The organism is Oscillospiraceae bacterium (assembly GCA_035380125.1).
Lineage (GTDB): Bacteria > Bacillota > Clostridia > Oscillospirales > JAKOTC01 > DAOPZJ01.
Map to the genome: position 1 here is coordinate 71857 of DAOSWV010000002.1, position 57671 is coordinate 129527.

Genomic DNA, 57671 nt, shown 5'->3' on the forward strand with positions numbered 1-57671 from the left:
TCTTTCGCATATTTTCTCCTTGCAATCAAAGGCGCGTGCGCCTCTTGATATAGATTGTATTCTTTCGCATATTTTCTCCTTGCAATCAAAGGCGCGTGCGCCTCTTGATATAGATGGTGTTTTTTCTCATCGGTAATTGTTCTCCTGATTAAATAATTATCGGAACGGTCAAGACCGTTCCCTACGGGGCGTGGTTTATCGGAACGGTCAAGACCGTTCCCTACGGGGCGTGGTTTATCGGAACGGTCAAGACCGTTCCCTACACAGAATTTGTGTAATATTTGTCTAATTGCCATTGAAGTGGATTCCCGTCAATATACTCCCATATTTCCCGGTAACCTTGCTCATTCCGAATAATTTCATCGTAAAATGATTTTTGCCATAATTCGATTCCCGGCCTGATTTCGTGAATTTTTTTAGATACACCGGATTTATAAAGGCCAATAATCGCAGGTAGTGTAGGGAATGGTCTTGACCATTCCGTTTCCTTGTTACATCCAATAATAATGATTGCATGAATGTGATTTGGCATAATCGCGAATTTGTCGATGGTTACCCCTTTAAAATGCGATGGTATATTAATTAATTCCTGCTGCGCTATCTTTCCGAAAATATTTAACTCTTCGATCGTCCCGAAAAGATGTTTCTTACCGCATGTACATATTGTTACATGATAATAATTTTGGCTGGAATAATCAAAACCCCGAAGGCGTGGAAGTTTACGATTCGGCAAATCCACGATATCCTCCTTTCATCTATTCGCGGGCTGTCACCCGCTCGGAACGGTCAAGACCGTTCCCTACAGAGGTGGGATGATGCAATCAAAAGCGTTCGGTCAATCGTGACGTGCTCCCTATTAATTAACCATATAAAACATGACAACAGAATGTCATATATCATTAAAAAATACTCATTTTTTGTTCATCTTCGTTTCTGCCTCACCTTGCTTTTGGAGTTCGATAATCTTGTCGCGCAGGAAGGCGGCGTGTTCAAAATCGAGCAGTTTGGCGGCCTGTTTCATCTGGGCGGTGAGCTCGTCGACGGCCTTCTGGCGCTCCTTGGCGGTCAGTTTGTCCGCCGCCTGCTTGTAGGCCTGTTCGGTGCGGCTGATCTCGAGAATACCGCGCACGCCCTTTTTGATGGTCTGCGGTGTGATGCCGTTGCTCTCGTTATATCGGGTCTGGATGCCGCGGCGGCGATAGGTCTCGTTGATGGCGGCCTCCATTGAACGGGTGACGTTGTCGGCGTACATGATGACTCTGCCCTCGGTGTTTCGGGCGGCGCGTCCGATGATCTGAATCAACGAGGTCTCCGCGCGCAGAAATCCCTCTTTGTCGGCGTCGAGGATCGCCACCAGCGACAGTTCGGGGATGTCCAAGCCCTCGCGCATCAGGTTGATACCGACCAATACGTCGAACTCGCCCAGACGGAAATCGCGGATGAGTTCCATGCGCTCAATGGTGTCGATTTCAAAGTGCAGGTACTTGACGCGGACATCCATTCGGGTCAGATAAGCGGTCAAATCCTCTGCCATCTTCTTGGTCATGGTTAAAACAAGCGCCCGTTCGCCTTTTTCGGCGGTCTTGTGAATCTGAGCGATCAGGTCGTCGATCTGTCCCTCGGTCGGGCGGACTTCGATGTTCGGGTCGAGCAGACCGGTCGGGCGGATGATCTGTTCGACGACTTCAGGGCATTTTTCGCGTTCGAACGGGCCGGGCGTCGCACTGACGTAAACCGCTTGATTGAGTTTATTGTAAAACTCATCGAACATCAGCGGGCGATGGTCGTAGGCTGACGGCAACCGGAATCCGTAGTCGATCAGGTTGGTCTTACGCGCACGGTCGCCTGCGTACATGCCGCGCACCTGCGGCAGGGACATATGCGATTCGTCGGCGAAGAACAGGAAGTCTTTTGGGAAATAGTCCAGCAGCGTATACGGCGGTTCGCCGGGATTCCTGCCCTCGAAGATCGGGGAATAGTTCTCGCTGCCCTTGACGTAGCCGACTTCACGCAGCATTTCCATATCATAACGGGTGCGCTGTTCGATGCGCTGGGCTTCGATCAGTTTGCCGTTGTCGGTGAACCATTTTTTGCGTTCGATCATCTCGGCTTCGATTCGAGCGAGTGAATCCTCGAGGACATCCGACGATATCAGATAGTGGGAAGCCGGATAGATTGCGACATGAGACAGCGTGGCGACGCGCTGACCGGTGACCGCCTGAAATTCGGTCAGCCGTTCGATGGTATCGCCGAAGAACTCGACCCGGATGCCGTTTTCGCCCGAGGCCGCCGGGAAGATATCGACCGTGTCGCCGCGCACCCGGAACTTATTGCGCTCAAAGGCGATGTCGTTGCGTTCGTAGTGGTCGGCGACGAGCTTTTTGATCAGTTCGTCGCGCTTCATCTGCATATCCGGACGCAGAGAGATGACCATTTCGCCGTAAAAGCGCGGATCGCCCAGACCGTAGATGCACGAGACACTCGAGACCACGATGACGTCACGGCGCTCGAACAGAGAAGTTGTGGCGCTGTGGCGCAGTTTTTCAATCTCAGTATTGATATTCAAATCCTTTTCGATATAAGTGTCGGTCGAGGGGATATAGGATTCGGGCTGATAATAATCGTAGTAGGAGACAAAGAACTCAACCGCGTTGTCGGGAAAGAACTCCCGAAACTCCGAACAGAGCTGCGCGGCCAGAATTTTATTATGTGCCAGCACCAGCGTCGGGCGGTTGATCGCCGCAATGACGTTGGCCATCGTAAAGGTTTTGCCGCTGCCGGTGACACCGAGCAGGCATTGCTCTTTTTTACCCGCCAACACGCCGTTGATGAGCTTATCGATGGCCTGCGGCTGGTCGCCGGTGGGCTTGTATTCGGATTTGAGGATGAACTTATCTTTCATTCGTACGCTCTTTTACACTTTCTTTGATGGAGACATAGTCGTCGTCGGCGATGATGATGTGGTCGTAGACGGTGATGCCGAGGTCGCGGCAGGCGGCGAGGATCATTGAGAGCGCCGCGTTATCGTTTGCCGACGGGATTGCAAAGCCCCCGGGGTGATTATGCGCCCAAATCAACTGATTTGCGCCGATTGCAACCGCTGTTTCGGCAATTGATGAGATGCGTGTGCTGACGGTATCGCTGTGCAAATCCCCGTATTCGCGCAGGTCGAGGATTTTACCGCTCTTGTCGGCGAAGATCACCGTCAGCATTTCTTCGGAAAGGGCAAAATAACGGGCGGTGAGGTGGTCGGCCAAAGCGGGGTCGTCAATGCGTTTTGGCAGGGGATGGCGTTCGGTGAGCGCTCTGCGTACAATAGCCGGTAAAAGGGCGATGAGTGCCGCTCTCTCTTCGGTCATGCCTGCAACACGCATCAGTTTTTCGGGCGGCGCCTCAAAAATCGAGGAAAAAGAACCGAACGATGTACAAAGGTTGTCCGATACCGCTTTGTCTGCCGATGTGAAAGCGAGCAGGCGGCGCAAAAAATCAGTTCGCTCTTTCGTCAGAAGGTTCATAGGGTATCCTCCTCTGAGAGCAGCGGATACCGGGAGGCGGCGATGGCGCTGCCGTCACAGCATAAAACTACATCTGCCAATCGGACCGAGGTGTGAGAAAACCGGGTGCGCAAATCGCCGATGGCCAAAATTTCGGAACGGGTATAAGAGGGATTTCCGTCACCGTGAGAGAGAATGATTATGACATGCGCCGCCGCGCAGGTGCCGGCTGCCAAAAAAACATCGTGAAAACACGCGGCGCTATCTTCGAAGTTGTTTTGAACTGTGACGAGGTTTTTTAACGACATCTTGGCGTCAAGGCACAGGATTCGGAGCAGGTTCGGATCGCCGCAGACGGTGGGCGCATACTGGAGCACCAGTGACGGGCTGTTGAAGTTGCGCATGCCCCGGATGCAGTCACACTTATCTTCGAAGTATGTGGGGGCGAATGCCGCACATAAACGCAGCAGCTCACCCGTTTTTCCGGTTCTTTCGGAATCCTCCAAAATCAATTTGTCAAATCCGTTTGACGCTTCAATCAGTTTATGCGCCGTCGGGTTGACGTCGACGCGTTTATGGGCGTAAAAAAGGAGGAGTTCTAGCAGCTCGTGGTCGTAAAATTCTCGCGATCCGTGCCGCAGAAACCGGTCGCGCAGACGTTTGCGGTGTCCGCCGTGAGGTGATTTTTGTGTATCCGTCAAGGACTCGTCCTCCTCTCCCGTAAAATCAACATGGAATAAATAATTATACCATATAACGCAAGACATGAAAAGGGTTTAGACCATAATTCAAATAACATTTTTAAACAATAGCTGAAATATATGGGAACATGTGTTGATTCAAATTTTTTCGTTTGATATAATGAATTTATTAACATTCGGCGGAGGATAAACATGTTTGATATTAAATCGCTTCAATCGGATTTTTCGCGCATTGACCGCGTGATGCGGGCGCGTGGGATTTTTACCGAACAGACCACCGGGAAACAATATTTCACGGGATATTCCTATGAGACGCTTTATGACTGGGATCAGTATTTTGAGAGCATTATTCAGCTTTATCTGGGCTGGGACACGCGTTATCCGAAAAACGGCGTCGAGATTTTTCTCGATCTGCAGAAACCGAACGGGCACATTCAACGCAGTTCGACAGGGTGCGACGCACAGCTCAGCGAGCATATCAAGCCCTTTTTGGCGCAGATTTGCCTGTTGATTTACCGCAAAGACGGAAATCTCGATTTTTTGACGGCGGAATATTACAGCCGTATGAAAAAGTATTTGAATTACTGGCTGTGTGACCGTGATCCGAACCGCAACGGCCTTTCGGTCTGGGACAGCGGACCGCATACCGGCATGGACAATCAGCATGAACGGGTCGGCTGGTGGCATGACTGCTTCTGTGAAGGCGTTGATCTGAATGCTTATCTGGTGCGTGAATGCCGCGCTTTTGCCCGTGTGGCCGAAATAAAAGGGCATCCCGATGACGCCGCCGAATTCGCGGCAACAGCCGACCGGGTTGCTTTGGCGGTGCAGCAATACTGCTGGAATGAAGAGGACGGGTATTTTTACGATTTGGATCAGCGTACAGGGCAACAGATCAAAATCAAATCAATCGCTTCTTACGCGGTTTTGTGGGCCGGAATCGCCACACCGGGGCAGGCCAAGCGAATGGTGGAAGAGCATCTGACCAACCCCGCCGAGTTTTACCGTCCGCTGCCGTTTCCCGCGCTGGCGGCGAACGACTCCGGCTACACCGAGGAAAAACTGCCGAAAGATCTAGGCTGCGGATGGCGGGCGCAGACCTGGGTGCCGACGAACTATTACGTTTTCCACGGGCTGCACAAATACGGCTATCATACGTTGGCTTCGGAAGTGGCCGAAAAGACTTTTCAAATGGTGAAGGAAATCGGCGACAGGGAATATTTTAATACCGAGAGCAGAACCGGAAACGGACTCAACCCGTTCTGGGGATGGACGTTGCTCGCCTATTTTATGCCGCTTGAGGATCGGTTTTCGCTCGACCCGACCGAGATCGGCCCCGATCTTTCGGATGCGTTCGACGTCACTGCAAAGGGGATTGGAGAATGAGCCATTATTTTACCGAGGACAAGAACCTGAAACACGAAATCGTGGATTTCGATTATTATTTCCGGGAAAATAAATTCACCTTTACGACCGACGCCGGGTTGTTTTCGAAAGGGCATATTGATCCTGCCACCGAAATTTTGCTGAACGCGATTGCGCCGCTGTCGGGTTCGCTGTTCGATTTGGGCTGCGGCTACGGGGTGATCGGAATTGTGCTGGCAAAAACCTATGGACTGAAACTGACGCAGGCCGATGTCAACGGGGCGGCGGTCGAATTGACAATCAAGAATGCAAAAGCAAACGGCGTGGGAGCAAAGGCGGTCAAATCCGACTGCTTTGATAATGTTTCCGGTACTTTCGATACGATTACGCTCAATCCGCCGATCCATGCGGGGAAAGCGGTCACTTACCGAATGTACGAGGAGTCGATTGACCACCTGAATCCCGGCGGGAAGTTTTATGTCGTCACGTTGAAAAAGCATGGGGCCGAGAGCACCGAGGCAAAATTGAAAAGCGTGTACGGCAACTGCGAGACGGTTTATAAGAAAAAAGGCGTTTTTGTATTCTGTTGTGTGAAGTGAGGTTTGTATCCAACGGTATTCAGGTCATGAGATTCTTCTGACTATGGGGCTGCAAAGCGATTTATAAAAGAAAGGGGCGGCGCTGATTAGCGCCGCCCTTTTTGCGGTAAAATGAGGATAGCACGAGATTGTACGCGAATGCAGTGCGGATTCCAATTGTAATACCATGCTCGGAAAAGCGCGTTCGGAAGCGAGACCTGTAGAAATTGCGGTGCATATGACCACAGGTTCTCACCTGCAGCGTCGCTTTTTGCGGTAAAATGAGGGGCAGGCGTTTGTCAATTGGCGATGAATAAATATAAATCCATAGTGAATTAGTATGAATTTTTACAAAAAGTCTTTTCAAACGGCAAAAAACCTGATATAATAATACGGTTATTTACATGACCGTATGAGTCAATAATTTTGGAGGTAAAAGAATGAGTCAAAAATTTGTCTATCTGTTCTCTGAGGGGAGCGGAAAAATGCGCGAGCTTTTGGGCGGAAAAGGCGCCAACCTCGCGGAGATGACAAACCTCGGTATGCCCGTACCCCAGGGCTTTACCATCACCACCGAGGCCTGCACGAAGTATTATGAAGACGGCAAGAAAATTGCGCCGGAAATTGAAAAAGAAATTTATGAATACCTCGCCACCATGGAAAATATCTGCGGCAAAAAACTCGGCGATTCTAAAAACCCCCTGCTTGTGTCCGTGCGCTCCGGCGCCCGCGCCTCCATGCCCGGCATGATGGATACAATTTTGAATCTCGGCCTGAACGACACGGTTGTCGAAGGATTGGCCGCACTCACAAAAAACCCCCGTTTCGCCTATGACAGCTACCGCCGCTTTATTCAAATGTTCTCCGACGTTGTAATGGAACTCTCCAAAAAGGACTTTGAAAAGATTATTGATGCGCTGAAAGAACAGCGCGGCATTACACTCGACCTCGATTTGACCGAGGATGATATGAAGACCCTCGTAGTCAAATTTAAAGCATACTATAAAGAAAAACTCGGTTCCGATTTCCCGACTGAACCGAAGGTTCAACTGATGGAAGCCGTTAAAGCCGTTTTCCGCTCCTGGGACAACCCCCGTGCGATCTATTACCGCAAGGAAAACGACATCCCTTATTCCTGGGGTACCGCTGTCAACGTCCAGTCGATGGTGTTCGGCAACATGGGTACAACCTCCGGCACCGGCGTTGCATTCACACGCAATCCGTCCACCGGCGAGAGGAAATTTTACGGTGAATTTTTGATGAACGCGCAGGGCGAAGACGTCGTCGCGGGTATCCGCACACCGCAGACCATCGACCAGTTGAAAGAGATTATGCCCGAGGTCTATGACCAGTTTATGGCCATCGCGGACAAGCTTGAAAACCATTACCGCGATATGCAGGATATGGAGTTTACCATCGAAAACGGGAAGCTTTATATGCTCCAAACCAGAAACGGCAAACGTACCGCCGTCGCCGCGTTGAAAATCGCGGTCGACCTCGTGGCGGAAGGCATGCTGACCAAGGAAGAGGCCGTGATGAAGGTCGAGCCCAAACAGCTTGACGCTTTACTGCACCCGCAGTTTGACACGGCTGCGTTGAAAAAAGCGGCGCCGATTGCCGTTGGTCTGAATGCCTCTCCGGGCGCCGCCAGCGGACAGATCTGCTTTAGTGCCGAAGACGCGATTAAGGCACATGCGGCCGGTAAAAAAGTCGTTTTGGTGCGCCTTGAGACCTCTCCGGAGGATATTGAGGGCATGGCTTCTTCGCAGGGTATTTTAACGGTACGCGGCGGCAGAACCTCACATGCGGCAGTCGTTGCAAGAGGTATGGGTACCTGCTGCGTCGCGGGCTGCGGTGACATCAAGATTGACGAACATGCCAAGACCTTTACGGTTGACGGCAAAAAAGTATATCACGAGGGCGATTATATCTCGCTCGACGGCACGACCGGCAACGTTTACGGCGAGGCGATTCCGACTGTCGAAGCCTCGATCTCCGGTGACTTCCAGACGTTTATGAGCTGGGCCGATGCGATTCGCAAGCTTAAGGTCCGGACCAATGCCGACACACCGCGTGATGCCATGCAAGCCGTCAAATTCGGCGCAGAGGGCATCGGCCTTTGCCGTACCGAGCATATGTTCTTTGAGAGCGACCGCATCATGGCGATGCGTGAAATGATTGTCGCAAAGACCATGGAACAGCGTAAAAAGGCACTTGAGAAGCTGCTGCCGATGCAGCGCGGCGACTTCGAGGGCATTTATGAAGCCATGCAGGGTTATCCGGTGACCATCCGTTACCTCGATCCGCCGCTGCATGAATTCCTGCCCACAGAGGAAAAAGATATCGAGATACTGGCAAAAGAGCTTGACATGACGGTCGATGCACTCAAACAGATCATCTCCGATCTGCACGAGTTCAACCCGATGATGGGTCACCGCGGCTGCCGTCTGGCCGTCTCGTTCCCCGAGATTGCCGAGATGCAGACCAAAGCCGTCATCGAGGCCGCCATCAATGTCCAGAAGCGCCATCCCGAATGGAAAATGGTGCCCGAAATTATGATTCCGCTGGTCGGCGACGTCAACGAGCTGGCATTCGTGAAAAAAATCGTCGTCGAGAACGCAGACAGGATCATCAAAGAGGCCGGTATCGACATGAAATATTCGGTCGGTACGATGATCGAGATCCCGAGGGCTGCCGTCACCGCTGACGAGATCGCCAAAGAAGCTGAGTTTTTCTCCTTCGGAACCAACGATCTGACCCAGATGACTTTCGGATTCTCCCGCGACGACGCGGGGAAATTCCTCGAAGCCTATTACGCCAAGAAGGTCTATGAATCCGATCCGTTCGCGCGTCTTGACCAGAATGGCGTGGGTAAATTGATTGAAATGGCCGTTAAACTCGGCAAACAGACTCGCCCGACCATCAAACTGGGCATCTGCGGCGAACACGGCGGGGACCCGAGTTCGATTGAATTCTGTCATAAGACCGGATTGAATTATGTCTCCTGCTCGCCCTACCGCGTGCCGATCGCACGCCTTGCGGCGGCCCAGGCGGCGATTAAATACCCCAGATAATGTAGGAGCAAACTGCGTTCTCCCGTATACAGTGGCATTTTTGTTTGAAGATATAAAGATCCCGCCCGCGGCGAAGACGCGGGCGGGATCTTTATCATAGCATTCGGTTGTCATCCTGAGCACAGCGAAGGATCTCTGACTGATAAAAGCTGAAAACATCATATCTGTAAGACATAACCTGTCCGAAATTCTGCTATGCGTCGCTTGCAACGCTTTCAGAATTGACATAATGTATTATATTCACAAGTTTATAACACCCATGGCGAAAGCCGTGGGCGGGTTTGTTTTTGCCGGAAAATATCTGAGTCATATTGACAGGATGTGGAAATTGTGATATAACCATGTTAAACACGATAATGCAGAGAAACGCATTATCGAAATGGAACCGGAGGATATTATGAAAAAGAGAATGTTGGGTTTTATTGCGGCAGCGATGGCACTGGTATTGCTGTTTTCCGCGGGATGTGAAACAACGACAATCCAAGCACTGCCGGCAACACAGTTTGACACGGATAATGAACTGACCGTTGAACAGATGAGACAGGATCTCGACTATCTTGAGCAATGGCTTGATTATAATCATATCGATGCCTGGCACCGTATTTCAAGAGACGATTTTCATGCTGAGATTGAAGCACTTGAAGAAAAACTCGATGGTATGACGCGTACACAGTTTGAATATGAAATCGTAAGACTGGCGGCTTTGATCGGCGATGCCCACACTTCAGCAGCCCTTGAGAGTATATACAAAGGTTACCGCCGGGAGATCTCCTATGAAGTCAAGAGCTTCGACGACGGATGGTATATTGTAAGAACCGATATCGATCATAAAGAGTGCCTCGGCTGGAGAATCGATAAAATCAATGGGTTTAACAGAGAACAGATCACCGAGAAGCTAAAACCTTATATCTCAACCGAGACCGAGTCTTGGATGCAATATAAGCTATCTTCTAGTATTAACAACTGGGATATTCTATATTTGTGCGGCGTCGTCAATACCGAAACGGTCACATTGACGCTGTCAAAGGACGGAAAAACAAAAAAGGTGCAATATACCGCAAAGCCCCATCTCGATATTTACAATCTGACTTATGTCACTTTGTCAACGATGGACGGATATACGGAGATCGAGACCGGGATCAACAATGAATATTATCGGTATATCGAATACGACGACCTGCTGTTTGTGCAGTATAACGTCTGTAAAAACAGTACGACATACAATATGACAAATTTCGTTTCTAAATTGGAAGTAAAACAAGCAGAAAAAAATTATCGGAATCTTGTTATCGACCTGCGTTATAACACCGGCGGAAGTTCCAACGTCATTGATCCGCTGTGCGAATTTGCCGATGATTTTGTGAAGTCTGGCGGAAACTTGTATGTGCTCATCGGTGAGATGACCTTCTCATCGGGCGTATGGGCTGTAATCTCCCTGTCTGCATATAATCCCGTGTTTATCGGAAAACCAACCGGCGGCGGAATCAATCATTACGGCAGTGTGGACGCAACCGTGAGACTTGATAACAGCGGTGTATACATCGGGTGCTCGACCAAGTGGTTTCAGATTCTGGCAGATTCCGAAATTGCATCCGGGATGCCCGATATCGTTGCCGAACATACCTTCGGGGATTATTTCAACGGTGTCGATCCTGAACTTGCGGTTGTCAGAAAATTGATTTCCGGTGAGACCGAAACCCCTTCGCCGCAGACGTTTGAGTTGTTCAGCGGAAAGAGAGCCGAGAGTTGGGCTGAAAGCTTTGATTTTGAGAAATACCCTTGGGCTAACAGCATGGACGGCGGATTTTTCGGTTATCTTGGCACAAAGTGCGTATCGAAATGGATTGATTCTCGATATAAAAGTGACGATTATCCCGGTATGATGCCTGCGGTCTTTGCACAGGATTTTGATCTGACGCCCGAAGAACTCGTGGCAGTTATGCGGTTTGACACCCATCGTCGGGCGAGTTACGGCGGTACAACGGATTACTATACCGAAGAGGATATCAAAGCTGCGCTGATTTTTGCTTTCGGTAGTGATGAATTTGACGAAGCAAAAGTACCCGACCTCGAATTCAATCTCTCCTATGTTGAATTTTGGTCGGTTTACGGAACCGATCCGGTTGAGAATATGGAGGCGCTTGGGGCGACTGTTGAAAATGCGATTCCGTGGAGTTTTATCACCGAGACCGGAATCAGGAGTTATCTGGCATGGGTAAGCGGACTCTCAGATAAAAACGAATATACATTACAGAATTTCCTGGAATACACCGAGCTTTCCATCGTGGCTTACGACGATATTTTTAATACGTTGAAAAAAGGGACGTCATTGACTTTGTACGGTGATGAAAAAATCGCAGAAATTCGTACCGAGGTTTACGGGTATTGAATTGATAACGGGAAAGGAAAAGGAGCGATTTTTCAGATCGTTCCTTTTTCTTTTTGCGCGAGGTATGAGAGCAGTTTCGTATATTCGTCTTGATACCCGAAGGTCTCAAAATCTTTTCGGTATTTGCGGTAGACCATTTTCGCGGTCTTTGGTGTGTAATAATCCATCCAGTTGCCTTTACCGCTTTGGTTATAATGCTTCAACGGGGCAAAACCGTATTTTTGGCGGATCGGCTCATAATCGGCTTCGAGGTTTTCAAATTTACCTACAAAGTCCGCGATGCATTTGCCATGGCGATATAAAGACGCAAATTGCGGACGAAAGTGTTCTTCCGCCAGGCGCTTCGGAATCAAACAGACCATTTTGACAAATCGTTCGAATCCTCTGTCTTTCGATAAAAAGTGGAGCATATAAAAATCGAAGGCAAGATGTTTATTGCCCATTTCTGCATCATGATGGTATTTGCTTGCATAGCAGGAAACCAACCGATCAAACGGATTTCGAACAAATGAAAAACGAAAATAGTCCGAGCGCGGATTAAAATTCCTGTGAAGTCCAAGTGCGGCTCGGTGTACCGAATTGTCGTCTTTGAAATCACGGTTTACAATGCTTGCCTTTATAGAAGAACAAGCGGTTTTGGGTATGGAAATAAAGGTCAGTTTCTTCTCCGGTATATCAAGATATCGCGTCGGATATGAAGAGCCGAATCGGATCAGATATTTTATCTCGTTGAAAAAGGTGTAGCCCAGTGAAACAAGTCCCCAGCGCTCCAGAAAAGCGCCGATTTTTTTACGAAGTTTCCCCATTTTTCCTCCTTGTTCTCAGTTTTAGTCTGAATCGGTTATACTGATTTTTCTTCTTTTGCCGCAAGATATTTTAAAAGTTTTTCATATTCATCTTGATAGCCGAAAGTCTCTATATCCCTTCGGTATTTGCGATAGATCATTTCTGCGGTTTTGAGTGTGTAATAATCCATCCAGTTGCCTTTATCGGTTTTGTTGTAATGCGCTAAAGGCGAGAAGCCGTATTTTTGGCGGATCGGTTCGTAATCGGTTTCGAGGTTTTCGAATTTGCCTACGAAATCCGCTATACATTTTCCGTTCCGATATAGGGTCAGATATTGAGAACGGAAATGCTCTTCCGCAAAGCGTTTTGGAATCATACACACCCTTTTTACAAAATGATCGAACCCTTTGTCTTTTGAGAGGAATCCGAGTAAGTAGTAGTCGTAGACGAGATGTTGCGGTTTGCCGGATTTGGTGGTTTTAGGATCATGATGATATTTGCTCTCATAACAGGAGACCAATCGATCAAAAGGATTGCGGACGAATGAAAAAATGAAATATTTCCGGTGGGTATTCGCCGTTTCGTATTTGTCCCGCAATACAGAATGAACCGAATAATCGTCATTGAATTTTCGGTTGGCCATGCTGGCTTTAATCGAGGAACAGGCAGCTTTCGGCACGGAGATATAGGTGATTTCTTTTTCGGGCATATCAATATGGCCGATCGGATAAAAGAGACCGTGTTTTATCAGGTTGAACAGCCCCTTGGCAAAGAGGTATATAGTTATCATAAAATCCCACTGCGAGAAGAAAGGCACAACTTTTTCACGATAGATCCCCATTTTTCCTCCTTGATTTAATAACGATGGTCAAGATATATTCTGCTCTTTTTCCGCGAGATATTTTAAAAGTTTTTCATATTCATCTTGGTACCCGAAGATTTCAAAGTCTTTTTTGAATTTACGGTAGACCATTTTCGCGGTTTTGGGCGTGTAATAATCCATCCAATTGCTTCTGTTGCTCTTATTATAATGCCTTAAGGGATCAAAGCCATATTTCGCACGGATCGGTTCGTAATCGATTTCGAGGTTTTCGAATTTGCCGACAAAATCCATCATGCATTTGCCATGACGGTAAATAGTGAGGTATTGAGAACGGAAATGCATGTTGGCGAACCTTTTCGGAATGATGCAGACGGATTTAATAAACCGATTGAACCCGCGGTCTTTTGCGAGTGAACCAAGGAGATAGAAGCGAAAATCCAAGACGTCCATCTTGATTTCGACATCACGGTGATATTTACTTTCATAGCAGGAAACCAGCCGGTCAAAGGGATTGCGGACAAAAGAGAATTTGAAATATTCGGGATCGTCTTTTAACAGTTTTGGTTCCCCGGGTATCTCCCGATGAACGGAATAATCGTCTTTGAAATTTTGAAGATATAAGCTTGCCTTAATAGAGGAGCAGGCAACTTTCGGCATAATACAGTAAGTAACTTTTTTATCCGGGATTTCCAGATAGGTCGGGGGATGAAAAAATCCAAACTTCACTAGGTTTTTGATTTCGTTGATTGCGGTATAACTCTGCGAGACAAGCCCCCAGCGTTCGAGAAAAGCGCCGACCTTTTTACGAAGTTTCCCCATTTTTTCTCCTTGTTTTAAGTGTTATTTAGAATTGGGTGTACCGATTTTTCTTCTTTTGCTGCAAGATATTTTAAAAGTTTTTCATATTCATCTTGATAACCGAAAGTTTCGAAATCTTTTCGGTATTTGCGATAGACCATTTTGGCGGTTTTGGGCGTGTAATAATCCATCCAGTTGCCTTTATCGGTTTTGTTGTAATGTTTCAACGGGGCAAAGCCGTACTTTTGGCGAATCGGTTCATAATCGGTTTCGAGGTTTTCGAATTTGCCTATGAAGTCTGCAACGCATTTGCCATGGCGGTATAGGGAAGAATGCTGAGATCGAAAGTGTTTTTCAGCGAGACACCCCGGAATTCGGCAAATCGCTTTGATGAAGTGTTCAAATCCCAGATCTTTAGAAATAATGCCCAATAAGTAGTGCTTATAAGTTAGATATGGTTTTTTGATGGCTGCGTCACGGTGAAATTTACTTTCATAACAAGAGGCCAACCGATCAAAAGGGTTGCGCACAAATGAAAATACAAAGTAATCGGAATTCAGACGGGGAAATCGAAATTTTCCGCCTATCGCCGTGTGTACCGAATAGTCATCCGGAAAGTTCCGGTTGGTAATACTGGCTTTAAAAGAGGAACAAGCCGCTTTCGGAATATTGATATAAGCGCTTTGTTTTTCGGGAACTTCAATATATTCGGGCGGATCGACAAAGCCGAATCGAATCAAATGAATTGCCGACATCATAAAGACGTATGCAGTGATTGCAAAATCCCAACGCTTAATCCTTTCCCGAAATGTCCCCATATTTCCTCCTATTTCGACAAATATTTGAAAATGAAAGAGGGGACATGGCAGTCCCCTCTTTTTGTTTTGTTGTTATCTCTTTGAGAACTGCGGCGCGCGACGGGCCTTTTTGAGACCGTACTTCTTGCGCTCGACCATTCTCGGGTCACGTGTGAGGAACCCGGCTTTTTTCAGCGGCAGGCGGAGGTTTTCGTCAAACTTCAGCAGTGCGCGCGAAATGCCGTGGCGGATGGCACCCGCCTGACCGGAGACGCCGCCGCCGTCGACATTGCAGACGATGTCGAACTTCGCGGAGGTTTCGGTCAGCACCAGCGGCTGACGCACCAACAGCTTGAGGGTGTCGAGGCCGAAATAGTCGTCGATGGTGCGGTCGTTGATCGTGATGTTGCCGCTGCCCGGATAGAGGCGGACTCTGGCGACTGAGCTTTTTCTTCTGCCCGTGCCGTAGAAATAGGGAACTGTATCGTACATTTAAAGTGTCCTCCTTAGTCCTGATACGCGAGGGTCTTGGGCTTCTGAGCCTCGTGTTTGTGCTCGGCGCCGGCATAGACCTTCAGGCGGGACAAGCTGTTTCTGCCGATGGAATTGGCAGGCAACATGCGCTTGATCGCCAGATACATGGCTTTTTCGGGATCGTTGTTCATCATGGTCTTGTATTGGATGGACTTGAGATGACCGATATAGCCGGTGTGATACTGATAATACTTCTTCTCGGCTTTATTGCCGGTCAGAACCGCTTTGGCAGCGTTGACGATGATGACATTGTCGCCGCAGTCGACATGGGGTGTGAAGATGACTTTGTGTTTTCCGCGCAGGACAGCGGCAGCCTGTGCCGCAATTCTGCCCAGCGGTTTCCCGGCTGCATCTATCACATACCACTCGCGGGCAAGTTCGTTGCCCTTTGGCATAAATGTGGACATAAATCAGATTCCTCCGTTAAAATATCGCCTTTTGCAAAACCCCGTGAGCGGGTTTACGCTTAGCCTGATTATTATAATGCAGCCAAAAATCGATGTCAAGGGATTTTGGGGATTATTTTAAAACACGGTTTTAATAATCGATTTAACTTGATTTATGTCAATTTATCTTTGAATATCTCATTCCGAATTTTTATAAATTTGCAAAAAACGATCTGCGGCTCTTGACAATTATGTGACGGAGGTGTAAAATTTGTAAGAATATTCGTGTACTTCGCCGGTTGTGAAGCTTGTATGCGTGTTTAGCTGAATTACGCATTTCATTTCCAGCGCCAAATGCACGGGTTTGACATACAGGAGGTGCAGTTTTTGAAACTGTTTAGTGCCGTAATCGGCGCATTGCTTGATCAACAGCCCGTTTGGGCGATTGTGATATGCGTAGTGGTAATTGTCCTGGCAATACTCGTCGGATATCTGATTTCCGAGAGTAAGCACAAGAGAGAAGAGGCCAAAAATGCCGCGGCCCTGGAAGCGGCTAATATGCGTATCGCCGAAAGTGAAAGCAAGGCGGGCGAGATCATCCGCAACGCCAACAAAGAGGCCGCGAAGTTGCAGAATGAAGCGCTTCGCAATGCCGAAAGCCGGAAAAAAGAAATGATGATCGAGGCTAAGGATGAGATTTTTCATCTTCGTTCCGAGGCTGACAAGGAACTCAAAGAACGCCGCAAGGAAGTTCAATTTGCCGAACAGCGGCTGCTTCAAAAGGAAGAGGCCCTCGATCGTAAGCTCGAGAACGTCGACAAAAAAGAAGAATCCCTCAACGACAGAATTAAGCAGGCCGAGGCCAAAAACGCCGAAGCCGAAAAGCTCCGCCAGGATCAGCAGAAGCTGCTTGAGGAAATGTCCGGCTACACCGCCGAACAAGCTAAGAAGTATCTGTTGGATATGGTGGACGCAGAACTTGTTCACGACAAAGCACTGCGGCTGAAAGCTTATGAAAACAATCTGAAAGAGGAGTCCGAATCCGCCGCCAAGGAGATTCTGACCACGGCCATTCAGCGTTATGCCGCAGAACACGTCTCCGAGGTTACGGTATCGGTTGTCCCGCTGCCGAACGACGAGATGAAAGGCCGCATCATCGGCCGCGAGGGTCGGAACATTCGTACCATCGAGACCATGACCGGCGTGGATCTGATCATTGACGACACGCCCGAGGCCATCACGATTTCATCCTTCGACCCGGTGCGCCGCGAAATTGCCCGTCAAGCCCTTGAAAAACTGGTCTGCGACGGACGTATCCACCCGGCACGCATCGAGGAGATTGTCGAAAAGACCCGCAACGAGGTCGAGGCCACGATCAAAGAGGCCGGCGAACGCGCCGCGCTCTCGGTCGGCATTCACGGCATCAACCCCGATCTGGTCAGAGTTCTCGGACGCCTGCGCTACCGCACAAGTTACGGGCAGAATGCGCTTGAACATTCCACAGAGGTCGCGTTTATCGCCGGACTCATGGCCGCCGAAATCGGCGTCGATCCGGTTATGGCACGCCGCGCGGGATTACTGCACGACATCGGCAAGGCCATCGACCACGAAACCGAGGGGTCGCATGTCTCCATCGGTGCGGAACTGGCCAGAAAATACCGTGAGAACGAGATCGTCATCAACTCGATCGAATCCCATCACGGCGACGTCGAGCCGACGGGCATCATCTCGGTGCTGGTTGCGGCAGCCGACGCGGTTTCCGCCGCAAGGCCGGGCGCAAGACGCGAAAACATCCAGACCTACATCAAGCGGCTTGAACAACTCGAGAATATCGCCAACAGCTTTGACGGCGTCGAGAAGTCCTTCGCCATGCAAGCCGGACGCGAGATCCGCATCATGGTCAAGCCCGAACTGGTCAACGACGACACCATCACCGTCATGGCGCACGACATCGTCAAACGCATCGAGGACGAGATGGATTATCCCGGCCAGATCAAGGTGCACGTCATCCGCGAAAACCGCGCGATCGAGTTCGCGAAGTAAATCACACAAATCAAACGCCGAGAACCGTTAATTCGGATCTCGGCGTTTTTGTTTTGGATTTTTACAAAATTAACACTTGACAAGAGAAAACGGTTTATGCTATTATAAGCCAAACTTAATAATGGTTGTGAACCAAACCGCTGAAGCGGAGATAACGGTGATCATGATCCCACAGAGAGCCCGAGATGGTGGAATTCGGGCGGAAAACAAGTCATCAAATGGACCGCTGAGGGCGCAGGCGAAAAACGAATCTGTCGATTTAAAGTAAATCTGACGATTTACTAAGTAGTTTGCGACGTGTGGGCATACGTCAGTTGCCGGGGATATGCTGGTATCCCGCAAAGCGCACGGCAATTGCCGTGAATCAAGGTGGCACCGCGAATGAGTATTCGTCCTTGACAGAATTTCTGTCAGGGATTTTTTGTTGTTTAAAGGAGTCGAGAGTATGATCAGACCGAGTTTGGAAGAAGTCAAAAAAATCGCAGCGAGTGGGCAATACGGGGTCGTGCCGGTCAGCACCGAGATGCTGTCGGACATCAAAACGCCGATTGAGGTATTGAAAATTTTGAAAAACGTCTCCGGGCACTGTTATCTGCTGGAATCGGTGGCGGGAAACGAAAAATGGGGTCGGTACACCTTTTTGGGATTTGACCCGAAACTCGAGATCACCTGCGTCAACCGGCAGATGAAAGTCGGGCCGCTGTCGTTCGAGACCGGCGATCCCGGAAAGTACATCCGACAGGTTTTGGGCGAACACAAGAGTCCGAAATTTTCGTATCTGCCGTCCTTTACCGGCGGGCTGGTCGGTTATTTTTCGTACGATTATCTGAAATACGCCGAGCCGACATTGAATCCGGGTGTATCGGACATCGAGGGGTTCAAGGACGTCGACCTGATGTTGTTCGACAAGGTGATTGCGTTTGATAACTTCCGTCAAAAGATCATTTTAATCGTCAATATGGCGCTGTCCGACGTGACCGAGAATTATAACAAAGCCATTATGGTGCTTGAAAACCTGAAAGACCTGATTCAAAACGGCAAACCCTGCGAGGACAAGCCCGGAAAGCTGACCGGCGAAATCAAGGCGTTGTTTGACAAAGAGCGATACTGCGAGATGGTCGAAAAGGCAAAATACCATATTCACGAGGGCGATATTTTTCAGATTGTGCTGTCCAACCGGCTCGAGGCCGAATTCGAGGGCAGTTTATTGAACGCTTATAGGGTGCTGCGCACCATCAATCCGTCGCCGTATATGTTCTTTTTTTCGTCGTCGGATATGGAGGTCGCCGGAGCTTCACCCGAGACGCTGGTCAAACTCGAGGATGGCGTGCTGCACACCTTCCCGCTGGCCGGAACCCGCCCGCGCGGCAAGACCGAGGAAGAGGATAAGGCGCTTGAAAAAGAATTATTAGCTGATCCCAAGGAACTGGCCGAACACAATATGTTGGTCGATTTGGGGCGCAACGATTTGGGGCGCATCAGCAAGTTCGGGACGGTCGCGGTCGAAAAACTGCGAAGCGTGGAACGGTATTCTCATGTGATGCACATCGGCTCGGTGGTGCGCGGCGAAATTCGGGACGATAAAGACGCGCTCGACGCCATCGACGCGGTGCTGCCGGCGGGAACGCTCTCGGGCGCGCCGAAAATCCGCGCCTGCCAGCTGATTGATGAACTTGAAAACAACAAGCGGGGCATTTACGGCGGGGCAATCGGGTATATTGACTTCACCGGAAATTTGGACACCTGCATTGCGATTCGGATCGCCTACAAGAAAAACGGCAGGGTGTTCGTGCGCAGCGGGGCGGGTATTGTGGCCGACTCGGTGCCGGAGAGCGAATATCAGGAGTGCCTGAACAAGGCGGCGGCGGTCATTAAAGCGTTGAAGACAGCAGAGGAGGAAGATTTATGATTGTTTTGATCGATAATTACGACAGCTTTTCGTATAACCTCTATCAACTGGTCGGCACGCTGAATCCAGACATCAAGGTTATCCGAAACGACGCGATGACGCCCGAACAGATCGATGCGTTAAAACCCGAGGCCATCATCATTTCACCGGGGCCGGGCAGACCCGCCGACGCGGGTGTCAGTATTGAAACGATACGAAAGCTCGGGAGCAAATATCCGATTCTGGGGGTGTGTCTGGGGCATCAGGCCATCTGCGAGGCGTTCGGCGCGACGGTGTCCTATGCCAAAGAGCTGATGCACGGCAAACAGAGCCAAACCGAAATTGACACCGCTTGCCCGCTGTTCACCGGTCTGCCGAAGGCCATTCCGGTGGCGCGCTATCACTCGCTGGCGGCGGTCGAGAGCACGATGCCCGGCTGTTTGGAAGTGACCGCGCGCACCGAGGACGGAGAGATCATGGGCGTGAAACACAAACAATACGATATTTACGGCTTGCAGTTTCACCCGGAGTCGATTTTGACACCGGACGGTATGGAGATATTGAAGAACTTTATGAGGAGGAGCAAAAATGATTAAGGAAGCCATCGTCAAGATCGTCAATAAGGAAGATCTGACTTACGAAGAGGCCTATACCGTCATGAACGAGATTATGAGCGGCGAGACCTCCCAGACCCAGAACGCCGCGTTTTTGGCCGCGCTTTCGACCAAGAGCACCAAGGCCGAGACCATCGACGAGATTTCGGGCTGCGCCGCGGCGATGCGCGACCACGCGACCAAAGTGGTGCACGGTCTTGAAGTGCTCGACATCGTCGGCACGGGCGGCGACGGTGCGCACAGCTTTAATATTTCAACCGTCGCGGCGATTGTACTGGCGGCAGGCGGGGTCAGGGTGGCGAAACACGGAAACCGCGCGGCTTCGTCCAAATGCGGCACGGCGGACTGCCTTGAGGCGCTGGGGGTGAAAATCGAACTGTCGCCGGAAAAATGTGCCGAACTGCTGAAAATGACAGGCATCTGCTTTCTGTTCGCCCAGAAATACCATATGTCGATGAAATACGTAGGACCGATTCGCCGCGAACTCGGAATTCGAACCGTCTTTAACATCCTCGGGCCGCTGACCAATCCGGCGTCTCCGACGATGCAGTTATTGGGCGTTTACGACGAAGCGTTGGTCGAGCCGCTGGCAAAAGTTATGGCGCAGCTCGGTATCAAGCGCGGGTTCGTCGTCCATTGTCGCGACCGGCTGGACGAGATGGCCACCTGCGCGCCGACGGTCGTCTGCGAGATCAAGGACGGGTATTACAAGAGCTTTATCATCAAACCGGAGGATTTTGGGTTTGTCCGTTGTAAAAAAGAAGACCTCTTGGGCGGTACGCCGCAGGAAAACGCACAGATCGCACTGGCGATTTTAAACGGCGAAAAAGGCCCCAAGCGTGACACAGTGCTGATGAACGCGGGCGCGGGGCTTTATATCGCCGGGAAAGCCGCTTCAATTGCGGAGGGTATCAAGTTGGCAGAAGAATTGATCGACTCGGGCAAAGCCTTCAAAAAGCTCGGGGAATTTAAGGAAGAATCGAACAAATGAATGGGGATATTTTAAAAACCATCGCCGCGTACACCCAAAAGCGGGTCGCGAAGGCGAAAAAGAGCGTTTCGGCGCGGCAAATGCGGGATATCGCCATTTCGATGCACGGGACGGCGGATTTTCCGTTCGAAAAAGCGCTGTCGGGCGCGGAGATCGGTTTTATCTGTGAGGTCAAAAAGGCCTCGCCGTCAAAGGGGCTGATCGCACCGACATTTCCGTATTTGAAAATCGCCAAGGACTATGAAAAAGCGGGTGCGGCGGCGATCTCGGTGCTGACGGAGCCCAAGTGGTTTTTGGGACAGGACGACTATCTGCGGGAAATCGCGGGGGTGGTTTCGGTCCCGTGCCTGCGCAAGGACTTCACGGTCGACGAATATATGATTTACGAAGCCAGAACACTCGGCGCTTCGGCGGTGCTGCTGATTTGCTCGCTGCTCGACGCGGAGACGATTAAAAAATACATCGGCATCTGCGATATACTGGGGCTATCGGCGTTGGTAGAGGCGCATGACGAGAATGAGGTGAAAACCGCATTGTCGGCGGGCGCAAGAATTATCGGCGTCAACAACCGCAATCTGCGTGATTTTACGGTTGATCTCGAAAACAGTGTGCGGCTTCGACAGTTGGTGCCGAAAGAGGTTTTGTTTGTGGCCGAAAGCGGCATCTCGACGGCGGAAGACGTGGAAAAGCTGCGCAATGCGGGCGTGAACGGTATTTTGGTCGGTGAGACCCTGATGCGCGCAGCTGACAAAAAGGCCGCGTTGGATGCGCTGAGAGGCATTTTATGAACGAAGTAAAAATCAAAATCTGCGGGTTGTTCCGCGAACAGGATATCGAATATGCCAATGCGCTGAAACCGGATTATATCGGATTTGTGTTTGCGAAAAGTCATCGGCAGGTCACGCCCGGACAAGCAAAAAAACTGCGGCAAAAACTCGCGCCCGGGATGATACCGGTCGGGGTATTTGTCGATGAACCGGTCGAACATGTGGCGAAACTGCTGTCCGACGGCGTGATTGAGATGGCGCAGCTGCACGGGCACGAGGATGAGAAATACATCACCGAGCTGCGTAAACTTTCCGGCAAGCGAATTATTCAGGCGTTTCGGATTACGGAAAATCGCGATGAGGAAAGAGCGGTTTTGTCGACGGCGGATGATATTTTACTCGACGGCGGGAGCGGTTCGGGCGTACAGTTTGACTGGACGTTGATTCAGGAGGTAAAAAGACCGTTTTTTCTGGCGGGCGGATTGAATCCGGAGAATGTGTCCGAAGCGATTCGGGTCGTAAAACCGTTCGCGGTTGACGCCAGTTCCGGGGTAGAGACCGGAAAAGTGAAAGATTTTGAAAAGATGCGGCGTTTTATCGAAGCCGTAAGAGGTGTTTAAGATGGTATTTATTTTAAAAAAAGGCGTTCCGAAAGAGAAAATTGACGCGTTTATCAGGGACTGGGAGGACAAGGGGTTTTCGACGATCTGGGCGCCCGGCACCGATCACAACGCGGTCTGCCTGATCGGTAACACCGCCGCAGTTGATATGGACGCGGTCGTGCAGACCAATGCCATCGTCGAATATGCCCGGCGGGTGACCGAACAGTATAAGGCCGCAAGCCGCACGGTACATCCCGAAGACACGATCATCGAGGTCGGCGGTGCGAAAATCGGCGGTAACAATTTTACGGTGATCTCCGGGCCGTGCTCGATTGAAACACGGGAGCAGATGATTGCGATTGCGCAGTCGGTGAAAAAAAGCGGCGCGGTGATTTTGCGCGGCGGCGCATTCAAGCCGCGCACTTCGCCGTATTCGTTTCAGGGTCTCGGCGAAAACGGGTTAAAATTGCTGCTTGAAGCTAAGGCGGCTTCCGGGCTGCCCGTGATCACGGAAATCATGAACCAGACGCAGGTGCCGTTATTTGACGAAGTGGACATTGTTCAGGTCGGCGCACGGAACATGCAAAATTTCGATTTACTCAAGGCTGTCGGCAGGATGAATAAGCCGGTGCTGTTAAAGCGCGGGCTGGCCAACACGATTGACGAGCTGCTGATGAGCGCTGAGTATATTTTATCCGAGGGCAATTCGCGGGTGATTTTGTGCGAACGCGGCATCCGTACTTTCGAGACCGCCGCGCGCGGCACACTCGACTTGACTGCGGTGGTGATTTTGAAACAAAAAACCCATCTGCCGGTGTTCGTCGATCCCAGTCACGCGTCCGGCATCAGTTCACTGGTCGCGCCGCTCTCCAAAGCCGCGCTTGCGGTCGGTGCGGATGGGCTGATGATCGAGACCCACAACGACCCGGCAAAGGCACTGTGCGACGGCGCGCAATCGCTGGATTTGGAGCAGTTCGGGACATTGATGAAAGACTTGAAATCCCGCGTGGGGTTCGAGGGAAAAACGATGTCGGGGATGGGAAATGGAAATTGATATAATGGGGAGATTTCATTCGTAGGGGCGGCATTCCTGACGCCCCGCATGGAAGTTATATTTAATATGAGGTAAAGCGGAACGGTCAAGACCGTTCCCTACATGATACAAAAAGGACGGTAAAAAACATGAGTAATCCGAAAGGGCGGTTCGGGATTCACGGCGGGCAGTATGTCCCCGAGACGCTGATGAATGCCTTGATCGAGCTGGAACAGGCGTATGAACATTATAAAAGCGATCCGGCGTTTAACGCGGAACTGACGGCGTTATTCAATGAATATGCGGGCAGGCCGAGTCGGTTATATTTTGCCAAGCGCATGACCGAGGATTTAAAGGGGGCGAAAATCTATCTCAAGCGAGAAGATTTAAACCACACCGGGGCGCACAAGATCAACAACGTGCTCGGGCAGGCGTTATTGGCCAAAAAGATGGGCAAAAAACGGTTGATTGCCGAGACCGGCGCAGGTCAGCACGGGGTTGCGACTGCGACCGCTGCGGCGCTGATGGACATGGAATGCGTTGTTTTTATGGGCGAAGAAGACACCAAACGGCAGGCATTGAACGTCTACCGGATGCGTTTGTTGGGTGCAGAGGTAATCCCTGTGATGACCGGAACCCGGACATTGAAAGACGCTGTTTCGGCGGCTATGCGTGAGTGGACCACGCAGGTCGAAGACACGCACTACTGCCTCGGGTCGGTGATGGGACCTCACCCGTTCCCGACGATTGTGCGGGATTTTCAGGCGGTGATTTCAAAAGAGACCAAAGAACAGATGCTGCAAAAAGAAGGTCGGCTGCCCGACGTGGTAATGGCATGTGTGGGCGGCGGCAGCAACGCGGCAGGATCATTTTATCATTTTATTGATGATCAAGACGTTCGGCTGATCGGGTGTGAGGCCGCGGGGCGGGGTGTGGATACCTTCGAGACTGCCGCAACCATCAGCACCGGTAAACTCGGGATTTTTCACGGAATGAAATCGTATTTTTGTCAGGACGAATACGGGCAGATCGCACCGGTGTATTCGATTTCAGCGGGGTTGGATTATCCCGGAATCGGGCCTGAGCACGCATATCTACACGACATCGGCAGGGCGGAATATGTGCCTGTGACCGATGAAGAAGCCGTGCAGGCGTTTGAATATCTGTCGCGGATGGAGGGCATCATTCCCGCTATCGAGTCGTCGCACGCCGTGGCACATGCGATGAAGATGGCGCCGGAGATGGATAAAGACAAGATCATTGTGATTACGCTGTCGGGGCGCGGAGACAAGGACTGTGCCGCGATCGCCAGATACAGAGGGGAGGATCTTTCGGAATGAGCAAGATGAAAAAGGCCTTTGAAAACGGCAAGGCGTTTATCGCATTTATCACATGCGGCGACCCCGATCTGGAGACCACCGAAAAAATCGTGCTCGAGATGGCGAAAAATGGGGCCAATCTGATTGAGCTCGGGATTCCGTTTTCCGACCCGACCGCCGAGGGTCCGGTAATTCAAGAGGCCAATAACCGCGCGCTTTCGGGCGGCGTGACGACCGATAAAATTTTTGAGATGGTACGTCGGATTCGGCAAAAAACCGACATCCCGCTGGCGTTTATGACCTATGCCAACGTGGTGTTTTCGTACGGAACCGATCGGTTTTTGAAAACCTGCGCCGAGATCGGGATCGACGGGTTGATTCTGCCCGATCTGCCTTTTGAGGAGAAAGCCGAATTCGACGTCCCATGTAAAAAACACGGGGTTGATTTGATTTCGCTGATTGCGCCGACTTCGCATGAACGGGTCGCGATGATTGCCAAAGAAGCATCCGGTTTTGTGTACATCGTCTCGTCGTTGGGCGTGACCGGTGTGCGTAGTGAGATCAAAAGCGATATCGGCGAAATGGTCAAACTCGTGCGGGAAAACACCGCTGTTTCCTGCGCGGTGGGATTTGGTATCTCCACGCCGGAACAAGCAAAAAAGATGGCACAGATCGCCGACGGCGTGATCGTGGGCAGTGCGATTGTAAAGCTGATTGCGCAATACGGGCGGGAGTCCGCGCCGGCTGTAGGTGAATATGTCAAGCGCATGAAAGACGCGATTCGATAAAGGAATTCCGTATGTTGGAAAAGACCGTTTCCGGGATGGATTTATCTGCCCGGAGACGGTCGAATTTTGTCTGAAAACGTTGATTTTCGAATTTGAGTGTGTTACGATTGGTATAATTCTAACAGCGGGGTGAACATTTTTGATTTACAACGATTTTGCGCTGAGCGGTAAAACATTGCGGCTGAGCGTTTTTGCTGAAAATATCGTCCGGGTGCGGGTATCGAAGAAATTCGAGCAGACTCTTTTCGAGCGATACGGAATTTTTAAAGAATCGGATGAAATCGGCGAAAAAACCCAAAGCGGCGTAAAGGCCGGACAACTCGGCGTTTCGTTTGACGGGCAAAAAATCATCATCTCCAAAGGCGGCGGCATTCGTTATGAAATCAATTTTTCAAAGGATATTGCTGCCGACAGCAAGTGGTATAATGAACAACTGAACCGTTTCCGGCCGGACAGCCAGCGTATTTTGGGAGACGACGCCAAACGCACGATCAACACGGTTGATTTTGAAAAGGATCCGAAGAGCCTGACGATGAAGACATTGCACGGCGAGCGGTTTTACGGACTCGGTACCGGCAACCACGAAGATTTGATTTTAAACGGCAGAACCTATTTGCAGCGGGTGGTCTATGCCACCAGCGAGATTCCCATCCCGTTTGTGATGAGTGAAAATATCGGTGTTTTATGCGCGGCGACGATCTGGCACGGCATTGACATCTGCAATCGGAACGAGAATGAAATCGGCTGGTTTTTGCCTGACGGGGAGATCGATTTTTATATTTTCGGCGGCGATTCGCTCAAAGAAAACCTGCGGCTGTTCACGCGGCTGACGGGGCGTTCGGCGCTGCTGCCGAAATGGGCCTACGGATTGACGTTTATCGATCAGTACAAGGCCGACCAATTTGAAGTGATGCGCAATGCGGCGGACTTCAGAAAGAAAAAGCTGCCTTGCGACATGATCAGTTTGGAACCGGGTTGGATGGAGACCGAATACGATTTTTCAACCAAGAAAAAGTGGGATGTGGATAAGTTTTATATCTGCGATTGGATGCGGCACGACGAACCCGGCAAGCAGATGTTCACGGCGGCGCTCAAACGGTACGGGTTCAAATTGGCGCTGTGGTTATGCTGTCAGCACGACTTCACCGCCGATGAGGAAACCCGAGCGGGCAATCCGACCGATTTCGGCATCGAGCCGTGGTATCTGCATCTGCGTCAATTCGTCAACGACGGAGCAGCGGCCTTTAAGATGGACCCCTGTAGGATCGTGGACGGGGCGAATGAACAGCGCGTTTATGCCAACGGACGCGGCGAGCCCGAGATGCACAATTTGATGCAGACGCTGTATCAAAAACAGATGTATTACGGTATCAGCGAGCACACCAAGCAGCGGCCCATGCATCACTTCTGCGGCGGGTTCACCGGCACGGCACAATATGGTGCGGCGACGACCGGAGACAGCGGCGGCGGGCATAAAACCATGGTCTGGGTATTGAACTGCGGGCTCTCGGGCCTTTCGAACATCACCTGTGACATGGACATCTTTTCGCCGCAGACGCTGCACTACTGCTTTTTCACCGCCTGGTGCCAATTGAACAGCTGGTCGGGCTTCCGTCAGCCCTGGTGGGCGGGTGACGACAACGAGGAATGCTTTGCGTTCTATGATCGGAACCGGTATGCGCTGCTGCCCTATATCTACTCGGCGGCAATCGAATCCAATATGACTGGGCTGCCGGTCGTACGGGCGATGCCGCTGGAATTTTCCGACACCGAAGTTGAAAATACCGTCGCTCAGTTCATGTTCGGAAAAGAACTGTTGGTCGGGGCTTTTACGGATAAAGTTTGGCTGCCGAGAAATGAGGTCTGGATCGATTTTTGGAGCGGCAAGGAATATCAAGGCGGGCAATGGGTCGAGGGCACGACGCCCGAAAACCGTGGCGGTCCGCTGTTTATCAGGGGCGGTGCGATTATTCCGACACAGCCGGAACGGCAGTTCACCTCCTGCAAAGATGAACCGGTGTTGAATTTGAAAATCTATCCGTGCAAAACCAGCGAATATACCCTTTGGGAGGACGACGGGCTGTCGCTGTCCGAAACCAGAGCCAAGACGGTGTTTTCGGTCGAGGCCGGGGCAAAGACGATTAAATTGAAACTCGGGCCGCGTACCGGGTCTTTTGAGGGGATGTGCATTCGGATGTACAACCTCACGGTGCGCTGCGACTGCGCCAAAGAAGTCTTGATCGGCGGCAGGCCGCAAAGTTTCAGCTGTGAAAGCGGGTTTATTAAATTTGCTGCACGTGACGGCGATGAGATCACGATAAAACTGTAAATCAGCATTGCACGGCTTTTCTCGGCAGAGAGACCGCCGTACCCGCTGTTTTACAGTTGGCTTACAAAATCAATCATATCGATCTTGAAGAAATTTGTATAAGGGAAGAGCGTATTGGGAAAAGACAGGAGCAAGACCCTGAAGACGCATCTGCCGAACAGGCCGCTGTATGCGGTGCTCTCGGCGGGCGCAACGGCGTTTTATGCCCGCAAGGCAAAGATCGTCTGTGACAATACGGCGATCAAAGGGATGAAACCGCCCTTTATTGCAGTTTGCAATCATCCGAGTTTCTTTGACTGGATTTTGATGGCACGGGCTTTGCGCCCGCATCGGGTTAATATCATCATGACCCGGTATTATTACTGCTATCGGGGACTTGCGATGCTCCTGGATGGGTTGGGCGCGATTCCCAAAGATCTGTTTTCGCCCGATCCGCAGACTGTACGCGCAGCCATGACCGTGATCAAGAAAGGCGGCTGTATCGGTATTTTCCCGGAGGGCAGACTGTCTCCCGACGGGAGAATCGAATCCTTTCACTCGTCGATCTATAAACTGATGAAAAACCTCGGGGTGCCCGTTATCAATGTCCACGTCGAAGGCAGTTATTTTATCCGACCCAAGTGGTCGCATCAGATGCGCAAGGGGACGGTGTATGTCAAGGCCGAACCCTTGTTTACGGCGGGCGAGTTGGAGAATATCGACGAACAGACCGCGTTGGAACGGCTCGAAAAAGCATTGTTTTATGATGAAAGTGCGACACAACGTATTCGCCGCACGCAATTTCGACATCCCGCCATCGCCGAAGGGCTGCACAGAATTTTATATCTGTGTCCGAAGTGCGGCGCGGAATTTGCGATGAAGACGGCGGGCGGGCGGATTTTTTGCGAGAAATGCGGAAATGCCGCAACCTTGAACGCTTTTTATGATCTTGCCGCCGAATCCGCAGAAAGCGTGATCCCGGCTTCGATCGGAGACTGGTACGAGCTGCAGCGCGAATTTGAGTTTTCACGCATCTGCCGCGACCCGGAGGTAAAAATGAGCGGTCATGTCGTTTTGCGGCAGCCGCGATTTGGGCGAGAACCGTTTTCGGTGGTCGGGGAGGGCGTTGTGACGCTCGATAAAAACGGTCTGGTTTATCAGGGAAGCCGGGACGGTGAGGCGTTTCTGCTTGAGGTTCCCTTGAATATGCTGAAAGCATTGCTTTACGGGGCTGAATGCGATTTTGAAATTTATCACCGGGGACAGTTTTATTATTTTGAACCGGACAACCTTCTGGAATGTGTTAAATGGTCGGTTTTCGGGGAACAGCTCTACGTGTATCATATTTTGAAAAAGAGGGATGCGGATGCAACAATCGGAGCGGCAAAACGGGATTAGAATCGGAAAACGCACCTTTATCAGTACGGTGTGCGTGTTGCTGGCGGTGATGGTCTGTGCCGGTGTTTTGACCCTTGTGCTGCCGCAGGGCAGTTATGACCGGGTGATTGTGAACGGATACGAGGAGATTGTGCCGGAGTCATACGCGATCAACGAGAGCGGTAAACTGCCGGTCTGGCGGTGGTTCACCGCGCCGTTCGAGGTGCTGATCGGCAGCGACGGCGCGATGGCGATCATGATCATTTTGTTTCTGGTTTTTATCGGAGGCACGTTTTTGGTGCTCGATAAAAGCGGTGTGATGCGGTATATGCTGACTTCGGTTACCGTGAAAATGAGCAGGCACAAATATGCGTTACTGGCGGTGATGACGCTGCTATGCATGATTGTCGGCTCTACGATGGGAATTTTTGAGGAGTTCGCCCCGCTGGTGCCCATTGTGGTAGCATTGGCGTTGGCCTTGGGGTGGGATTCGTTGGTCGGGCTTGGGATGAGCATTCTGGCGGTCGGGTTCGGCTTTTCGGTCGGCACCTTTAACCCGTTCAGTATTTTAGTGGCGCAAAAGCTGGCCGGGCTTCCGATATTTTCGGGGCTGCTGTTTCGGGTCGGTGCATTTTTAGTCTTTTACGGCATTCTCATCACCTTTTTGTTGCTGTATGCAAAGAAGATTGAAAAGAATCCGCAAAAGTCTATTTGTTGGGAATCCGACAAAGCCATGCGGGAAAAATATCATTATGATCCGCAGGACGGAACACTTGATAGTGTCGCGCTGAAAAAAGCGACATTCGTGTTTGTCGGGGCGTTCGGGCTGATCTTTTTATACATCACGGTCTCGCTGATTTTGCTTTATAACGGAAACGGCACACTGACCGATTACACCATGCCGGTGATGGCGGTCGTGCTGACTGCGGGGGGATTATTGGCCGGGAAGGTCTCGAAGTATGCCGAAAAGGGGCTTTTGCGTGATTTCGGGAAAGGGATGCTGGCCATGGCGCCGGGTGCGCTTTTAATCGTAATGGCTATGAGTGCCAAGCAGATCGTGTTGGCGGGCGGAGTCATGGATACCATTTTGCACGGTGCGTATGAATTGATGAGCGGTGTGGGGAAATATCAGGCGATTCTGATTGTGTTCGGGTTTGTGCTGGTGCTCGAATTTTTCATCAGCAGTGCCTCTGCAAAAGCTTTTATCGTCATTCCGTTGGTGGTTCCGTTTGCGTCGCTGTTGGGGTTGACCCGGCAATCGCTGGTGCAGAGCTACTGCTTTGCCGACGGTTTTACGAATCTGTTTTTCCCGACCAACGCTGCGCTGCTGATTGTGCTGGGGCTTGTGAATCTGCCGTATTGGAAATGGATCAAATGGGGCTGGAAACTGACATTGGTCACGGTTGCGGCCTGTGTGGGATTATTGCTGCTTGCGGTGCGGATCGGGTACGGGCCGGCGTGATTTGATATTCGACTCAAAGTGAGGTAGAATAGAAACCGATAAAATATGAAAGGGTTCGTATATGGATCAAATATTTCAAAAAATCAATGCATTTTTAGATGAAAACCGGGAAAACATGGTCGCCGATATCTGCAATTTAATTGCGATTAACAGTGTCCGGGGAGAAGCGGCACCGGATAAACCGTTTGGGGAAGCGCCGGCGGCGGCGCTGAAAAAAACCGAAGAAATTTGCCGCAGATTCGGCCTTGAGCCGGTGAATGACCAAAACTTTGCGCTGTCTGCAGTCGTCAATGACAAGCCGGTACGGCTGGATATTTTGGCGCATCTCGATATCGTCGAGGCCGGGGACGGATGGGATACCGACCCGTTTCATGCGGTCGTGAAAGACGGGAAAATTTACGGGCGTGGTTCGTCCGATGATAAAGGGCCTGCGGTTGCGGCAATCTATGCAGCTGCGGCGGTCAAAAAATTCTGCCCCGATCTTACGGGTAACTGCCGTCTGGTACTCGGGAGTTCCGAGGAGACGGGCAGCGAGGATATCCGCCACTTTTATGCGGCGCATGAAAAAGCGCCGATGTCGTTTTCACCCGACGCCGAGTATCCGGTTATCAACATCGAAAAAGGCTCCTACGGGCCGAAATTTTATGCCGAGTGGGAAGTGTGCAATGCCGTACCGCGTGTTTTGAAACTGGTCGGCGGCAAGACCAACAACATCGTGCCCAAGACGGCATGGGCGCAAATCGCAATTTCGCTCGACGATTTGGTTGATGCGTGTGAAAAAGCCGGAAAAGAGACGGGTGCAATGTTCGACATTGTACCGGAATCGCCTGAAGTTTTTAAGGTTACCGTGACCGGAGAGGGCGCGCATGCATCGATGCCTGAGCGGGGCAACAACGCACAAACCGCACTGATTAAAATGCTGGCTTCTTTATCGCTTGCCGACTGCGGCAGTACCCGGGCAATCAAAGCATTCAATGAGTTGTTTCCGCACGGGGATACTTCGGGGAAAGCACTCGGGATTGAACAAAAAGACGATATCTCCGGTGCATTGACTTTGAATTTCGGGGTGCTCGATCTTGGCGAAACCGGATTTACCGCTCGTTTTGACAGTCGCGTGCCGATTTGCGCAAACCAAGAAACTGTTTCTAAACCGGTGGCCGAAAAGCTGACCGCACATGGATTTACGGTCGACTCTTTGCAGATGAAAGCCGCACACTATACGCCGGCGGAAAGTCCTTTGGTGAAAGTACTGTTGAAAATTTATGAGCAGCACACCGGATCAAAAGGCAAATGCCTTGCGATCGGCGGCGGAACCTATGTACACGATATCGAAGGCGGTGTGGCGTTTGGGTGTGAAATGCCCGGCGCCGATTATCATATTCACGGGCCCAACGAATATGCGATCATTGATGAACTGGTGTTGGGTGCCAAGATGTTTGCGCAGGCCATTGCAGAATTGTGCGAATAGAGACTTAAAAAGCTCCCGAAAGGGAGCTTTTTATAGATGAAAATTCGCAAGTTCAGAATGAAAAACTTTATAAAACATAACTACCGTATTTGACGGCGAGATTCCAGCGGTCGTCGCACAGGGCTGCGCGGCCCTGATAATACAGCAAAGCGCGGTCGGCAATGGCCGGGTCGTGAAATTTGAAGCACAGCGGCGTCGAAATCTGCGGCGCGGCATCGATGAAATTTTCGAGCGCGTCGGTGTTTGGAATCTCTACAACCGGTATAATATCGTCTTCAATATCCAAAATGTTATCCGCTAAATCCTCGTCGGCTTTGATCGGGTCGGAAAAGACCGAATCGGGGCCGATTTTGGTATAGCGGCTCTCGCTGCAAATGTATTCGCCGTTCTTTTTCGGCGTATGGAACGCAAGCCCTTCGGTCGCTGCAATCATGGCGCGGATATGGTCGGCATTGGTGCCGCAGCAGCCGCCGAGTACCGTCGCACCGGCTTCGACCAGCGGTTTGACAAACGCTGCGAATTCTTCCGGACCCATGCGGTGAAGTCCGTTCGGGTCGGGCAGGCCTGCGTTGGGTTTGGCGATCATCGGCAGGGTTGAGATATCGCGTGCGGACGCAATGACGGGCGGCATATTTTCCGGGCCGCCGCTGCAGTTGAGGCCTGCGGCAAACGCGCCGAGCGATTCGGCGATAATCATGGCGCAGGGCAGGGTGCAGCCGGATAAAGTCCGGCCGCTTTTTTCGACTGTGATCGAGATTAAAAACGGCAGACCGGCGGTTTTTGCTGCAAGTGCCGCCGCGCGAAAATCCGAGGCGCAGAGTTGGGTCTCGATGGCGACGCCGTCCGCTTTTTCCGCTGCAAAAGCTGAGGTCTGAAGAAGAAAAATCTCATAGAGTTCTTCCATCGACACCTCGCCGACGGGCAGCACAAATTCGCCGCTGGCCGAGATGTCGCCGAGGACGAGCTTATCTTTCGCGACCGATTTTGCCATCTTGACAAACATCCGGTTATATTCGCGTGCGCGTCCTTCCAGTCCGAATTTGGCCAGTTTGGGTGCGGTCGTCTCAAACGTCGGGGCGTAAATGGCGTCGGAACCGGCGTCGATATAGCTTTTCATGATGTCGAGCACGACCTGCGGGTGCTGTTCCATCCACTGCTCGGGGCAGGCGCCGCGCGGCATGCCCGCTTTGAACAGGTTTGCGCCCATGCTGCCGTCGAGAAAAAACGGTGTTTTATTGATAATGGCCATCGTATCACCCTTTCCGAATCGGAATTTATAGATTCAATGTGCAGAGATACCGGATGCAGCCGGGGTATTTTTCGCCGAGAGAAGTAATTTCAAAACCGTAACTGCGGTAAAAACCCACCGCGTCGTCGTCTGTTTCGGCGGTGATTTGAATGCAATGAAGATGATCAGCCGCATAGGCGATTAGTTTTGAACCGATTTGTTGATTACGGCGATCCGGATCGACGGCGATGCTGAGGATTTCGAAAGATTGCGTACCGCGGTTTTTCAAAACGATGACGCCGAGGGAGTTTTCGTTTTCGATACAGGCGAAAGCAGCGACATCGGGGTCGGTCTGATAGGCGGTGGCGCGCGCAGCAACTTTTTCAGGCGTCGGTTGGTATTGGCTTAAGGCAAGAACGGAACGGACCGAGGGGTCATTTAAACGGTTTTTGATATCGGTGATCGTCATAAAATGCCTCCGCAAGTCCCTGCCGTTTGGTGTGCGTACCATTTTAGCACAGCGCGGATATAAAAGCAAATAAAAACGCACCGGTTTTTAGTCGGTGCGTACGAAATATCAATAAGAATGATAAGCCTGAGATTCTTCGCTTCGCCCCTGTTTCACAGCGGGCGGCTCAGAATGATAAATTTGATGCTACCGCTCGATTTTGATCTCGACATCTTTGGGCAGGGCAAGACCGGCTTCGACTTCCATGGTCTTGAGCATGGCGGTGCAGACCGGGCAGGCGGTGTGTTTGAGATGCGGGGACACGACCTTATAAATCTCGGTCTCGCAGGGCTTTTTGAACAATTCCGTGAGCGGGTCCATCGGCCCGAGTTCCTTTGCACCCGCCATCACCATCGGGCAGTTGCTTTTTACCTCAAGCTCGATCAGATCGTCGTCGTTGGTGGTTGCGGTGATGTCGGTTTCGAAGCCGCAGATACCGGCCTTTACATGCGATTTTGCCATTTTTAAAACTCCTTATTTCAATGAGATTTCAGTGTGCAATGTGTTGCCTGTGAGCGGGATTAACAAGCCGTCGCCCTCGGGTCTTGCGCCGGAGAGTTTCGGAGTCACTTTATCCGGGGTGCGAACATGCAAGAAAATTGTTTTGAGCGGTGTATGGCCGGGTTTGAGGGTGAAGTCAAAGGTCATAACCGATCCCATACGCTCGAGGGTATAACTGACATCGCCGAAGTCGGTGCGGATATTTTCGATTTTAATATGTTCGTTGTCGGCCATCCATTCACGCGGCAGCATACGGGCGATGTGCAAGATACCGTCTTTTTCGGTGACAAGGCCATCGCGGATATACTGCATAAAGGCGTTCGGAGTAAAAGTGTGCTGGATGTCGCCGGTGATCTTGGTTGCGCCGGGTTCGGGCATGCGCTCCTCGCACCAGGTGAACAGCGGCGTGCCGTGGTTGAGGGTGATCGGTAAGTAAGCGGCGGCTTCGTCGATCTCGCCGCGCGCGATATGTCCTCTGGCGATTTGGTCAAGTGCCATTGCGACCCAGAGACCGCCTTTCATCCAGCCGAGATCGACCGGGACGCCGCCCTCGCTGCGGGTGCGGGTCAGATGGCGCATGGTGCCTTCAGCCAGCGGGTCGAACGGGCTCATCAGGTCGACGCCTTCCATGAACGGCAACACCGCGCCGAACCGGCTGCCCGAGGTCTTGCCCGGAACGGCCGGAATCCAGCGGTAACCGTCTTCCTCGATGGAGCCGCGCTGCATGGCTTCATAAGTGCAGGCCCACAGGTCGTCGAGTTCGGGTTGGAACTCGGAGATGATTTCGGGTTGATTCAGCACTTTTGCGGCATAGATGACGTCTTTGAGGGTTTGGCAGTGCGCGACGCTCGCCATGAAGAAATGGCCGAAATAATCGTCGCCGTCCATCAGGCCGCCGTCGCCCATGCTGCGCGGCAGCATGCCGTAATAGAGCACTTTTTCGCCGTTTTCATCGGTGATTTTGGTTTTGTTCCGGGCGTTTTTGATATACCGGCAGTGGGCTGCCATGCGCTCCATCGGGATTTTGAGGGAACTCTTATCGCCCGTGAGTTCGTAATAACGGATATAAAAACGCATGCGGTACATCTGTGTCCACAGAATGTGGTGACCCCAAACGCGCACATCGTCCCAGCGTCCGTTCGGCTCCTGAAACAGCATCAAGATATCGACCATATCACTGGAGATATCCGAAAAGCCGAACGAAGCCAACAGCTGCGAGGCGATAGTCGGCTCGACGGTATTGGTGGCACGGTACATCTCCGAACCGGCGACACCGGCGGTATAGCCCTCGATGGCGCGCTCGCGCATGACAAATATGTCGGCGAAGCAGGCGTAAAAAGCGTCCTCGACCATTTTGTCAGGCAGTTCGATTTTGCTGATTTTTTCAAAGATCGCGGCCCACTTGGAAAGGCCCCATTCGATCTCGGCGTCCCAATCGCGGTTTGTCCATTCTTCGAGCGCGTCGAAAGTGATTCTGCGCGGGATGACGAGATATAAATCCCGTTTCTCGCCGGGTTTCAGGGTCAGTCCCATGCGCGCCTGCCGGACCTTTTTGGGCTTGATGTCGTCGCCGCCGAGGCAGAAAGCCATCACGCGGTCGGCGCGTTCGTTCATATGGGGCAGAAGCGCATTATAACGCGCGTCATCTTCCATCCAAAGCAGGTTAAAGCAAAAATGTTTGGAAAGGGCGTTGATATCGAGTTCGACCGGGTCTTTGCCGGTGTTTTCTGCGGTAATGCGCATAGCCATGGCATCGCGGCAGGGGGCGGTGAAGGTATGTATCTGAGCGGATTTGCCCGCCAAGGTGCATTCCAATGCGGGATAGCGGTTTTGATAACGGCGGTAGGACGAGGTTTTCATCGGCTCGCCGTTTTCGGTGGCCGAGACATTGATGATCCAATCGATGCGCGGCCAGGCGAATGCGCCGAACGGCACCTGTGACAGGTCGCCGTCCGACCAAGAGAGCGCAATTTGATCGGCGCTGACATCGGCCAGTAGTTTGAACCCGTCAGACGGCAGGCAGACGGTCAGGCGGTGAGGGAACCCGAAGGCATGAGAAAAGTCGATTTGGGTTTTCATAAGTACCTCGTAATGTTGTAGGGAACGGTCTTGACCGTTCCGTTATTTAAGCTGGCTTAACCGAATAAGCGATATAATTTTTTCGGAATGGTCAAGACCATTCCCTACACGGGTTCAGGGACTGACGCAGCGGAAATATAGATTCGACCACCCCGCCCTGCGGGCACCCCAAGGCGTCAAAGCCGCCCTATGGGCGGCATAACGACCCATGCAGAGGGGAATTAAGTGAAGAGTTAAAAAGGAATGTGCCATGCGGCGGGGAAACAGGGTGTTCAGTCGTCATTGCGAGGGGCGTTGCCCCGCGGCAATCCAGACAAAGAGATAATCAGAACACTTTATTTCTGGATTGCTTCGTCGGCGCAGCGATTACGCTGTGCTTCTCCTCGCAAAGACGGTATCCTTCTACAGAGAGAAACTTTTCGACTTTATTGATTATCGGTTGATTATGTAATTGATCGCAGCCCCTGCGAGGGCAAGGCCGGCGGCGCCGACGACCCATCCGGCGGAGGCGGGCGGGTGCTTGCCTTTTGCACCGGGTAAAACGATTTCCTGTGGGATTTCGAGCGAATAGACCACCTTGAAATCGAGACCGCGTTTTCTGGCCTCGTGCCGCATGACGCGCGCCAACCCGTCGCCGCAGCCCGCCGTTTCGGCGATCATTCCGATGCGGAAAGCCGTCGGATCGAGCCGGTTGCCCGCGCCCATGGACGAGATGAAACCGGTTTTGCGTTCGGCGGTCTCTTTGACCAGTGCTAGTTTGGTGGTCACGGTATCAATGGCGTCTATAACAAAATCGGGCCCTTCGTCAAAGAGGAGCCCGAGATTTTCCGGCATAAAAAATTCCTGAATCAGAATCAGCTTTGCGTCCGGGTTGATCGAGAGCAAACGGCGTTTTGCTGCTTCGGTTTTCGGCATCCCGACCGTCTGTTCCGTAGCTAAAATCTGGCGGTTTAGATTTGAGGGATCAACCGTGTCGCCGTCTGCTAAAATCAAAGTGCCGACCCCGCTGCGCAGCAGGGCTTCGGCTGCATACCCTCCGACGCCGCCCAAGCCCACAACCGCAATTTTGCTTTTTGCGAGCTTGTCCGCGTTTTCGGCGCCGATCAGCGCCTGTGTGCGTGAAAGATCCATTTTACCTCGAAAAATACGGCTCCCCGCCATGTCGTAGATGCGGATTTTTGATAACCTGCCTAATTTCTTAAACAGGAGGGACGTCACCGGCCGGTTTTGTGCTTCCAACGTCCGCAAATGCGGGAGGCCTGCATTCCCGCCGGTCGAGGAGGCGTCCGATTACATGAAGTTGTAGGGTTATAAAAACCGCAATTCGCATACATGGCAGGGAGATAACGAACTCGTGAACGAGTTCGTTTGGCAAGAATGTCTCTTACGCGACATTCTTGATGGTTTGATGAATCCCGAAGGAATTCGTTTGGAAAGAATGCCTCTGACGATGCATTCTTTATGCTGCATGGATGGTTCGTTTGGCAAAAATATTTCTGATGAAATATTTTTGAGTGTTGCTTAGGGTTGGATGAGAACTCGGAGAATTCGTTTGGAACATGGATAATTCACTTGGCAAAAATGTCTCTTGCGCGATATTCTTGATGTCGATTAGAGTTTGTGCGCTATTTAGGACTTGGTTAGAACTCGCGCGACAAGAATATCTCTTATACGATATTCCTGATGTAAAATTTATTCTTCGTCTTCGGATTCGTCGTCTTCCGCAAAGGCGGCTTCGAAAGCGGTAGAGACCCGTTCGAATTCCGCATCATCTTCGATGATCTCGAAAATCTCTTCGCCGTCTTCTTCGATGACTCGGACAATGTAGACGTCCTCGTCTTCGTGGTCACAGTTTTCGTCGGTGCAGACGGGCAGCAGCGCCGCATAGTGTTCGCCGTCGACGTCAAGTTCTCTGACGATTTCGAATTCGTATTCGTCGCCCTCCTCATCGGTGAGGGTGACGAAATCGTTGCCGTAATCTTCGCTCATGGTGATGCCTCCATTTATTCGGTGATTTTGATAACGGTGATAGAGCCCGGACGCAGATAGAGAACTTCGGGAAGCGGACCGAGTACACCGGTTTGCGCATGATCGTTATTGTTGTCGGTGACGAAAAAACGTGCTTCGTATTTTTCCGGCAGTCCCGCAGTTTCGAATTTGTATTCGCGCGCGACGCCTTCGTAGTTGGCGATTAAGATGACTTTTTCGGCGTTGGATTTTGCCGCCAGCACCAGAACTCCGTCGGCACCGCCGGTGCATTCGATTTGATTCATACCGGAGACTTCATGAAAAGCCATCAGGGCATAATACGGTTTTTGGGGAACGCCGTGCGGATCAAAACAGGTATCCCAGCCACCGCCGCCGTCGGTTCGATAGAAGTTGGCGATCTGCACTGGCAGGTTTTGAAAAGTGATCATTGCGCCGAGGATATAACTTGCCGCCCGGGCGCTGCGCATCTCTTCAAAAAGGGCTGCGCGGAAATATTCACCATTCGGATCACCGAGTTTCGGCCAGATGTCCTCGAATTCCCAGAAATAATTATATTCGGTACACAGCAGTTCGATGTCGGAAAAACCGTTGTTTTCGAGGCTTTGCGTGATATAGTGTACGCGGTCGCGCAGCTTTTTGAAACTGTCGCCGTAGGCATGGAACGAGAAAAAATCAAATGCATGGGGCGCCTTTTGAAGCGCCGTTAAAAACCCTTCGAAAAAGATTCTTCGGGACGGTTCGTCGACCGCACAGGAGGCGTATCCGCCGAACTTTAGTTCGGGATAACGATTTTTAAGGACGGATGATGCGACGCAGTAGAATTCGTAAAACTGTTCGGGTGTGCCGCTCCACTGGCCGGCCATCGCCATGGCGGATCTTCCGAGATCGGCGTCGGGTTCGTTCCAGATCTCCCAATACCGGATGTCATAGGTGAAACCGTCGGCCCAGCCGTGGTTATAGTGTTCGATAATCCGGCAGCAAATACGCGCCCATTTTTCAAAATCTTTCGGCGGTTGATTGTGAAAACGGAACGGGCCGCCCTCCATGCTGTTCCCGAGCCGGTAGACGATGTCCATGCCCGTGTCCTTGATTGATTTGATATAGTAATCGGTCGGGGCAAAGAAATAGTTTTTCGGATCGTTTTCGTCGGCGTCAAAATTCGGGAAGATGGCGGGGACGTCAACGCAGGCCAGATGGTGGATGAAACTGTCATGCAGGCGGGTATATGAGGGCCGAACTTTTTTAAAATATTTGGCCGTGCGTTCCGTCGGTGCGTTGCAGGTGCCGTTGACCGGCTTGATCGGCCCGATGATCTTGTTGAAGTCAATGACAAAATCGGGTTCTTTGGGACGATATTGATATTGGTTTAATAAGATTTCCATGCTTTACACCAACCTTTCGTGCAGACAGGCGTTTTTATTGCTGTTCGATACCGCCGTAGTAGACGATGTCGATGCTGTTGATTACGACATCTTCGAGCGGCTTGTCGTTGCTGTCGGTTTTGACGACTGCAATTTTGTCGACGGTCTCCATGCCGTAGAAGACAAAACCGAAGACGGTATGTTTATAATCGAGCGCCGGTGTTCCGCCGTACTGACGATAGACGTCAATGACCTGACTGGAAAAACGGGACGGAATCTGTTCCATCTGGGAAATCGTGTCATCAGAGACCGTATCAAGCTGGACGATAAAGAACTGGCTGCTGTTGGTGTTTGCATAACCGATGTTGGCCATCGAGAGTGCGCCGCAGAAATTGCGGGCATCGGCGTTGAATTCATCATTAAAGTCCTGACCCCAAAAGCTGTCGCCGTAATAACCCGTTCCGGAGGGATCGCCGCCCTGAATCATGAAGTCTTCGATGACGCGGTGGAAGATGATGCCGTCATAATAGCCGCTGGTCGCAAGCTCTTTAAAGTTGGTCACTGCGAGCGGCGCGGCGTCCGGGAAAAAGCGGATGCAGAGATCGCCCATAGAGGTGTGCATAACGGCGATTTCTTCGCCGAGTTCGGGCTCGCCGTAGAGAGCGAAGCCGTAGTCGAGGATTTTGCCGTTCGCTTCGGCCGGAAGCGTCACGGTCTCGGTGGCGTAGTCCTTATCCGAGCCGGAAGGCGTGCTGGTGTTTCCGCTGATTGTCACGGTTTTGTCACATCCCATTAAAAAAATAAAGAGAATCAGAGAGAGTGCAAAGAGTTTTTTTGCCATGCTGATTGGTCATCCTTTCTGGGTTTTGCGTTTTTTATAATCTAAGCGCCGAGAATGCGGTTGAGCTGCTCGCGCATGGTCAAAATAAATTCGTCGGTGCGAGGGTACTGCTCGAAAGTCAGTGTGCCGTCGGGATCAATTAGTTTCATTACCGTTTCTTTTCCGACTTTGGCTGCAGTGGCTTCGAGTGCACGCAGGTCGCACAGGGCTTCGTAAAAATGCAGGTAGTGCAGGGACAGAACCGGGCCGTCTTTTCCGGGATAGACCGAGAACGCGTCGCCCGCCGGGAAGATGCTGTCGCCGTCGGTATCGCGCCACGGGTCGAGCGGATGAATTGACAGGTGGGTGTTCCAGAAGTTATACCCCCACTGCAAAAATCCCGCGATGTCGTATTTGAACAACTGGCTTGCGATCACTCGGGTGCGCCGTCCGGGCATCGCAAGGAATCGGTTGCTGACTTTTTCGCCCTGACCGCAGCAGTAGTATACCCACAGATCGGGGACTTGCGCCGAGATGAATGCCTGGGCGTGATTGGTCGCGGCCACCGGTCTTTTCAGCAATCCCTCTTTATAATAATCCAAATTGCTGAGCGCGTCAATGATTTTTTCGGCCGGAACATATTCCCTGATCAGTGCCGCACCGTCTTTAAAATTTTTAATCGAGGTCTCGTTGGGTTCGTCGGAGACGTGGAAAACGCAGTTTTCCCAGTTGCCGGAGTCCTTTAAATAGGCGGTCAAAGCTGCTAAAAACTGATGCAAAAACGATTTGTATTCGGGACCGTGCGCATCGGTTTCCCAACCGAAGATGCGGCGCGGTTTCCCGTCGGTTTGTGCGATAATTTTCGGCGCGCTTTTGGCGCCCCACTGGGTGAACAGATGGGAGATTTCGATATACTCCATGCCGGCACGCTTGGCGGTCTCAATCCAGCGGGTGAGCAGCGTGAAATCAAATTCGTATTTACCGTCAGACAGTTTGACTCCGACCAGTTGAACGGTCGGGCGCTCGGTGCCGATACGGGTATCGAGGGGAGGCGTGAAAACCGGCGTCAGAATCATATTCTGCCCGTGATCGGCGGCGGTTTTCATGTATTTTTCAATCAGCTTCCAATGCTTTTCGGAAAAGACGGGAACATCATAATACTGTGCGATGCAGTCGGAATGGAACCACTGGGTGTTGATCAGTTTTTGCTTGGGCAATTCAAAAGAAATTACATCAAGATCGAACTGAATGACGGTCAGTTCGCCGTGTTCGCTGTCGCCGAATGCAAACATCAGCTTGTGCGTACCGGGTTCGGGGCGAAATTTTGTTAGGTCAACGCTGACCAGCAGCGAGCGCCACTCCTGATTGACCGCTGCGAGTTCACCGCCTTTTTCAAACGGGATCAATGCGTCGGGTAAAAGTCCCGGTGAACGGGTGATATAGTCGCCGTCGTCGACATTGGGATAGCAGGGAAGTTTGACGGGAACGAGCGCCACCTGATACAGCGTCACCGCTTCCGCGAGATCTCCTGCGACACCGACGTTATAATAGCCGCGCATCTCGGTATAGTTTTGTAGCGTATAGGCGATTTGGAAGGAGAATTTTTCTCCGTAACAAGCCGAAAATCGCTCAAAGCCGCCTTTGGGTTCGGCGTTGGGCAGGATTTTTTCAAGCGATGAGCAGGTTTTCAATAAGATCGGCATGGTGATGACCTTTCTCATTTGTAGGGAACGGTCTTGACCGTTCCGGGTGTCAGTTACAAATTTATAATCAAATCGTCAATGGTTTTTCAGATTGTAAAAACACGCCGAAAATACGGAACGGTCAAGACCGTTCCCTACTTATTCGCCTTCTTCATTCGCGCCGCAGCACTTTTTATATTTTTTGCCGCTGCCGCAGGGGCAGGGGTCGTTGCGGCCGATTTTTTTTCCTTTATTGACGACGGTTGTGACCGCCTTCTTCTCTTTAGGCATTTTTTCGCCGTGAAAAGCCTCGGAGGGCTTGGCGATCTGGGTGCGCTGCATCGGAGCCGCCGGACGCGGCATGACGGTCAGAATCGCACGGACCGTGTCTTCGCGGATCAGTGAGACCATTGCGTCGAACATCTCAAAGCCCTCGACACGGTATTCGACAACCGGGTCGCGCTGGCTGTAGGAACGCATATAGATGCCCTGCTTGAGATCGTCCATCGCATCGATGTGATCCATCCACTGGCGGTCGACGTTGCGCAACAACAGGATACGTTCGACTTCGCGCATGTTCTCGCCGAATATCTTTTCGCGCTTGGCGTATTCCTCGTCGGCGCGTTTTTGCAGAAGGTCGGTAAAGCCCTGTTTGCCCATCTTGGAGAGGTCCTGCGGGGTCAGGTCTTTGAAATCATTGTCGGAGCACAGCCATCCGCGGAAATGGTCACGCAGGCCGTCGATATTCCAGTCGGCACTGTCGTCTCCGGAGATGAAAGTGGCAACGCCGCTCTCGATGCACTCGGCAATCATATTCTCAATCACCGGTTTCAGATCGTCTCCGTTCAGAACGCTCCTGCGCTGACCGTAGATGATTTCGCGCTGGCGGTTCATGACGTCGTCGAACTGCAGAACGCTCTTACGGGTCTCGAAGTTGCGTTCCTCAACGCGCTTTTGGCTGCTTTCGATCAGGCGGGAGAACATACCGGCTTCGATCGGCTGATCCTCGGGGATTTTGAGCGTTTCCATCATATTGGTAAGCCGTTCGCCGCCGAACAGACGCATCAGATCATCGTCGAGAGACAGGAAGAAGCGGCTTTCGCCGGGGTCGCCCTGACGACCCGAACGGCCGCGCAGCTGGTTGTCAATACGCCTGGATTCGTGGCGCTCGGTGCCGATGATGAACAATCCGCCCGCAGAGATAACCTCCTGCGCCGCGTCGGCGATCTCGGCTTTGTGTTTTTCGAGGAAACCGACATATTTTTCGCGCGCGGCGAGAATTTCGGCGTCGTCGGTCTGGGAGCGGCTGATGGCGTTGACGATCATCTCGTCTTCAAAGCCCTCTTTGGCCATATCGTTGCGGGCCATGTATTCGGCGTTACCGCCGAGGATTATGTCCGTGCCACGTCCTGCCATATTGGTTGCGATCGTGACCGCGCCTTTTTTACCGGCCTGTGCGACGATCATCGCCTCGCGTTCGTGGTGTTTGGCGTTCAAAACCTCGTGCTTGACACCGCGGCGCTTGAGCATACCCGAGATGATCTCGGATTTTTCGATCGACACCGTACCGACCAGCACCGGCTGTTCTTTTTCGTGGCATTCGATGACCTGTTCGACAATGGCCTCGTATTTGGCTTTCTGAGTTTTGTATAGTACATCGTCATGATCTTGGCGGATCATGGGTTTATTGGTCGGGATCTCGATGACGTCGAGTGCGTAAATATCGCGGAATTCCTGCTCTTCGGTCAGCGCCGTACCGGTCATGCCTGAGAGTTTATTGTAAAGGCGGAAGAAGTTCTGGAAAGTGATGGTCGCCAGCGTCTTGGATTCATTGGCCACCTTGACGTTTTCCTTGGCCTCAATAGCCTGGTGCAGACCGTCGTTGTAGCGGCGTCCGTACATCAGACGGCCCGTGAACTCGTCGACGATGATGACTTCGTTGTCTTTGACGATATAGTCGATGTCGCGCTGCATGATGCCTCGCGCGCGGATGGCCTGATTGATATAATGAGACAGAGAACTGTTTTCGGGGTCGGAGAGGTTTTCGATATTAAACGTCTGTTCCGCTTTGGCGATGCCGTTGGCGGTCAGCGTGGCGCTTTTGTGTTTTTCATCGACAACGAAATCGGCGTTGGCGAATTCCTCGGTGTCTTCAATATCCTGCTTTTCGTCGATTTCCTTGATCTTGACCACGCGCAGGCGCTTGGCGAAGTTGTCGGCCAGCGTGTACATCTCGTTGGCTTCCTCAGCCTGACCCGAGATAATCAGTGGCGTTCTGGCTTCGTCGATCAAAATCGAGTCGACCTCGTCGACCACGGCGAAGTTATGGCCGCGTTGAACCATTTGGGCTTTTTGAACGACCATGTTGTCGCGCAGATAGTCGAAGCCGAACTCGTTGTTGGTGCCGTAGGTGATGTCGGCGGCATAGGCTTTTTTGCGCTGGTCGTTGGGTACGTCGTGCAGAATCAGTCCCACGGACATACCGAGATAGTTATACAGACGGCCCATCCATTCGCCCTGAAATTTGGCCAGATAGTCGTTGACGGTGACGATGTGGACACCCTTGCCGGATAATGCGTTCAGATAGGCCGGCATGGTCGCGGTCAGGGTTTTGCCCTCACCGGTTTTCATCTCGGCGATACGGCCCTGATGAAGCACGATGCCGCCGATGACCTGTACCGGGAACGGTTTTTGCCCCAGTACCCGCACGCTCGCTTCGCGGCAGGCCGCAAACGCGTCGGGCAGGATGTCGTCGAGGGTATCACCGAGTTCAAGGCGTCCGCGCAGGCGTTCTGTGGTGCCGCGCAGCTCCTCCTCGGACATATTTTTATATTTTTCCTCCAGCGCAAAGACCTGATCCGCGATCGGCTGAACCCGTTTCAACTCGCGCTGGCTGTGTGTGCCGAAGATTTTTTCAGCAAGTCCCATTTTATAATCTCCATTCCCATGCCGCAGGCGCGGCAAAAACGATGAAAAATTTGTTTTCGCAACGGTAAAAACAGCTGTGTTCCACAGCCTTTTGCATTATAGCACAACCGAATCAAAAAATAAAGTCGCCGGCGAGTCGCCGGTGACAAACGCGTCGAAGAATCTGCTCCACATAAGCGTGATAGCGCGCGCTGCCAACCTTGGTACAAATCCCACGGGAAACGATCTCGCGCGGACACCCGAAAATTCCCCTCTTTGGAGGGGTGGCATGAACGTCCGCAGGATGTTCATGACGGGGTGGTCACAAACTTGAACCTGTTATCCTGCCGAGGTTGCAATTGTGCGGGCGGAATGGTAAAATAAGTTCGAACTTTTTAAGGGGGGGATCGGCCTTGATTCTTGTCGTCGACGGAAACAGCATTATCAACAGGGCTTTTTACGGCATCAAGCTGCTCACGACCAAGGACGGCCGGTTTACCAACGCCGTCTACGGCTTTTTGAATATGCTCGACGCCATCCGCGAACAGGTCAAGCCCGACGGCATCGCGGTCGCGTTCGACATGCGCGGCAAGACCTTCCGCCACGAGATGTACGAGCCCTATAAAGCCGGACGAAAAGGCATGCCCGAAGAACTTGCCGCGCAGCTGCCTGTGACCAAAGAGGTATTGGCGGCACTCGGCTGCGAAATCGTGACTTGCCCGGGTTTCGAAGCCGACGATATTTTAGGCGCGTATGCTGCCGCCTGCGAACAGGCCGGTGAACCGTGCGTGATCGCGACCGGCGACCGCGACAGTTTACAGCTGGTGCGTCCCAATGTGTCTGTCAGGATCGCCAAGACCACAATGGGTGCGGCGGACTCGGTATTATATGATGAGCAAAAAATCCAAGAGGAATACGGCGTGCCGCCCAAAGCGCTGATCGATGTCAAGGCGCTGGCGGGTGACAGCTCCGACAATATCCCGGGCGTCGCCGGCGTCGGTCCCAAAACCGCCTGCGACCTGATCGCGAAATTCGGTTCGCTGGACGGGGTCTATGAACACCTCGAAAGCCCCGACATCAAGGACGGCGTACGCAAAAAGCTGACCGAGAGCCGCGAAAACGCCTATATTTCAAAAAAACTGGGCACCATCGTGACCGATCTGCCGCTGAAGATCAATCTGGATGAGCTGAAAGCCCGAAAACGTGATGATACGAAACTGCATGCGCTGTTTGTCGAGTTGGAATTTTTCAAACTGCTGAAAAAATACGGGCTGGAGAACGTGGCCGCCGAAACGCCGGCTGCGGTGAAAACAACCGTTGAAGTGAAACGCGACAGCCGGGATATTTATGATCTTAAAGATTATCACAAACAACATTTGGACGAGGTTTTGCCCGAAAATATCTTCGATCCGATGCTGGCGGCCTATCTGATCAACCCGCTGGCCTCAAATTATGCCCTCGACCGCCTGCTGACCGAATACGGCTGCGGAGAGGATGGGTTTGATCTGCTGTGTCAAGTGCTGTCCGACAAGGTGGATGACATGGGTATGACGCCGCTGCTGCGCAATATCGAACAGCCGCTGGCGGTGGTTCTCGGCGATATGGAAATCGCGGGGATCCGGGTCGAAAAAGAGGGGCTTGAGCGGTACGGCGCGGAGATGACACAAAAAGCCGAAACCGTGAAGCAGGAGATTTACGAGCTGGCGGGTGAGGAATTCAACATCGGCTCGCCCAAGCAGTTATCCTATATCTTATTTGAAAAACTGGGGCTGCCGACCGCCCGCAAGACCAAGAGCGGCTACAGCACCGACGCCGACGTATTGGCCAATTTAGCGCCGGAAAATCCCATCGTCGAAAAGGTATTATTGTACCGCCAATACACCAAACTGATCTCGACTTACTGCGAGGGGCTGGCCAAGGAGATCGCGGAGGACGGACGGATTCACACGACTTTTATTCAGACCGAGACCCGCACCGGACGCATCAGCAGCGCGGAACCGAACTTGCAGAATATCCCCGTGCGGACCGAACTCGGGCGGCAGCTGCGCGAATTTTTTGTCGCAGAGCCGGGGTATGTGCTGCTTGACGCCGACTACTCTCAGATCGAACTGCGCGTGTTGGCGGCGGTGGCGGGCGACGAGAACATGAAAGCCGCGTTTGCAAGCGGGTTGGACATTCACACCAAGACGGCTTCGGAAGTTTTCGGGTTACCGGAAGTGATGATCAATTCCACGCTGCGCAGCCGCGCCAAGGCCGTCAATTTCGGCATTGTGTACGGAATCGGCGCCTACTCGCTGTCGCGTGACATCGGGGTCACGGTGGCCGAAGCCGACCGATACATCAAGAATTATCTGGCCGCATACCCGGCCATTGCCGAGTTTTTAACCGACACGGTCGAACAGGCCAAAAAGGACGGATTCGTCTCGACCTATTTCGGACGGCGCAGACCGCTGCCGGAACTCGGTTCGTCCAATATGAATATCCGCAATTTCGGCGAGCGGGCAGCCAAGAACACAGCCATTCAGGGAACCGCCGCCGACATCATCAAAATTGCGATGATTCGGGTGGCAAAACGCTTAAAGGACGAGGGATTAAAAGCACGGTTGATTTTACAGATTCACGACGAACTGATTGTCGAAGCGCCGACGGATGAGGCGGATTTTGCCGCCGTGATTTTAAAAGAGGAGATGGAGCGCGCCGCAGAACTCGGCGTTTCGTTGGCCGCCGACGTCTCAAGCGGACAAAACTGGCTGCAAGCGAAAAATTGATTTTAACAGAGGTATTAGTATGAATGTTTTATTTGTCTGCACGGGCAACACCTGCCGCAGTCCGATGGCGGAGGCTTTTGCGCAGGAATATGCGAAAAAACACGGTCTTGACGTGATGTGCAAAAGCGCGGGACTGGCTGCGTTTGAAAGCGATACGGTCAGCGATAATGCCGTCGCGGTGCTGGCTGCCGAGAGGTTAAACGCCGTCACCACCCAGCCGATTCGCTTCACAAGAGAACTGGGCGCGTGGGCCGACGCGATCTATGTGATGAGTGAACAGCACCTCGATTTTATCAAGATGCGGTTTTCGGAATTTGCAGGTAAGACCAAACTGCTGGGCGACGGGATTCCCGACCCCTACGGCAAGGATTTGGACGCCTATTCCGAGTGTTACCGGCAGCTGAAGACCCATATCAAGAGGATTTTTGATGAACTCGGACATTGAGGTCAAAACGCTTGCGCCGGAATTTTATCAGGCGGTTTACGAGTTGGAAAACGCGGTTTTTTCGTCACCTCGTTCTTTATCAATGATTAAAGAGGACGCAGAGAATCCGCGCGCGGTGTTTTTAGCGGGGTTTTGTGACGGCGCATTTGCCGGATACGGCGCATTTGGGTATGTTTTGGACGAGGGGTATATCGGCAATATCGCGGTGTGTCCGGCGTTTCGGCGGCGCGGCGTCGCCTCGGCGATTTTGGACGAATTCGACCGAAAGGCTAAAGTACTTGGGCTGCGGTTTTTATCGCTTGAAGTGCGTGCCAGAAACAGCGCGGCTATTTCATTATACGAAAAGCACGGATATGTAAAAATGGGTCTGCGCAAGGGGTTTTATGTCAAACCCGACGACGACGGGCTGATTTATACGAAGGAGTATCCGGGGCAGTAATGGCAGAAAAGCCGTAAACCATAATCAGTCCGAGATTCTTCGCTGCACTCAGAATGACAGAGCCGCTTGCGCTCGGAATGACAAACTACAGTGACGGAAAGATGGTACATCAATGAGGATATTGGCGATTGAGAGCTCCTGTGATGAGACCGCCGCCGCGGTCGTGGAAAACGGCCGGACGGTGCTTTCTTCGCTTGTCAACTCGCAGGTCGCGGAACACGCGCAATACGGCGGCGTCGTGCCCGAGATCGCCTCGCGCAGACACGTCGAAAATATCGGCGGGTTGGTGAGAGGCGCCCTGGAAAAAGCAAATATGACACTCGCGGAGGTCGACGCGGTGGCGGTGACCTGCTGCCCGGGGTTGATCGGTGCGCTGCTCGTCGGCGTCAATTTCGCCAAGGGACTGGCATTTTCCGCGGGAAAACCGTTGATCGGCGTGCATCACATCCGCGGACATGTGGCAGCAAACTATATCGCATATCCCGAACTCAAACCGCCGTTTTTTGCCCTGATCGTCTCCGGCGGGCACACGGTCATCGCAAGAGTAAAAGATTATACGAAATTCGAGATTGTCGGAACGACCCGCGACGATGCGGCGGGAGAGGCGTTTGACAAAGCTGCGCGGGTGTTGGGGTTTCCGTATCCGGGCGGGATTTATATCGACAGGGCGGCAAAGACAGGCAACCCGCATGCTTATAAACTGCCGATGCCGATGATTGATGGGCATCCGTATGATTTTTCATTTTCGGGTTTGAAAACCGCTGTGATCAATCTGGCGCACAACGCGGAGCAAAAGGGCGAATCCCTGAACCCGGACGACCTTGCTGCGAGTTTTCAGCACACCGCCGTGACGATGTTATGCGACCGGTTTTTCGCGGCAGCCGAACAATACGGAGAGAAAAAGTTGGTGCTTGCGGGCGGTGTCGCGGCTAATTCGGGGCTGAGAAGCGAACTGCAAAAACACGCTTCGGCTGGCGGATATGAGCTGTTTATTCCGCCGCTTTCGCTGTGCGGCGACAATGCGGCGATGATCGGCGCACAGGCCTACTATGAGTTTTTGGCGGGCAATATCGCCGACAACACCCTGAACGGAACGGCGTATATGTCGATTGATTATGAAAGTGGGTCGAAACAATGGAAAACATCGTTGTGATCGGAGCAATGGCGGGTGAGATCAAGCCGCTGATCGAACTGCTCGGCGCGAGAAAAACGCGCAACGGCGACTGGAGCAAGGGGAACATTAAAATCTGCCACTCCGGGGTCGCCAAGGTGAACGCGGCGATTACGGCACAGCGGGCGATTGATACTTATAAACCGAAGTTTATTTTGAATATCGGCATCAGCGGCGCACTGGACCCGTCGCTTAAAATCGGAGAAATCGTGGTCTGCGGGGCTTTTTCGTATCACGATGTTGCACCCGACGAGATTTTCGCCAACCACCCAACCCTTGGCGGCGAGCGCAAAGCCGATGAAAAACTGGCCGAAAAGGCCCTTGCCGCCTGTAAAACGCTGGGATTTTTATACCGAACAGGCAAGGCGGTCAGCGGCGACCAGATTATCTTTGACGCAAATCACGCGAAAAAATTGTTTGAAAAGGGCGGCACGGTCGTCGATATGGAGAGCGGTGCGCTGTCGCATACCTGCCTCGTCAATCAGGTGCCGTTCTGCGCGGTGCGGGCGGTGTCGGATTTCGCCGACGAAAACGCCCTGTCAGAAATGGAGCGGCAGGAACATATTTTAGCGGTGAAACTGGCGCGGGTTGCGATGGAGATGCTGTATGAAAGCCGTATTACGATAAAATAATTCGTATCAATTCATATAAAGAGGAAGATGAAAGGGTAAAAATGATAAAACTGATCGGTGTGAATGAAGATAATTGGATTGAAATCGTAAAATTGAGCGTTACGGATAAACAAAAGAACTTCCTTGACAGTCCGATCGGAATTATTGCGCGGGGATATGTATATAGAAATCAGAATGCAAGAGTTCTGGGAATCGCAGAGAACGGTCAAATCATAGGGGTCGCTTTGGTAAAGGATTTGGATGAAGAACCTGCTTGCTATGATCTTCAGCAATTTATGATTGATCAATGTTTTCAGAATAAAGGATACGGAACCGAGGCGCTTCAACAGCTCTTGATCATGCTTGGCAAAGAAAGGAAATATCAATGCGTTGAGGTTTGCGTCAATAAAACGGATATTTCTGCGCTTCGTATGTATGAGAAGGTGGGATTTCAAGACACAGGATATATTGATGATAATTGTCCGGATTGCCTGAACCTGATGTATTATTTCGATTGATTAAGCGGTAAAACCGGCGGAAATCGCATGGATTTACTACGGGCATAGCGTACAGAACAAAGAAAAATTAGATTTTATCCGGTCTTTCGATCTGATCACTGCCGGGTGCCGATTTCCTTCGCTGCAAGTGTTCGATCAGCATATTGACGCCGACACCCGCAGAAACCACCAGTCCCCCGAAAAAAGTCATCCAAGAGTAGCCTTGTTTTGTGATTAAATCCAGAACGATTCCCGCAAAGACCTGTCCGATGAACGCCAGCAGCGTCAGTCGGAACGAAGGGATTTTCGGCACAATGATGTTGAAAACAAGCACGATGATCACGCCGAATATGCCGCCGAGATAAATCCACCAGTGGGAGGATAAGGTAAAACCGTTAAAAACGGCATCACTTCTACCCAGCAAAAAGAGTGCGGCCACGGTGACGGGAAGCCCGACGATATGGTTGATATAAGAACCTCTCAGGGCGCCGGTGTGTTGTGCCAACCCGCCGTTGACCGTGCGTGACAGCACAACGGTGACGCCTCCGAAAAATGAAAAAGCGACCGCGTACAGCGCATTTACGGCGCTCTGATTCAACATCATGAAAATCCCCACGGCGGCAAAGGCGAGTCCGATCAGCGTCGATTTTTTAAAAGGGTATTTTCGCATGCCGAACAGACCGAAATTGTCGATGAGCAGCGAAGTGACGGTTTGTCCCAAAAGTCCCAATGCGACGATGCCCGTCAAACTGATTTTGCCGTAGGCAAAGTTATAAAAAGCGGTCGTCAATACGCCGATTGCACCGCCGGTATAAAGCCACCAGGTGATTTTTTGGGGGAATGCGATAGGTTGGCGCTTGACAATCAAAAGCAGAAAAGCAAAGGCACTGCCGATAATATGGATGATGACAGCCGCGCCGAATACCCCGTATTGAGTTGTTAAACCGCCGTTGACCGCAACCATCACGGCGACGATCATGCCGGTCAGCAGTGACAACAGATCAAACATAACGTCACCTCCTGCAATTTGTTGACAGCGGGGAATTGACCCGCCGCGCACAGAATTTTTATTTCAAACAGGAACGGTATTATTGATAAGCGTCCGCGAGGCGGCAGAAGTCGGCGACCGAGAGCTGCTCGGCGCGCATGCGGGGATCAATATCGGCTGCTGCCAACACGGCGGCGGCTTTTTCTTTGCCCGAAAGCACCGACAGGGAATTATGCAGCGTCTTGCGGCGCTGATTGAATGCCGCGCGCACTACTTTGAAAAAGGTGCTTTCGTCAGCGGCTTTCACGGGCGGCTCGTCGTAGATATTCAATCGGATGACCTGACAATCGACGTTCGGGGCGGGCAGAAAACTGCCGCGCGAGACGTCGAATAAAATCTCGGGCTTGGAGCGGTAATGCACCGTCACGCTGACGGCGCCGCATTCGCGGCTCGGCGGCACCGCGCACAGGCGAACGGCCAGTTCTTTTTGCAGCAGCACCGTGATGCCTTTGAATTTTGCGCCGCTCTCCAAAAACCGCATGATGAGTTCGGTGGAGATATAAAACGGCAGATTGGCGCAAACCACAACGGGCATGTCGCCGAAATGTTCTTTGATAAATGCGGGCAGGTCGAGTTTGAGTGCGTCCGAAAAGACAATTTCGACGTTTTCAAGATCGCCGATCGTCTCGGCCAGCACCGGTGAAAGCCGCTTATCGAGCTCGACCGCGACGACCTTTTTTGCGCGTTTAGCCAGTTCGTTCGTCAGCATGCCCGCTCCCGGCCCGACTTCAAGTACGCCGATGCCGTCACAGCCGCTGCCTGCCGCCATTTTTGGCGGGACCGACGGATTGATTAAAAAGTTTTGTCCGATCGACTTGGTGAACGAAAAGCCGTGCTTTTTCAGGATTTCGTTGGCTCGGGAAGCGGTGAGTTCCATGAGATACCGTCCTTTTTTAAAAAATTAAGCGGTTTGACAAGAAGGGAATGTTTCAAAACGTTTATCTCTATAAGCAACGCTTGACAGATTTTAGGGCGGAATGTTATAATAGCGGAGATTTGGGCGGCATATAAATAGAACCGACGCCGTCTTTTCACAACGTTTGAAAGGGTGATTTTGTGAGACGCGATAAGCACAATTATTATCTGGATATCGCGCAGACTGTCCTCGAGCGGTCAACTTGTCTGCGCCGCCGCTTCGGAGCCGTCATCGTTAAAAACGATGAGATTGTCTCGACCGGTTATAACGGCGCGCCGCGCGGCCGTGCCAACTGTACGGATCTGGGTTACTGCGTCCGCAAAAAAATGAATATTCCGCGCGGGGAGAATTATGAGATCTGCCGCTCGGTTCACGCCGAGGCCAATGCCATCATCTCAGCGCCGCGCTACGAGACCATCAATGCTACGCTTTATCTGGTTTGTCAGGATGCCGAAACCGGTGACCTTGTGGCCGGGACGATGTCGTGTACAATGTGCAAGCGGCTGATCATCAACGCCGGGATCAAGACGGTCATTATCCGCAATACGCCCGAGGAATATACGATCGTCGATGTTCAGCGGGACTGGGTGGCCGATGACGAGACCCTGAAAGGGATTTTTAATTATTAATATGACAGATGTGACCTATTCTGAAGCGGCGATGTCCGATCTCCACGCGCTTGCGGCAATGCGCATTCGGATGATTGAGGAGGAGCATCCGCTTCCCGACGGGCAGAAGCGTTTGATCTCCGAAAATACGAAACAGTTTCTTTTTGATGAGATTTCCAAAGATACGGCCGTCGTCTGGACGGCTGTTTTTTCTGAGCAGCTGATCGGCATGGGAACTGTTAATTTCTTTTCGCTGCCGCCCAACGACTGGTGCCTGAACGGAAAAACCGCTTACATCGGGAATCTGTATGTGCTGCCGGAATTTCGCAGAAAAGGGATTGCTTCCGAACTGCTTTCCCGTTTAAACGAGGAAGCAAAAAAGCGGGAATGCCAGCGAATTTTACTGCATACCACCGAGGCAGGCAGGCCGCTTTATGAAAAATTCGGGTTCGAGGCCTCACCTTCGGCGATGGCGCTCTATCCGTTCGGTATCAAGCCGGAGAGTTGATCTCCGGCATTATTTTTCCGATTTGCTCTTTTGGGCGCGGTAGCAGATATCAGCGAGCAGGCGGTCGGGGGAGATGCGCGCGCCGATACGGGCGAACTTGATAAGAAATCCGGGATTGATGGGGGATTTTCCCCGCTCGATCCCCTTGATTGCGGTGCGTGCGATTGCCTGGGCGCTCTTGCCTCTGATGCCGAAGGATACGCCGGCGACTTCATTGAATTCCGTATCGAAGGGACCGGGGCATAACGCCAGTACCCGCACTTTGCTGCCCGACTTGCGCAGTTCGGCATCAACCGATTGGGAGAGCTTGAGCACATAGCCCTTGGTCGCGTAATAAGTCGCCATCAACGGGCCGATCATGTAGGCCGCGACACTGGCGACATTTAATATCGTGCCGGAATTTTTAGCGGTCATCTTGGTCAAAAACAGTTTCATCAACGTGTGCAGCGCCTTGCAGTTCAGGTCGACCATTGCAAGTTCGCGGTCGAGTTCGGTCTCGGTGAATTCACCGAACAGTCCGAAGCCCGCGTTGTTGATAAGCAAATCGATATTTTCATCGGCGACTGCATCAAACAGCGCCTTGCAGCCCTCGAATGTACCCAGGTCGGCGGGAATGACACGTGATTCGCCCGGCAGGATTTTAGCCAATTCTTCGAGTCGATCCACTCTGCGGGCAACTAAAATCGTGCGCCAGCCCTTGTCTGAGAGTTGTTTTGCAAGTTCGGAGCCGAGACCCGAGCTTGCGCCTGTAATAAGTGCGGTTTTCATGGAATTTGTACGTCCTTTCCAAAAGGGTGGTTATGTGAATAGATTGTTTCACTCATCTCAATAGGAGGGGGATTTGCGGGCGGCCATATGGGGCTGAACCTACGGTTGCGATAGAGGCGATTACGGTATCCTTTCCGGTTAGTTAACAGTTGGCAGTTAAGAGTGAGCAGTGACAGCACAGTTAACTTCTCTTTTTAAACATAAAAAATCCGGAAATTTCACTTTGCATTGTTAACTGTCAACTGGTTGCTTAGTTGTTAACCCTTTAATAAGGAATATCACCGTACACTTTTAACTGTGAACTGCTAACTTGGTTTGTTTTTGTCCATACCTCGCGGCGGCGACGGCGGCGTAATCGCCGACCGATTCGCCCAGACCCGCATAGACGATGCGGCAGACTGCGGCGGCGAACGGAAGCGCTTCACGTGCGATAACTCGTTCGGCAATCTGGGCAAAACGGGGCTCGCGGCCGTAGATGGAGCCGATGACAATGAGCTCGGGATTGATGATGTCGATGATATTCGAAAGGCCGATGCCCAGTTTCTCGCCGCATTCTTCGATGACAGAGAGGGCGAATTCATCACCCGCATCGGCGGCGTCGCTGACGGATTTGGCCGTGATTTCGGTATTTTTTAACAGTGTTGTTTTACCGGTTTTCAGATAAGCGGGCATGCGTTCCTGTGCAAGCCGCGCAATGCCGCCGCCCGAGCAATACCCCTCGAACGAGCCGCGCTTACCGTAACCCACCGGACCGTCGTCGGCGATGCGCATATGTCCGACTTCGCCGCCCATATCGTTGGTGCCGCTGTAGAGCTTTCCGTCAAGGATCAATCCGCTGCCCATGCCGGTACCGAACGTCAGAAACACGACGTTTTGATAGCCCTTTCCCGCACCCCAGAGCCATTCGGCAAGGGCACAGGCGTTGGCGTCGTTTTGCAGGAAAGCAGGCGCGTCGACCGCGTTTTGAAGCGGGGTAACGATGTCGATATTAGTCCAATTGGGCAAGTTCGGCGGACAGAGGATAAGTCCTTTTTTGCTGTCCAGGGGACCGCCGCAGCTGATGCCGACCGCGTCGATGGTTTGCCCTTCGGACAGCTCCTTGGCGTATTTGACCAGCAGGGCGATGGTCTCTTCGGGCGTCGGCAGGGTGGCGAATTTGATTTTTTTGACGATCTCGGGAGGGTTTCCGTCCCGCCAGAGGGAGACCGCGCATTTGGTGCCGCCGATATCGACGGAGATATATTGTTTCATAATAAATGAACTTCTTTCTGCGACGTTTTTTACTTTATCAGGCCGGGATTATTTGATTTTGTGCCGAATTTAATTCGGAAAATCTTTAACCACGCGGGTTTATGTCAACTCGGCGGGATCATGAGGGCGTTCCCTCAGGTCATCCCGCCCTACAGGACTGTGTCAATCAGGGTCGGTTTTGAAAACGGAACGGTCAAGACCGTTCCCTACAGGTTTTAGGGTGTGGTGTAGATGAGTTCGAGGTTGCCGGTCAGGGTCAGTTTGACAGTATTGACCGGGATGAATGCGCCGTCGCCTTTTTTAACGGCTTGTCCGTTGATTTCACCGGTTCCGCCCAAAATTGTGATCAGTCCCCAGGTTTTTTTGCAGGGGATCTCGCCGCTGCCGTGATAATGAGTAGAAGTGAAATAGTCGCACCGGGCCAATACCGTGCGTTCGAGCGTTCCGATTTTACGCGTTTTACCGCGTGGTTTTCCGCTGGGTCTTGACGGGGAGAGATCGGACGCCTCAGCGGCTTTTTGAATGTGCAGTTCGCGGGGCTTGCCGTCGGGGCCGGGACGGTTATAATCAAAAATGCGGTAGGTGAGGTTGCTGGACTGCTGGATTTCGCAGATCAGCAGTCCGGCGCCGATGGCGTGGATGGTGCCTGCGGGGATGAAAAAGACGTCGCCCCTTTTGCATTCAACTTTATTGAGCAGATTGCAGACGGTACCGTCTGCAATGCTGTCGGAAAATTCTTTTGGGGTTACATGGTTCTTAAAGCCGTAATAGATGAAAGCGCCGGGTGCGGCGTCCATGACGTACCACATCTCGGTCTTACCGCGTCCGTTTTCGTGCGCGGCGGCATATTTATCGTCGGGGTGCACCTGGATTGAGAGGTCACGCGCGGCGTCAATGAATTTGACCAGCAGCGGAAAATCTCCGTTGTACTCGCCGCACAGTTCCGGATGCGCGCTTAAAATATCACCGAGCGGTTTGCCGTCGAATTCTCCGCCCGCAGCGGTCGATTGTCCCGCCGGATGTGCCGAGACCACCCATGCTTCGGCAATGCGGGGAAAATTTTTGTCGTATCCGAATTCCGTGACGAGCCGGGTTCCGCCCCAGATGATGTCTTTTAACGCGGGTTTTAGCAATATCAAGTCCAAAATGACACACCTCCGATTTTGATCGAATCTATTTTA

Annotated in this window: 51 protein-coding genes; 26 read left to right on the plus strand and 25 right to left on the minus strand. The window is 51.8% G+C overall.

Features of this window, described 5'->3' with window-relative positions; all coding sequences use genetic code 11:
• Window positions 1-259: 259 nt before the first annotated feature.
• The 4 genes from PK629_00950 to PK629_00965 form a co-directional block, all read right to left on the minus strand.
• Window positions 260-739 carry a hypothetical protein gene (locus tag PK629_00950; protein HOP10038.1) on the minus strand — a complete coding sequence of 160 codons (480 nt, stop codon included), beginning with the start codon at window positions 737-739 and terminating at the stop codon, window positions 260-262.
• 171 nt (window positions 740-910) lie between these two features.
• Complete coding sequence (uvrB, locus tag PK629_00955) at window positions 911-2902, minus strand: excinuclease ABC subunit UvrB (protein ID HOP10039.1); 1992 nt, start codon at window positions 2900-2902, stop codon at window positions 911-913.
• Window positions 2892-3515: a JAB domain-containing protein gene (locus PK629_00960; protein HOP10040.1), complete on the minus strand. Its 624-nt coding sequence runs from the start codon at window positions 3513-3515 to the stop codon at window positions 2892-2894. Before PK629_00960 ends, uvrB begins: the two co-directional genes overlap by 11 nt.
• Entirely contained in the window at window positions 3512-4195 is a 684-nt protein-coding gene (locus tag PK629_00965; GenBank protein HOP10041.1) for a hypothetical protein, read from the minus strand. The genes PK629_00960 and PK629_00965 overlap by 4 nt, the downstream gene beginning before the upstream one ends.
• 192 nt (window positions 4196-4387) lie before the next feature.
• Between PK629_00965 and PK629_00970 the strand changes: the two genes are divergently transcribed.
• From PK629_00970 to PK629_00985, 4 genes are all read left to right on the plus strand, one after another.
• A complete protein-coding gene (locus PK629_00970) occupies window positions 4388-5581 on the plus strand; it encodes a trehalase family glycosidase (GenBank protein ID HOP10042.1) in 1194 nt (397 codons plus the stop codon).
• The gene (locus PK629_00975) at window positions 5578-6159 is read left to right on the plus strand and encodes a methyltransferase (protein ID HOP10043.1); all 582 of its coding nucleotides are present in this window, start codon (window positions 5578-5580) and stop codon (window positions 6157-6159) included. Before PK629_00970 ends, PK629_00975 begins: the two co-directional genes overlap by 4 nt.
• A 419-nt stretch (window positions 6160-6578) precedes the next feature.
• On the plus strand, window positions 6579-9212 hold the full coding sequence (gene ppdK / locus PK629_00980; GenBank protein HOP10044.1) for a pyruvate, phosphate dikinase: 2634 nt from the start codon (window positions 6579-6581) through the stop codon (window positions 9210-9212).
• A 397-nt stretch (window positions 9213-9609) separates the two neighbouring features.
• Entirely contained in the window at window positions 9610-11601 is a 1992-nt protein-coding gene (locus tag PK629_00985; protein ID HOP10045.1) for a S41 family peptidase, read from the plus strand.
• 32 nt (window positions 11602-11633) lie between these two features.
• On the opposite strand, the gene PK629_00990 is transcribed toward PK629_00985, so the two are convergent.
• The 6 genes from PK629_00990 to rplM form a co-directional block, all read right to left on the minus strand.
• On the minus strand, window positions 11634-12407 hold the full coding sequence (locus PK629_00990) for a sulfotransferase family 2 domain-containing protein (protein ID HOP10046.1): 774 nt from the start codon (window positions 12405-12407) through the stop codon (window positions 11634-11636).
• 35 nt (window positions 12408-12442) lie between these two features.
• Window positions 12443-13228, minus strand: a complete 786-nt coding sequence (locus tag PK629_00995; protein ID HOP10047.1) for a sulfotransferase family 2 domain-containing protein — start codon at window positions 13226-13228, stop codon at window positions 12443-12445.
• A gap of 27 nt (window positions 13229-13255) precedes the next feature.
• Window positions 13256-14029, minus strand: a complete 774-nt coding sequence (locus PK629_01000; GenBank protein HOP10048.1) for a sulfotransferase family 2 domain-containing protein — start codon at window positions 14027-14029, stop codon at window positions 13256-13258.
• Window positions 14030-14043: 14 nt separating this feature from the next.
• Window positions 14044-14826 (minus strand): sulfotransferase family 2 domain-containing protein, encoded by a 783-nt coding sequence (locus PK629_01005; GenBank protein HOP10049.1) that lies wholly within the window; start codon window positions 14824-14826, stop codon window positions 14044-14046.
• Between the two features lie 72 nt (window positions 14827-14898).
• A complete protein-coding gene (gene rpsI, locus PK629_01010; protein HOP10050.1) occupies window positions 14899-15297 on the minus strand; it encodes a 30S ribosomal protein S9 in 399 nt (132 codons plus the stop codon).
• A 14-nt stretch (window positions 15298-15311) separates the two neighbouring features.
• Complete coding sequence (gene rplM, locus PK629_01015; GenBank protein HOP10051.1) at window positions 15312-15746, minus strand: 50S ribosomal protein L13; 435 nt, start codon at window positions 15744-15746, stop codon at window positions 15312-15314.
• Window positions 15747-16112: 366 nt separating this feature from the next.
• Between rplM and rny the strand changes: the two genes are divergently transcribed.
• The 13 genes from rny (at window position 16113) to PK629_01080 (ending at window position 32385) form a co-directional block, all read left to right on the plus strand.
• Window positions 16113-17768 carry a ribonuclease Y gene (rny, locus tag PK629_01020; protein ID HOP10052.1) on the plus strand — a complete coding sequence of 552 codons (1656 nt, stop codon included), beginning with the start codon at window positions 16113-16115 and terminating at the stop codon, window positions 17766-17768.
• 445 nt (window positions 17769-18213) lie between these two features.
• Window positions 18214-19677 (plus strand): anthranilate synthase component I, encoded by a 1464-nt coding sequence (trpE, locus tag PK629_01025; protein ID HOP10053.1) that lies wholly within the window; start codon window positions 18214-18216, stop codon window positions 19675-19677.
• Window positions 19674-20252 carry an aminodeoxychorismate/anthranilate synthase component II gene (locus PK629_01030; protein HOP10054.1) on the plus strand — a complete coding sequence of 193 codons (579 nt, stop codon included), beginning with the start codon at window positions 19674-19676 and terminating at the stop codon, window positions 20250-20252. Before trpE ends, PK629_01030 begins: the two co-directional genes overlap by 4 nt.
• Window positions 20245-21261, plus strand: a complete 1017-nt coding sequence (trpD, locus tag PK629_01035; GenBank protein HOP10055.1) for an anthranilate phosphoribosyltransferase — start codon at window positions 20245-20247, stop codon at window positions 21259-21261. Before PK629_01030 ends, trpD begins: the two co-directional genes overlap by 8 nt.
• The gene (gene trpC / locus PK629_01040) at window positions 21258-22049 is read left to right on the plus strand and encodes an indole-3-glycerol phosphate synthase TrpC (protein HOP10056.1); all 792 of its coding nucleotides are present in this window, start codon (window positions 21258-21260) and stop codon (window positions 22047-22049) included. The genes trpD and trpC overlap by 4 nt, the downstream gene beginning before the upstream one ends.
• A complete protein-coding gene (locus PK629_01045; GenBank protein ID HOP10057.1) occupies window positions 22046-22648 on the plus strand; it encodes a phosphoribosylanthranilate isomerase in 603 nt (200 codons plus the stop codon). The genes trpC and PK629_01045 overlap by 4 nt, the downstream gene beginning before the upstream one ends.
• A gap of 1 nt (window position 22649) precedes the next feature.
• Window positions 22650-23684 carry a 3-deoxy-7-phosphoheptulonate synthase gene (aroF, locus tag PK629_01050; protein HOP10058.1) on the plus strand — a complete coding sequence of 345 codons (1035 nt, stop codon included), beginning with the start codon at window positions 22650-22652 and terminating at the stop codon, window positions 23682-23684.
• 128 nt (window positions 23685-23812) lie between these two features.
• A complete protein-coding gene (trpB, locus tag PK629_01055) occupies window positions 23813-25003 on the plus strand; it encodes a tryptophan synthase subunit beta (protein ID HOP10059.1) in 1191 nt (396 codons plus the stop codon).
• The gene (gene trpA / locus PK629_01060) at window positions 25000-25770 is read left to right on the plus strand and encodes a tryptophan synthase subunit alpha (GenBank protein HOP10060.1); all 771 of its coding nucleotides are present in this window, start codon (window positions 25000-25002) and stop codon (window positions 25768-25770) included. The genes trpB and trpA overlap by 4 nt, the downstream gene beginning before the upstream one ends.
• 139 nt (window positions 25771-25909) lie before the next feature.
• A complete protein-coding gene (locus PK629_01065; protein HOP10061.1) occupies window positions 25910-28099 on the plus strand; it encodes a glycoside hydrolase family 31 protein in 2190 nt (729 codons plus the stop codon).
• A 114-nt stretch (window positions 28100-28213) separates the two neighbouring features.
• Entirely contained in the window at window positions 28214-29476 is a 1263-nt protein-coding gene (locus tag PK629_01070; GenBank protein HOP10062.1) for a lysophospholipid acyltransferase family protein, read from the plus strand.
• On the plus strand, window positions 29445-30917 hold the full coding sequence (locus PK629_01075; protein HOP10063.1) for an AbgT family transporter: 1473 nt from the start codon (window positions 29445-29447) through the stop codon (window positions 30915-30917). Before PK629_01070 ends, PK629_01075 begins: the two co-directional genes overlap by 32 nt.
• A gap of 61 nt (window positions 30918-30978) precedes the next feature.
• Window positions 30979-32385: a Sapep family Mn(2+)-dependent dipeptidase gene (locus PK629_01080; GenBank protein HOP10064.1), complete on the plus strand. Its 1407-nt coding sequence runs from the start codon at window positions 30979-30981 to the stop codon at window positions 32383-32385.
• 67 nt (window positions 32386-32452) lie between these two features.
• Here the strand turns inward: PK629_01080 and PK629_01085 are convergent, their stop codons facing one another.
• The 5 genes from PK629_01085 to PK629_01105 all read right to left on the minus strand — a co-directional run bounded on the left by PK629_01085 (window position 32453) and on the right by PK629_01105 (window position 37832).
• Complete coding sequence (locus tag PK629_01085; GenBank protein HOP10065.1) at window positions 32453-33634, minus strand: homocysteine S-methyltransferase family protein; 1182 nt, start codon at window positions 33632-33634, stop codon at window positions 32453-32455.
• Between the two features lie 25 nt (window positions 33635-33659).
• Window positions 33660-34082, minus strand: a complete 423-nt coding sequence (locus tag PK629_01090) for a GNAT family N-acetyltransferase (protein HOP10066.1) — start codon at window positions 34080-34082, stop codon at window positions 33660-33662.
• 186 nt (window positions 34083-34268) lie between these two features.
• Window positions 34269-34583, minus strand: coding sequence for a hypothetical protein (locus tag PK629_01095; GenBank protein HOP10067.1), 315 nt, complete (start codon window positions 34581-34583; stop codon window positions 34269-34271).
• A 12-nt stretch (window positions 34584-34595) separates the two neighbouring features.
• Entirely contained in the window at window positions 34596-36701 is a 2106-nt protein-coding gene (locus PK629_01100; protein ID HOP10068.1) for a hypothetical protein, read from the minus strand.
• A 432-nt stretch (window positions 36702-37133) separates the two neighbouring features.
• Window positions 37134-37832, minus strand: a complete 699-nt coding sequence (locus PK629_01105; GenBank protein ID HOP10069.1) for a tRNA threonylcarbamoyladenosine dehydratase — start codon at window positions 37830-37832, stop codon at window positions 37134-37136.
• Between the two features lie 223 nt (window positions 37833-38055).
• Here PK629_01105 and PK629_01110 point away from each other — a divergent pair, with 223 nt between their 5' ends.
• Window positions 38056-38226 (plus strand): hypothetical protein, encoded by a 171-nt coding sequence (locus tag PK629_01110; protein ID HOP10070.1) that lies wholly within the window; start codon window positions 38056-38058, stop codon window positions 38224-38226.
• A 167-nt stretch (window positions 38227-38393) separates the two neighbouring features.
• Here PK629_01110 and PK629_01115 read toward each other — a convergent pair whose 3' ends face one another.
• The 5 genes from PK629_01115 to secA all read right to left on the minus strand — a co-directional run bounded on the left by PK629_01115 (window position 38394) and on the right by secA (window position 45481).
• On the minus strand, window positions 38394-38690 hold the full coding sequence (locus PK629_01115; protein ID HOP10071.1) for a DUF1292 domain-containing protein: 297 nt from the start codon (window positions 38688-38690) through the stop codon (window positions 38394-38396).
• A 14-nt stretch (window positions 38691-38704) separates the two neighbouring features.
• Complete coding sequence (locus tag PK629_01120) at window positions 38705-40072, minus strand: hypothetical protein (protein HOP10072.1); 1368 nt, start codon at window positions 40070-40072, stop codon at window positions 38705-38707.
• A 34-nt stretch (window positions 40073-40106) separates the two neighbouring features.
• Window positions 40107-40892, minus strand: a complete 786-nt coding sequence (locus PK629_01125; GenBank protein HOP10073.1) for a peptidylprolyl isomerase — start codon at window positions 40890-40892, stop codon at window positions 40107-40109.
• A 41-nt stretch (window positions 40893-40933) separates the two neighbouring features.
• A complete protein-coding gene (locus PK629_01130) occupies window positions 40934-42574 on the minus strand; it encodes a DUF4091 domain-containing protein (GenBank protein HOP10074.1) in 1641 nt (546 codons plus the stop codon).
• Window positions 42575-42712: 138 nt separating this feature from the next.
• Window positions 42713-45481, minus strand: coding sequence for a preprotein translocase subunit SecA (gene secA, locus PK629_01135; GenBank protein ID HOP10075.1), 2769 nt, complete (start codon window positions 45479-45481; stop codon window positions 42713-42715).
• A 392-nt stretch (window positions 45482-45873) separates the two neighbouring features.
• On the opposite strand from secA, the gene PK629_01140 reads away from it, so the two are divergent.
• The 6 genes from PK629_01140 to PK629_01165 all read left to right on the plus strand — a co-directional run bounded on the left by PK629_01140 (window position 45874) and on the right by PK629_01165 (window position 51412).
• A complete protein-coding gene (locus tag PK629_01140; GenBank protein HOP10076.1) occupies window positions 45874-48228 on the plus strand; it encodes a DNA polymerase I in 2355 nt (784 codons plus the stop codon).
• A 19-nt stretch (window positions 48229-48247) separates the two neighbouring features.
• Window positions 48248-48673: a low molecular weight protein arginine phosphatase gene (locus tag PK629_01145; GenBank protein HOP10077.1), complete on the plus strand. Its 426-nt coding sequence runs from the start codon at window positions 48248-48250 to the stop codon at window positions 48671-48673.
• Window positions 48657-49112 carry a ribosomal protein S18-alanine N-acetyltransferase gene (rimI, locus tag PK629_01150; protein HOP10078.1) on the plus strand — a complete coding sequence of 152 codons (456 nt, stop codon included), beginning with the start codon at window positions 48657-48659 and terminating at the stop codon, window positions 49110-49112. The genes PK629_01145 and rimI overlap by 17 nt, the downstream gene beginning before the upstream one ends.
• A gap of 112 nt (window positions 49113-49224) precedes the next feature.
• Complete coding sequence (tsaD, locus tag PK629_01155; GenBank protein ID HOP10079.1) at window positions 49225-50265, plus strand: tRNA (adenosine(37)-N6)-threonylcarbamoyltransferase complex transferase subunit TsaD; 1041 nt, start codon at window positions 49225-49227, stop codon at window positions 50263-50265.
• Window positions 50247-50915: a 5'-methylthioadenosine/S-adenosylhomocysteine nucleosidase gene (gene mtnN, locus PK629_01160; GenBank protein ID HOP10080.1), complete on the plus strand. Its 669-nt coding sequence runs from the start codon at window positions 50247-50249 to the stop codon at window positions 50913-50915. The genes tsaD and mtnN overlap by 19 nt, the downstream gene beginning before the upstream one ends.
• Before the next feature lie 41 nt (window positions 50916-50956).
• Window positions 50957-51412, plus strand: coding sequence for a GNAT family N-acetyltransferase (locus PK629_01165; protein HOP10081.1), 456 nt, complete (start codon window positions 50957-50959; stop codon window positions 51410-51412).
• Between the two features lie 67 nt (window positions 51413-51479).
• Here the strand turns inward: PK629_01165 and PK629_01170 are convergent, their stop codons facing one another.
• A complete protein-coding gene (locus tag PK629_01170; GenBank protein HOP10082.1) occupies window positions 51480-52400 on the minus strand; it encodes a DMT family transporter in 921 nt (306 codons plus the stop codon).
• Between the two features lie 79 nt (window positions 52401-52479).
• Window positions 52480-53316 carry a 16S rRNA (adenine(1518)-N(6)/adenine(1519)-N(6))-dimethyltransferase RsmA gene (gene rsmA, locus PK629_01175; protein ID HOP10083.1) on the minus strand — a complete coding sequence of 279 codons (837 nt, stop codon included), beginning with the start codon at window positions 53314-53316 and terminating at the stop codon, window positions 52480-52482.
• Between the two features lie 179 nt (window positions 53317-53495).
• Here rsmA and PK629_01180 point away from each other — a divergent pair, with 179 nt between their 5' ends.
• Together PK629_01180 and PK629_01185 are read left to right on the plus strand one after the other, a co-directional pair.
• Window positions 53496-53984, plus strand: coding sequence for a deaminase (locus PK629_01180; GenBank protein ID HOP10084.1), 489 nt, complete (start codon window positions 53496-53498; stop codon window positions 53982-53984).
• 1 nt (window position 53985) lies between these two features.
• A complete protein-coding gene (locus PK629_01185; GenBank protein ID HOP10085.1) occupies window positions 53986-54471 on the plus strand; it encodes a GNAT family N-acetyltransferase in 486 nt (161 codons plus the stop codon).
• Between the two features lie 9 nt (window positions 54472-54480).
• Here PK629_01185 and PK629_01190 read toward each other — a convergent pair whose 3' ends face one another.
• The 3 genes from PK629_01190 to PK629_01200 form a co-directional block, all read right to left on the minus strand.
• The gene (locus PK629_01190) at window positions 54481-55239 is read right to left on the minus strand and encodes an SDR family oxidoreductase (GenBank protein ID HOP10086.1); all 759 of its coding nucleotides are present in this window, start codon (window positions 55237-55239) and stop codon (window positions 54481-54483) included.
• 291 nt (window positions 55240-55530) lie between these two features.
• Window positions 55531-56490 (minus strand): ROK family protein, encoded by a 960-nt coding sequence (locus PK629_01195; protein ID HOP10087.1) that lies wholly within the window; start codon window positions 56488-56490, stop codon window positions 55531-55533.
• A gap of 215 nt (window positions 56491-56705) precedes the next feature.
• Complete coding sequence (locus tag PK629_01200; GenBank protein HOP10088.1) at window positions 56706-57635, minus strand: class I mannose-6-phosphate isomerase; 930 nt, start codon at window positions 57633-57635, stop codon at window positions 56706-56708.
• Window positions 57636-57671: the final 36 nt, after the last annotated feature.

Bases quoted from the DNA above. Each gene is read 5' to 3' on its own strand.
- trpC (HOP10056.1), top strand. From the start codon at position 21,258: ATGAATGGGGATATTTTAAAAACCATCGCCGCGTACACCCAAAAGCGG.
- PK629_01100 (HOP10068.1), bottom strand. From the start codon at position 36,701: ATGAAAACCCAAATCGACTTTTCTCATGCCTTCGGGTTCCCTCACCGC.
- PK629_01000 (HOP10048.1), bottom strand. From the start codon at position 14,029: ATGGGGAAACTTCGTAAAAAGGTCGGCGCTTTTCTCGAACGCTGGGGG.
- PK629_01085 (HOP10065.1), bottom strand. From the start codon at position 33,634: ATGGCCATTATCAATAAAACACCGTTTTTTCTCGACGGCAGCATGGGC.
- PK629_01075 (HOP10063.1), top strand. From the start codon at position 29,445: ATGCAACAATCGGAGCGGCAAAACGGGATTAGAATCGGAAAACGCACC.
- rimI (HOP10078.1), top strand. From the start codon at position 48,657: ATGAACTCGGACATTGAGGTCAAAACGCTTGCGCCGGAATTTTATCAG.
- PK629_00985 (HOP10045.1), top strand. From the start codon at position 9,610: ATGAAAAAGAGAATGTTGGGTTTTATTGCGGCAGCGATGGCACTGGTA.
- PK629_01090 (HOP10066.1), bottom strand. From the start codon at position 34,082: ATGACGATCACCGATATCAAAAACCGTTTAAATGACCCCTCGGTCCGT.
- PK629_00990 (HOP10046.1), bottom strand. From the start codon at position 12,407: ATGGGGAAACTTCGTAAAAAAATCGGCGCTTTTCTGGAGCGCTGGGGA.
- rplM (HOP10051.1), bottom strand. From the start codon at position 15,746: ATGTCCACATTTATGCCAAAGGGCAACGAACTTGCCCGCGAGTGGTAT.
- PK629_00995 (HOP10047.1), bottom strand. From the start codon at position 13,228: ATGGGGATCTATCGTGAAAAAGTTGTGCCTTTCTTCTCGCAGTGGGAT.
- PK629_00960 (HOP10040.1), bottom strand. From the start codon at position 3,515: ATGAACCTTCTGACGAAAGAGCGAACTGATTTTTTGCGCCGCCTGCTC.
- rsmA (HOP10083.1), bottom strand. From the start codon at position 53,316: ATGGAACTCACCGCTTCCCGAGCCAACGAAATCCTGAAAAAGCACGGC.
- PK629_01045 (HOP10057.1), top strand. From the start codon at position 22,046: ATGAACGAAGTAAAAATCAAAATCTGCGGGTTGTTCCGCGAACAGGAT.
- PK629_01190 (HOP10086.1), bottom strand. From the start codon at position 55,239: ATGAAAACCGCACTTATTACAGGCGCAAGCTCGGGTCTCGGCTCCGAA.
- PK629_01125 (HOP10073.1), bottom strand. From the start codon at position 40,892: ATGGCAAAAAAACTCTTTGCACTCTCTCTGATTCTCTTTATTTTTTTA.
- tsaD (HOP10079.1), top strand. From the start codon at position 49,225: ATGAGGATATTGGCGATTGAGAGCTCCTGTGATGAGACCGCCGCCGCG.
- trpD (HOP10055.1), top strand. From the start codon at position 20,245: ATGATTAAGGAAGCCATCGTCAAGATCGTCAATAAGGAAGATCTGACT.
- PK629_00970 (HOP10042.1), top strand. From the start codon at position 4,388: ATGTTTGATATTAAATCGCTTCAATCGGATTTTTCGCGCATTGACCGC.
- trpE (HOP10053.1), top strand. From the start codon at position 18,214: ATGATCAGACCGAGTTTGGAAGAAGTCAAAAAAATCGCAGCGAGTGGG.
- PK629_01105 (HOP10069.1), bottom strand. From the start codon at position 37,832: ATGGATCTTTCACGCACACAGGCGCTGATCGGCGCCGAAAACGCGGAC.
- PK629_01145 (HOP10077.1), top strand. From the start codon at position 48,248: ATGAATGTTTTATTTGTCTGCACGGGCAACACCTGCCGCAGTCCGATG.
- mtnN (HOP10080.1), top strand. From the start codon at position 50,247: ATGGAAAACATCGTTGTGATCGGAGCAATGGCGGGTGAGATCAAGCCG.
- PK629_01095 (HOP10067.1), bottom strand. From the start codon at position 34,583: ATGGCAAAATCGCATGTAAAGGCCGGTATCTGCGGCTTCGAAACCGAC.
- secA (HOP10075.1), bottom strand. From the start codon at position 45,481: ATGGGACTTGCTGAAAAAATCTTCGGCACACACAGCCAGCGCGAGTTG.
- PK629_01120 (HOP10072.1), bottom strand. From the start codon at position 40,072: ATGGAAATCTTATTAAACCAATATCAATATCGTCCCAAAGAACCCGAT.
- trpA (HOP10060.1), top strand. From the start codon at position 25,000: ATGAGCAAGATGAAAAAGGCCTTTGAAAACGGCAAGGCGTTTATCGCA.
- aroF (HOP10058.1), top strand. From the start codon at position 22,650: ATGGTATTTATTTTAAAAAAAGGCGTTCCGAAAGAGAAAATTGACGCG.
- PK629_01170 (HOP10082.1), bottom strand. From the start codon at position 52,400: ATGTTTGATCTGTTGTCACTGCTGACCGGCATGATCGTCGCCGTGATG.
- PK629_01030 (HOP10054.1), top strand. From the start codon at position 19,674: ATGATTGTTTTGATCGATAATTACGACAGCTTTTCGTATAACCTCTAT.
- PK629_01130 (HOP10074.1), bottom strand. From the start codon at position 42,574: ATGCCGATCTTATTGAAAACCTGCTCATCGCTTGAAAAAATCCTGCCC.
- PK629_00975 (HOP10043.1), top strand. From the start codon at position 5,578: ATGAGCCATTATTTTACCGAGGACAAGAACCTGAAACACGAAATCGTG.
- PK629_01005 (HOP10049.1), bottom strand. From the start codon at position 14,826: ATGGGGACATTTCGGGAAAGGATTAAGCGTTGGGATTTTGCAATCACT.
- PK629_01165 (HOP10081.1), top strand. From the start codon at position 50,957: ATGATAAAACTGATCGGTGTGAATGAAGATAATTGGATTGAAATCGTA.
- PK629_01195 (HOP10087.1), bottom strand. From the start codon at position 56,490: ATGAAACAATATATCTCCGTCGATATCGGCGGCACCAAATGCGCGGTC.
- ppdK (HOP10044.1), top strand. From the start codon at position 6,579: ATGAGTCAAAAATTTGTCTATCTGTTCTCTGAGGGGAGCGGAAAAATG.
- PK629_01080 (HOP10064.1), top strand. From the start codon at position 30,979: ATGGATCAAATATTTCAAAAAATCAATGCATTTTTAGATGAAAACCGG.
- PK629_01185 (HOP10085.1), top strand. From the start codon at position 53,986: ATGACAGATGTGACCTATTCTGAAGCGGCGATGTCCGATCTCCACGCG.
- rpsI (HOP10050.1), bottom strand. From the start codon at position 15,297: ATGTACGATACAGTTCCCTATTTCTACGGCACGGGCAGAAGAAAAAGC.
- PK629_01115 (HOP10071.1), bottom strand. From the start codon at position 38,690: ATGAGCGAAGATTACGGCAACGATTTCGTCACCCTCACCGATGAGGAG.
- uvrB (HOP10039.1), bottom strand. From the start codon at position 2,902: ATGAAAGATAAGTTCATCCTCAAATCCGAATACAAGCCCACCGGCGAC.
- trpB (HOP10059.1), top strand. From the start codon at position 23,813: ATGAGTAATCCGAAAGGGCGGTTCGGGATTCACGGCGGGCAGTATGTC.